Annotated in this window: 38 protein-coding genes and 1 tRNA gene (1 of these 39 cut by a window edge); 26 read left to right on the forward strand and 13 right to left on the reverse strand. The window is 67.5% G+C overall.

Annotation, left to right across the window (positions count from 1 at the left end; all coding sequences use genetic code 11):
- A protein-coding gene (polA, locus tag B6S44_RS22155) for a DNA polymerase I (protein ID WP_129159052.1) crosses the window boundary here: on the reverse strand, positions 1–2,895 show its 5' portion. 141 nt of this gene lie to the left of the window's left edge; the window shows 2,895 of its 3,036 coding nt (coding positions 1–2,895); it begins with the start codon at positions 2,893–2,895; its stop codon lies beyond the left edge, outside the window.
- Positions 2,896–2,977: 82 nt separating this feature from the next.
- On the opposite strand from polA, the gene B6S44_RS22160 reads away from it, so the two are divergent.
- The 5 genes from B6S44_RS22160 (at position 2,978) to trxA (ending at position 11,579) form a co-directional block, all read left to right on the forward strand.
- Positions 2,978–3,643 (forward strand): nitroreductase family protein, encoded by a 666-nt coding sequence (locus B6S44_RS22160; protein ID WP_206735218.1) that lies wholly within the window; start codon positions 2,978–2,980, stop codon positions 3,641–3,643.
- Positions 3,644–3,719: 76 nt separating this feature from the next.
- On the forward strand, positions 3,720–4,454 hold the full coding sequence (locus tag B6S44_RS22165; RefSeq protein WP_129159053.1) for a nucleotidyltransferase family protein: 735 nt from the start codon (positions 3,720–3,722) through the stop codon (positions 4,452–4,454).
- Between the two features lie 7 nt (positions 4,455–4,461).
- Positions 4,462–7,566, forward strand: a complete 3,105-nt coding sequence (gene addB / locus B6S44_RS22170; RefSeq protein ID WP_164985922.1) for a double-strand break repair protein AddB — start codon at positions 4,462–4,464, stop codon at positions 7,564–7,566.
- Entirely contained in the window at positions 7,563–11,042 is a 3,480-nt protein-coding gene (addA, locus tag B6S44_RS22175) for a double-strand break repair helicase AddA (protein WP_129159055.1), read from the forward strand. The genes addB and addA overlap by 4 nt, the downstream gene beginning before the upstream one ends.
- Before the next feature lie 216 nt (positions 11,043–11,258).
- Entirely contained in the window at positions 11,259–11,579 is a 321-nt protein-coding gene (gene trxA / locus B6S44_RS22180; protein WP_129159056.1) for a thioredoxin, read from the forward strand.
- A 72-nt stretch (positions 11,580–11,651) separates the two neighbouring features.
- On the opposite strand, the gene B6S44_RS22185 is transcribed toward trxA, so the two are convergent.
- Positions 11,652–12,047, reverse strand: a complete 396-nt coding sequence (locus B6S44_RS22185) for a DoxX family protein (RefSeq protein ID WP_129159057.1) — start codon at positions 12,045–12,047, stop codon at positions 11,652–11,654.
- 99 nt (positions 12,048–12,146) lie between these two features.
- Here B6S44_RS22185 and B6S44_RS22190 point away from each other — a divergent pair, with 99 nt between their 5' ends.
- Entirely contained in the window at positions 12,147–12,353 is a 207-nt protein-coding gene (locus tag B6S44_RS22190; RefSeq protein WP_129159058.1) for a hypothetical protein, read from the forward strand.
- A complete protein-coding gene (locus tag B6S44_RS22195; protein ID WP_129159059.1) occupies positions 12,350–14,497 on the forward strand; it encodes a transglycosylase domain-containing protein in 2,148 nt (715 codons plus the stop codon). The genes B6S44_RS22190 and B6S44_RS22195 overlap by 4 nt, the downstream gene beginning before the upstream one ends.
- Positions 14,498–14,501: 4 nt before the next feature.
- On the opposite strand, the gene hrpB is transcribed toward B6S44_RS22195, so the two are convergent.
- Together hrpB and B6S44_RS22205 are read right to left on the reverse strand one after the other, a co-directional pair.
- Positions 14,502–17,000, reverse strand: coding sequence for an ATP-dependent helicase HrpB (gene hrpB, locus B6S44_RS22200; RefSeq protein ID WP_129159060.1), 2,499 nt, complete (start codon positions 16,998–17,000; stop codon positions 14,502–14,504).
- A gap of 43 nt (positions 17,001–17,043) precedes the next feature.
- Positions 17,044–17,835 (reverse strand): class II glutamine amidotransferase, encoded by a 792-nt coding sequence (locus B6S44_RS22205; RefSeq protein WP_129159061.1) that lies wholly within the window; start codon positions 17,833–17,835, stop codon positions 17,044–17,046.
- Between the two features lie 402 nt (positions 17,836–18,237).
- Between B6S44_RS22205 and B6S44_RS22210 the strand changes: the two genes are divergently transcribed.
- Positions 18,238–19,650: a sodium:proton antiporter gene (locus B6S44_RS22210; RefSeq protein WP_129159062.1), complete on the forward strand. Its 1,413-nt coding sequence runs from the start codon at positions 18,238–18,240 to the stop codon at positions 19,648–19,650.
- Between the two features lie 75 nt (positions 19,651–19,725).
- Entirely contained in the window at positions 19,726–20,922 is a 1,197-nt protein-coding gene (locus tag B6S44_RS22215) for a multidrug effflux MFS transporter (protein WP_129159063.1), read from the forward strand.
- Positions 20,923–20,925: 3 nt separating this feature from the next.
- On the opposite strand, the gene B6S44_RS22220 is transcribed toward B6S44_RS22215, so the two are convergent.
- Positions 20,926–21,747 (reverse strand): DUF1194 domain-containing protein, encoded by an 822-nt coding sequence (locus B6S44_RS22220; protein ID WP_129159064.1) that lies wholly within the window; start codon positions 21,745–21,747, stop codon positions 20,926–20,928.
- A 200-nt stretch (positions 21,748–21,947) separates the two neighbouring features.
- Entirely contained in the window at positions 21,948–22,574 is a 627-nt protein-coding gene (gene cmk, locus B6S44_RS22225; protein WP_206735223.1) for a (d)CMP kinase, read from the reverse strand.
- Positions 22,575–22,810: 236 nt separating this feature from the next.
- Here cmk and B6S44_RS22230 point away from each other — a divergent pair, with 236 nt between their 5' ends.
- The 6 genes from B6S44_RS22230 (at position 22,811) to B6S44_RS22255 (ending at position 28,073) form a co-directional block, all read left to right on the forward strand.
- Positions 22,811–23,218 (forward strand): TIGR02300 family protein, encoded by a 408-nt coding sequence (locus B6S44_RS22230; RefSeq protein ID WP_129159066.1) that lies wholly within the window; start codon positions 22,811–22,813, stop codon positions 23,216–23,218.
- Between the two features lie 191 nt (positions 23,219–23,409).
- Positions 23,410–23,485 (forward strand) — tRNA-Ala (locus B6S44_RS22235).
- A 551-nt stretch (positions 23,486–24,036) separates the two neighbouring features.
- Positions 24,037–25,383 carry an LLM class flavin-dependent oxidoreductase gene (locus B6S44_RS22240; RefSeq protein WP_129159067.1) on the forward strand — a complete coding sequence of 449 codons (1,347 nt, stop codon included), beginning with the start codon at positions 24,037–24,039 and terminating at the stop codon, positions 25,381–25,383.
- 69 nt (positions 25,384–25,452) lie between these two features.
- On the forward strand, positions 25,453–26,466 hold the full coding sequence (locus B6S44_RS22245; protein WP_129159068.1) for an ABC transporter substrate-binding protein: 1,014 nt from the start codon (positions 25,453–25,455) through the stop codon (positions 26,464–26,466).
- Between the two features lie 3 nt (positions 26,467–26,469).
- The gene (locus B6S44_RS22250) at positions 26,470–27,348 is read left to right on the forward strand and encodes an ABC transporter permease (RefSeq protein WP_129159069.1); all 879 of its coding nucleotides are present in this window, start codon (positions 26,470–26,472) and stop codon (positions 27,346–27,348) included.
- On the forward strand, positions 27,324–28,073 hold the full coding sequence (locus tag B6S44_RS22255) for an ABC transporter ATP-binding protein (RefSeq protein ID WP_129159070.1): 750 nt from the start codon (positions 27,324–27,326) through the stop codon (positions 28,071–28,073). Before B6S44_RS22250 ends, B6S44_RS22255 begins: the two co-directional genes overlap by 25 nt.
- A gap of 161 nt (positions 28,074–28,234) precedes the next feature.
- Here the strand turns inward: B6S44_RS22255 and B6S44_RS22260 are convergent, their stop codons facing one another.
- From B6S44_RS22260 to B6S44_RS22275, 4 genes are all read right to left on the reverse strand, one after another.
- A complete protein-coding gene (locus B6S44_RS22260; protein ID WP_129159071.1) occupies positions 28,235–29,443 on the reverse strand; it encodes an ABC transporter substrate-binding protein in 1,209 nt (402 codons plus the stop codon).
- A gap of 32 nt (positions 29,444–29,475) precedes the next feature.
- Positions 29,476–30,504, reverse strand: coding sequence for an SMP-30/gluconolactonase/LRE family protein (locus tag B6S44_RS22265; RefSeq protein WP_129159072.1), 1,029 nt, complete (start codon positions 30,502–30,504; stop codon positions 29,476–29,478).
- Positions 30,505–30,512: 8 nt separating this feature from the next.
- Positions 30,513–31,439 (reverse strand): 3,5-dioxohexanoate:acetyl-CoA acetone transferase, encoded by a 927-nt coding sequence (kce, locus tag B6S44_RS22270; protein WP_129159073.1) that lies wholly within the window; start codon positions 31,437–31,439, stop codon positions 30,513–30,515.
- 85 nt (positions 31,440–31,524) lie between these two features.
- Positions 31,525–32,304, reverse strand: coding sequence for a cyclase family protein (locus B6S44_RS22275; RefSeq protein WP_465246136.1), 780 nt, complete (start codon positions 32,302–32,304; stop codon positions 31,525–31,527).
- A gap of 120 nt (positions 32,305–32,424) precedes the next feature.
- On the opposite strand from B6S44_RS22275, the gene B6S44_RS22280 reads away from it, so the two are divergent.
- Positions 32,425–33,069, forward strand: a complete 645-nt coding sequence (locus B6S44_RS22280) for a TetR/AcrR family transcriptional regulator (protein WP_129159074.1) — start codon at positions 32,425–32,427, stop codon at positions 33,067–33,069.
- Between the two features lie 40 nt (positions 33,070–33,109).
- Entirely contained in the window at positions 33,110–33,505 is a 396-nt protein-coding gene (locus B6S44_RS22285; RefSeq protein ID WP_129159105.1) for a RidA family protein, read from the forward strand.
- A gap of 168 nt (positions 33,506–33,673) precedes the next feature.
- Here B6S44_RS22285 and B6S44_RS22290 read toward each other — a convergent pair whose 3' ends face one another.
- Positions 33,674–34,918 carry a Zn-dependent hydrolase gene (locus tag B6S44_RS22290; RefSeq protein WP_129159075.1) on the reverse strand — a complete coding sequence of 415 codons (1,245 nt, stop codon included), beginning with the start codon at positions 34,916–34,918 and terminating at the stop codon, positions 33,674–33,676.
- A gap of 394 nt (positions 34,919–35,312) precedes the next feature.
- Between B6S44_RS22290 and B6S44_RS22295 the strand changes: the two genes are divergently transcribed.
- The 5 genes from B6S44_RS22295 (at position 35,313) to B6S44_RS22315 (ending at position 40,070) form a co-directional block, all read left to right on the forward strand.
- Positions 35,313–36,248 (forward strand): sugar ABC transporter substrate-binding protein, encoded by a 936-nt coding sequence (locus B6S44_RS22295; protein ID WP_129159076.1) that lies wholly within the window; start codon positions 35,313–35,315, stop codon positions 36,246–36,248.
- A gap of 70 nt (positions 36,249–36,318) precedes the next feature.
- Positions 36,319–37,467: an ABC transporter permease gene (locus B6S44_RS22300; protein ID WP_129159077.1), complete on the forward strand. Its 1,149-nt coding sequence runs from the start codon at positions 36,319–36,321 to the stop codon at positions 37,465–37,467.
- Positions 37,468–37,469: 2 nt separating this feature from the next.
- Positions 37,470–38,264 carry an ATP-binding cassette domain-containing protein gene (locus tag B6S44_RS22305; RefSeq protein ID WP_129159078.1) on the forward strand — a complete coding sequence of 265 codons (795 nt, stop codon included), beginning with the start codon at positions 37,470–37,472 and terminating at the stop codon, positions 38,262–38,264.
- Positions 38,265–38,422: 158 nt separating this feature from the next.
- On the forward strand, positions 38,423–39,535 hold the full coding sequence (locus tag B6S44_RS22310) for a Gfo/Idh/MocA family protein (RefSeq protein ID WP_129159079.1): 1,113 nt from the start codon (positions 38,423–38,425) through the stop codon (positions 39,533–39,535).
- Positions 39,536–39,614: 79 nt separating this feature from the next.
- The gene (locus B6S44_RS22315; RefSeq protein WP_129159080.1) at positions 39,615–40,070 is read left to right on the forward strand and encodes a MarR family winged helix-turn-helix transcriptional regulator; all 456 of its coding nucleotides are present in this window, start codon (positions 39,615–39,617) and stop codon (positions 40,068–40,070) included.
- A 165-nt stretch (positions 40,071–40,235) separates the two neighbouring features.
- Here B6S44_RS22315 and phnN read toward each other — a convergent pair whose 3' ends face one another.
- Together phnN and nadC are read right to left on the reverse strand one after the other, a co-directional pair.
- Entirely contained in the window at positions 40,236–42,278 is a 2,043-nt protein-coding gene (gene phnN, locus B6S44_RS22320) for a phosphonate metabolism protein/1,5-bisphosphokinase (PRPP-forming) PhnN (protein WP_129159081.1), read from the reverse strand.
- Between the two features lie 7 nt (positions 42,279–42,285).
- Positions 42,286–43,119 carry a carboxylating nicotinate-nucleotide diphosphorylase gene (nadC, locus tag B6S44_RS22325; RefSeq protein WP_129159082.1) on the reverse strand — a complete coding sequence of 278 codons (834 nt, stop codon included), beginning with the start codon at positions 43,117–43,119 and terminating at the stop codon, positions 42,286–42,288.
- A gap of 547 nt (positions 43,120–43,666) precedes the next feature.
- On the opposite strand from nadC, the gene B6S44_RS22330 reads away from it, so the two are divergent.
- Genes B6S44_RS22330 through B6S44_RS22345 form a run of 4 tightly spaced genes read left to right on the forward strand, consistent with a single transcriptional unit; the run spans position 43,667 to position 47,201 of the window.
- A complete protein-coding gene (locus tag B6S44_RS22330) occupies positions 43,667–45,151 on the forward strand; it encodes a 6-hydroxynicotinate reductase (RefSeq protein WP_129159083.1) in 1,485 nt (494 codons plus the stop codon).
- Between the two features lie 4 nt (positions 45,152–45,155).
- Positions 45,156–46,043, forward strand: a complete 888-nt coding sequence (locus tag B6S44_RS22335) for a UPF0280 family protein (RefSeq protein ID WP_129159084.1) — start codon at positions 45,156–45,158, stop codon at positions 46,041–46,043.
- Positions 46,036–46,620 (forward strand): amino acid synthesis family protein, encoded by a 585-nt coding sequence (locus B6S44_RS22340; protein WP_129159085.1) that lies wholly within the window; start codon positions 46,036–46,038, stop codon positions 46,618–46,620. Before B6S44_RS22335 ends, B6S44_RS22340 begins: the two co-directional genes overlap by 8 nt.
- A complete protein-coding gene (locus B6S44_RS22345) occupies positions 46,617–47,201 on the forward strand; it encodes an amino acid synthesis family protein (protein ID WP_129159086.1) in 585 nt (194 codons plus the stop codon). The genes B6S44_RS22340 and B6S44_RS22345 overlap by 4 nt, the downstream gene beginning before the upstream one ends.
- Positions 47,202–47,356: the final 155 nt, after the last annotated feature.

Consider the following 47,356-nt stretch of genomic DNA (forward strand, 5'->3'; position numbering starts at 1 on the left):
GAAGACCAGCTCGTCATGCACCTGCAGCAGCATGCGCGCGTCGAGCTTTGCTTCCGCCAGCGCGTCCTCCATCCGGATCATGGCGCGGCGGATGATGTCGGAGGCCGAGCCCTGGATCGGCGCGTTGATCGCCTGGCGCTCGACGAAGGCGCGCTCGGACGGGTTCTTCGAGGCGACAGCCGGGAAATGGCAGACGCGGCCGAAGATCGTCTCGACCGCGCCCTTGGCACGCACCGTGGTGCGGGCCTGGTCCATATAGTCGCGAATGCCGGGGAAGCGCTCGAAGTATTTGCGGATATAGGCGCTGGCCTCCTCGCGCGAGATACCGAGCTGATTGGCGAGGCCGAAAGCCGAGATGCCGTAGATGATGCCGAAATTGATCGCCTTGGCGCGCCGGCGCACCTCGCTCGGCATGCCCTGAACCGGCACCCCGAACATCTCGGATGCGGTCATCGCATGGATGTCGACGCTATCGGCGAAGGCCTGCCGGAGCTGCGGGATATCGGCGATATGGGCGAGGATGCGCAGTTCGATCTGGCTGTAGTCGGCCGAGACCAGCTTGTGGCCCTTCTCGGCGACGAAGGCGGTCCTGATCTTGCGGCCGGCCTCGGTCCGGATCGGGATGTTCTGCAGGTTGGGCTCGGAAGACGACAGACGCCCGGTCGTCGTCGCCGCCAGCGCATAGGAGGTGTGGACCCGGTGGGTCTGGGGATTCACATAGGTCGGCAGCGAATCGGTATAGGTCGATTTCAGCTTGGCGAGCTGGCGCCAGTCGAGAATGCGGGCGGGCAGCTCGTTGCCCTGCTCGGCGAGTTCCTCGAGCACGCCGGCGCCGGTCGCCCATTGTCCGGTCGCGGTCTTCTTGGCGCCGGGCAGGCCCATCTTGCCGAACAGGATGTCGCCGAGCTGCTTGGGGCTGCCGATGGTGAACTTCTCGCCGGCGAGCGTGTGGATCTCGTCCTCCAGCCGTGCCAGCGACTGGGCGAATTCGCCAGACAGTCGCGACAGGATCTGGCGGTCGATCGAAATGCCGCGGCGCTCCATCCGCACCAGAACCGGCACCAGTGGGCGCTCAAGCGTCTCGTAGATCGTGGTCTTGCGCTCGGACACGAGCCGCGGCTTCAGCGCGAGCCAGAGCCGCAAGGTGACGTCGGCATCCTCGGCGGCATAGGCGGTCGCCCGGTCGAGCGGCACCTTGTCGAAGGTGACCTGGCCCTTGCCGGTGCCGGCGACCTCGGAATAGGGGATCGGCTTGTGGCCGAGATGGGTCTCCGAGAGCCGGTCCATGCCATGGCTGCCATTGCCGGCGTCGAGGGCGTAGGAGACCAGCATCGTGTCGTCGAAGGGCGCGACCTCGACCCCGTGCCGGTTGAACACGGCGATGTCGTATTTGAGATTCTGGCCGATCTTCAGCACGCCGGGGTCGATCAGCAGCGGCTTCAATTCGGCCAGTGCCTGATCGAGCGGGATCTGGCCTTCGAGCAGGCCTGAATCGAACAGGCCGTCGCCGGCGCGATGCTGCAGCGGGATATAGCAGGCCTTGCCCGGCGCGACCGCGAGCGAGATGCCGATCAGGTCGGCCTGCATCACGTCGAGCGAGTTGGTCTCGGTATCGAGCGCGACGAAGCCGGCCTCATAAGCCCAGCCGATCCAGCGCGAGAGCTCGGCGATGGTGCGCACGCATTCGTAAGTTGCATGGTCGATCTTGACCGCGAGCGCCGCATCCTTGCGCGCGGCGGCGAGATCGGCCGGCCGCAGCCAGCCATCAGCGGCGGGTACGGGCTTGCCCTCGGCCGGCGCAGCGGCGGTGGTCGTCGCACCATCCGTGGCGACGGCCGTGCCAACGGTGGGCAGGTCGGTCTCGGCATAGAGCGCCTTGAGCGCGGCGGCGCGGGCGCCGCCGGGGGCGAGGTCGGGGTCGGCATCGATCGCCGAGACATCGGCGTCATAAGCCTCGGCGGCGCGCTTGGTGATGGTGGTGAACTCCATCGCCTTGAGGAAAGCGATGAGCTTGGCCGGGTCGGGCTGGTTCAGCGTGAGCTCGCCAAGCGGCGTCTCGACTGCGACGTCCTCGACCAGCGTCACCAGCCTGTGGGAAATGCGGACCTTCTCGATCACCTCGGGATTGGTCAGCGTCTCCCGGCGCTTGGGCTGCTTGATCTCGCCGGCGCGCTTCAGAAGCGTTTCCAGATCGCCATATTCGCCGATCAACTGCGCTGCCGTCTTGATGCCGATGCCGGGCGCACCCGGGACATTGTCGGTCGCGTCGCCGGCCAGCGCCTGGACGTCGGTGACCTTGTCCGGCGTGACGCCGAAATACTCGACCACCTCGGGCTCGCCGATGCGCCGTTCCGGACGGAAGCCGACGCCCTTCTTAGCGTCGCCGGAGGCCGGGTCGTACATCGCGACGCCTGGTCGCACGAGCTGCATCAGGTCCTTGTCGGCCGAGACGATCAGCACGTCGGCGCCGGCCTCGCGCGCCTGGCGTGCATAGGTCGCGATCAGGTCGTCGGCTTCGTAGATGTCCTGCTCGACCGGGATCAGCCCGAAGGCGCGCACCGCGTCGCGCATCAGCGGGAATTGCGGGATCAAATCCGGCGGCGGGTCGGAACGATTGCCCTTGTAGGCCGGGTAGATTTCCTTGCGGAAGGAGTTCTCGCTCTTGTCGAAGACAATGGCGAGATGGGTCGGCTTCACCCCGAGCACGCCCTCGCGCACGAACTGGAACAGCTTGGTTGCGAACAGCCGGACCGCGCCCGACGGCAGCCCATCCGAGCGGGCATTGTATTTCCTGTCCTGGTTGATCGACTGGAAATAGGCGCGGAAAATGAAATTCGAGCCATCGACCAGGAAGAGGTGGTCGCCGGGCTTGAGCGAGGGGCTGTCGTTCGTCATGGCCGGGACCATAGGGCTGCGTGCCGGGATGGTCTATTGTGCAAGCAGGCAAGCTCGCAAGAAGCTGTCAGGAGGAAATGTGATGAATGCCTATGTCACAATGCCGCTCGCCTTCGAGGGCCTGCCCGAGGCGGAGATGAAGGCGCGCGCGGCGCAGTTCCTTGAAACTATGCGCAAACGCCGCACCGTGCGCGACTATTCCGACAAGCCGGTGCCGCGCGAGGTCATCGAGGCGGCGGTCGCGACCGCCGGCACGGCGCCGTCGGGCGCCAACCAGCAGCCCTGGACCTTCGTCTGCATCTCCGATCCGGAACTCAAGCGGAAGATCCGCGAGGGCGCCGAGGAAGAGGAGCGCGTCTTCTATGCCGGCCGGGCCGGCGATGAATGGCTGGGTGCGCTCGCTCATCTCGGCACCGACGAGCACAAGCCCTTCCTCGACACCGCGCCCTGGCTGATCGCGATCTTCGCCCAGCGCTGGGGCTATGATGCCGAAGGCCGCAAGGTGAAGCACTATTACGTCCCGGAATCGGTCGGCATCGCCGCCGGCTTCCTGATCGCCTCGCTGCATCAGGCCGGCTTGGCGACGCTGACACATACGCCGGCGCCGATGAACTTCCTCAACCAGCTTTGTGGTCGCCCCGACAATGAAAAGGCGCTGATCCTGCTCGTCGTCGGCTATCCCGCCGAAGGCTGCGTCGTCCCGGCGATCGGCAAGAAGCCGCTGGAGGAGATCGCGAGCTTCCTCTGAGGCGCTGCCGCACTTGAGCATTCCGGCCGGCCATGGCTGATAGGCCGATATGGCCGGCAGGAGATTCGCTCACGTCATGCAGACCGGTTCCTCGCCGATCCGCCGGGCCATGGTGCTCGCCGCCGGGCTCGGCAAGCGCATGCGCCCGATCACCGATACGCTGCCGAAGCCGCTGGTCGCGATCGGCGGCAAGACCATGCTCGACCATGCACTCGACCGTCTGGCCGAAGCCGGCATCGCGGATGCCGTGGTCAATGTCCATTACCTCGCCGAGCAGGTCGAAGCCCGGGTTGCTGGCCGGACTCAGCCGCGGATCGTCATCTCCGACGAGCGGGCGCGTCTGCTCGAAACCGGCGGCGGCGTGAAGAAGGCGCTGCCGCTGCTCGGCGCCGAGCCATTCTTCCATATTAACTCGGATTCGCTCTGGAGCGAGCGAGGAGCGTCCAATGTCGCCGCCATGGCCGCCGCCTGGGATGCGGGGCGGATGGACATGCTGCTCCTGCTCGCCGAGCGCGAGAGCAGCGTCGGCTTCGACGGCGCAGGCGACTTCTTCCGGGACGCGGCCGGCAGGCTGACGCGGCGCGGAAAGGCAGCTGCCGCCCCTCACGTCTATGCCGGCGTCGCGATCATCAAGCCGGAGCTCTTCGCCGACACGCCGGAGGGCCCGTTCTCGCTGAACCTGCTGTTCGACCGCTGCATCGCCAAGGGCACTCTCTTCGGCCATCCCCTCGACGGGCGCTGGCTCCATGTCGGGACACCCGAGGCGATCCCGCTGGCGGAGCAGGCCTACGCCGCCCATCAGGCGAGTTGAGGCCGCGATGGCCGGGCTCAACCTGTTCAACATCCCGGCCGGCGCACCCTTCCTGTCCGTGCTCGCCGAGGCGCTGCTCGCAGGCCGCTTCGGCAAGGCCTATGACCCGGCCGATCCGACCGCCCTCTCGCGCACCACGCTCTATCTGCCGACGCGCCGTGCCGCGCGCGCTTTCTCGGCCGTACTCTCGGAAAAGCTCGGTGGCCGGCCGCTGCTGTTGCCGCGGATCGTCCCGCTGGGAGATGTCGACGAGGCCGAGACGGCACTGATCGCAAGTGCAAGCGATGCGTTGGCGCTGGAGCGGACCGCGCCGATCGATCCCTTGCGCCGCCGCTTCATCCTGACGACGCTGATCTCGGCCTGGGGCCGCACCGCGAACCGCCAGCATCTCAAGCTCGATCCGGCCGAGCCGTCCCTGATGCCGGCGACATTGGCCGAGGCCTGGGGCCTCGCCGGCGATCTTGCTCATCTGCTCGACCAGTTGCAGACCGAAGGCGTCTCGCCGGCCCGGCTGAAGGGGCTCGATGCCGCTCGCTTCGACGAGATCTGGCAGTTCAACGCTCGTTTCCTCGATATCATCGCCGAGGCCTGGCCGGCGATCCTGGAGCAACGCGGCGAGTGCGACCCGGCCGAGTTCCGCAACCGCATGCTCGCCGCCGAGCGCGACCGGCTGCTCGCCGGCGACTTCCACGGGCCGGTGATCGCGGCAGGCTCAACCGGCACTGTGCCGGCGACGGCGCGCCTGCTCGCCGCGCTCGCCCGCGCGCCGAACGGCGCCGTCGTCCTGCCCGATCTCGACGAGGCGCTCTCCGAGCAGGCCTGGCGTGCCATCGTCCAGGAGCCGGCGCCGTCGCATCCGCAGGCGGCGCTGCATCGCCTGCTCGACGAAATCGGCGCCGATCGCGATGAGGTCGTCGCGCTCGCCCAGCCTTCGCCTGCCTTGGCTCTCCGCCGCGACCTGTTGCGCCGGGCCTTGCTGCCGGCCTCGGTCACCGATGACTGGGCCGGCGCCGCGCCGATCGCTGCTGGGGCGCTGGATGGTCTGCGCATCGTCGAGGCGGCGGATGAACGCGAGGAGGCGCTCGCGGCAGCGCTCGCCTTGCGCGAGGCGCTGGAGGAGCCGGGCGCCCGCGCCGCCTTGATCACGCCGGATCGCGGCCTCGCCGAACGCGTTGCTGTCGAGCTCCGGCGCTGGGGCATCCAGGCCGATGATTCCGCCGGAATGCCACTCGGCCGCTGGCCGGCGGGCGCTCTATTGCGCCTCGCGCTCGACGCGGTCGAGGCTGAGCTTTCCCCGGCGAGCCTGGTCGCGCTGCTGGCGCATCCGCATTGCCGACTCGGCCTGCCCGAGCCACGCCTGCGACAGGGCGCTGCGGCGCTGGAGATCGGCTGCTGGCGTGGCGAGGCGGTTGGTCCGGGTTTTGCCGGCCTGCGCCGTGCCTTCGAGGCGATGCCTGAACTGCGAAAGGCGACCTATGCGCCGCGCCCCCGCCGCAAGCTCACCGACGAGGATATCAGCGCGGCTGAAGAGGTACTCGCCGCGCTGGAAGACGCACTCGCCCCGCTCGTGGCGGCGCTCGTGGGTCCCGCATCGGGACTACGCGAGATCGCGGCGCAGGCCCGCCGTGCAGTCGAGACACTGAGCGGCGACGAGGCTGGCGTGGTCCTCGCCTGGCGCGGTCCGGATGGCGAAGCGCTCGCGGCCTTATTCGACGATCTCGAAGCGGCGCTGCCGGAGGCGCCAAGCGAGGGCCGCGCTCGCGACTTGATCGCGATCCTCGAAGGGCTGATCGGCGAGCGCGTCGTGCAGCGCCGCGATCCCGGCCATCCCCGGGTCAAGATCTGGGGCCTGCTCGAAGCCCGCTTGCTGGAAGCGGAGCATGTCGTGCTTGGCGGGTTGATCGAGAGTGTCTGGCCGCCCGCCACCGAGACCGACTCCTTCATCAACCGGCCGATGCGAGCGGAGCTGGGCCTGTCCCCGCCCGAGCGCCGCATCGGCCAGACCGCACACGATTTCGTCGCGGCGGCGCTCGCCGGCAAGGTGACGCTGACGCGGGCCCGCAAGGCCGGCGAGGCTGAGACGATCCCCTCGCGCTTCTGGCAGCGGCTCAAAGCGGTCGCGCCGGCGGATGCCTGGGCGGCGGCCGAGGCCCGCGGGCGCGAGCTCACCGCCTGGGCCGGGCTGCTCGGCGCGCCGGCCGATCTTCTGCCCGTGCCGCGGCCAAAACCCTATCCAGCGCCGCATCTGCAGCCGAAGCGGTTCAGCGTCACGGAGGTCGAGACGCTCTATCGCGACCCTTATGCGCTCTATGCCCGCAAGATCCTCAGGCTCGATGCCCTGCCGGAGCTGGTCGAGGATCCCGGCGCGACCGATCGCGGCTCGCTGTTGCACGATATCGTCGGAACCTTCGCGCAAACCCATCCCGAGCACATTCCGGCCGGCGCACTCGGCAGCCTGATCGAGATCGGCGAGCGCTTCTTCCGTGCCTATGAGGACACCCCCGAGGTGCGCGCCTTCTGGTGGCCGCGCTTCCTGTTGATCGCGCAGAACTTCCTCGGCTGGGAGGAGCGGCGCCGGCCGGGCCTCGCCCGTATCGCGGTCGAGCGCGATACGCAAGGCGAGTTTCCGCTGGCGGACGGCTCATCGATCCTGCTGACCGGCCGGGCCGACCGTGTCGAGATCACGCGCGAGGGCGCCTTGCGCATTATCGATTTCAAGACCGGTGCGCCGCCGAGCGATGAACAGGTCCGTCTCGGCTTCGCTCCGCAATTGACGCTGGAAGCCGAGCTTGCCCAGCGCCACGGCTTCACCCCGGACATCCTGCCCGGCCCGGTCGAAGCGCTGATGTACCTCAGGCTCAACCACGATCCCAAGAGCTGGGACAAGGACAAGAAGCTGTCGTTCAAGGACGAGACACAGGCGGACGTCACCGCCCGCCATCTCGTCCAATTGCTCGATCATCTTTCGGTGCTGCGCGCCGGGCGCGAGCCCTGGCTGTCGCGGCGTGCACCGGCCTACATCAAATATGCCAGCCCCTATGACCAGCTCGCCCGGGTCAAGGAGTGGTCGGCGGCGCCCGATCTCGGCGGCGATGCCGGAGATGAGGCATGACGCCGGCCGGCTGGACGATTCCCGAGCAGACGCGCCGCAATCAGGCGCTGGCGGCCGAGCCCGATCTCAGTGCCTGGGTCTCGGCCAATGCCGGCTCGGGCAAGACCCATGTGCTGGTCAACCGCGTGCTGCGCCTGCTGCTCGACGGTGTCGCGCCCGGCCGCATGCTCTGCATCACCTATACCAAGGCTGCTGCCGCCAACATGTCGAACCGGGTCTTCCGGGCGCTCTCGGTCTGGGCGGTGGCATCCGATTCGGTGCTCTGGGCGGCCTTGTCGGCGCTGACGGGACAGCTGCCGGCCGCGAGCGACATCAGCCGGGCGCGGCGCCTGTTCGCGCAGGCGCTGGAGACGCCGGGCGGCCTCAAGATCGAGACGATCCACGCCTTCTGCACCCGCGTGCTGCAGAGTGCGCCCTTCGAGGCCAACGTCCCGCCGCGCTTCGAGGTCGCCGACGATCTCGCCCAGGCCGAACTGATGCGCGATGCCAGACGGGACCTGCTTGCCGCTGCCGAAGCCGATCCTGACGGCCCGCAGGCCAGGGCGCTGCGCTTCATGGCCGAGCATGCGGCGCAGGACACATTCGACCAGATCATGCGCGAGGCCCTGCACCAGCGCGCCGTGTTCAGCGATGCGGAGGGGCGGGCGCGGAAGTCGGAGGAGATCGTCGAGGGGCTCAGCGCCTTCCTCGGCATCGCGCCGGAGCTGACGGTGGAGACGGTACGCCAGCGCTTTCAGCGCGAACTGGTAGCCCTACCCGGTCTCGAGCGGTTGCTCGCGGCCTTCGAGGCCGGCAGCGCGACGCGCATCAAGGCGGCCGCTGCGATCCGGCTCGCTCTTTCGGATGCGCCGGGCATCGATCCGGTCACAGCCTGCCGAGCCGGCCTGCTGACGGCCGAGGGCAATGTTACCCAGCATGTTCGCGGCAAGGGCAATAGCGCCCTGCCGGCCGATCTCGATGCGGCGCTCGATGCGCTCGCCACCTGCCTGACCGAAGCGACCGACCAGCTCAACGCCATCGCCGTGCGCGAGCGCAGCGCGGCGCTCGCCGTGCTGGTGACGCATATCCTCGCCGCCTATCGCCGGCTGAAGGCGCAGCGCTCGCTGCTCGACTATGACGATCTGATCGCCAAGACCCGCTCGCTGCTCGACCGGGTCGATCCGGCCTGGGCGCTCTACAAGCTCGATGCCGGCATCGATCACATCCTGCTCGACGAGGCGCAGGATACCAGCGAGGCGCAATGGGCGATCCTGCGCCGCCTCGCCGAGGAATTCTCGGCCGGAGAGGGCGCACGCGAGCTGGTCCGGCCGCGCACCGTCTTCGTCGTCGGCGACGAGAAACAGTCGATCTATGGCTTCCAGGGCGCGGCGCCCGCGCATTTCAGCGAGGAAAGGCGGCTGCTCGGCCGGCGCCTCTCAGAGGCCGGCCAGCGTTTCGAACCGATCAGCCTGACTACCTCCTTCCGCTCGGCTCTCGACATCATGCGTGCCGTCGACGCGGTGTTCGCGCCTCGGGAGCATTGGCGCGGCCTCGTCTTCGACGGCGGCGCCGGACCGGAGCGGCATGACACGGTCAAGCGGTTGGCGATCGGGGCGGTCGATCTCTGGCCGATCTGCGCCGACGATGCCGGCGACAAGCCCGATGCCTGGACGGCGCCGGTCGATGCGCCCGAGCGGCGCTCGGGTCTGGTCAAACTCGCCGCCCGCATCGCCGATGTGCTGAAGCGCTGGAGCGATGCCGGCCGCGACGATATTGGCCGGCATTTCAAGCCGGGCGACGTGATGATCCTGCTGCGCCAGCGCGGCGCGCTGTTCGAGGCGATCGTCAAGGCGCTGAAGGATCGCGGCGTGCCCGTCGCCGGTCGTGACCGCCTCACGCTCGCCGACCATCCGGCGGTCGAGGATCTCGTCGCGCTTGGCCGTACCATCCTGCTGCCGCAGGACGATCTCTCGCTGGCGATCACGCTGAAGACACCACTCTTCGGCTTGGACGACGATAACCTCATGCGCCTCGCGCCAGAGCGAAAGGGCTCCTTGCGCGAGGCTTTCCGCCGGGCAGCGCAGACCGAGCCGCGTTACGCCACGATCGAGGCGCGCTTGGCCGAGCTCGCCGAGGAGGCCGGGCGCTGCGGCCCGTTCCGCTTCTTCGCCGGTTTGCTCGGCCCCGGCGGCGGTCGCAATCTTGCGCTCGCTCGCCTCGGCCCGGAAGCCGCCGACGCGCTCGACGCATTCTTGAGCGCCGCGCTCGATCATGAGCGCCGCTATGGGCCCTCGCTTGCCGGCTTCCTGCACCATATCGGCGCGGTGGCGACGCAGGTGAAGCGCGACCTCTCGGCCAGCGCCGGCGAGGTTCGCGTGATGACCGTGCACGGCTCGAAGGGGCTGGAGGCGCCGATCATCATCCTCGCCGATCTCGGCGTCGCGCCCGGCGAGCGGCGCCTGCCGAAGCTGATGGCGGTTGCGCCGCCGCGTGGCGCGCAGGTGCCAGTCTGGCCGACGAAGCGGGCCGATGATCCTGCCGCGATGCGGCGCGCGAAGGACGCGGTCGTCGCGCAGATGATCGAGGAGCATCACCGCCTGCTCTATGTCGCGCTGACCCGCGCCGAGGAGCGCTTGATCCTCTGCGGCGTGCAGGCCAAGGGCGAGGCGCCGGAAGGCTCCTGGTACGCCATGGCCGAACTCGGGCTCGCCGGCTCCGAGCCCTGGCTGCGCGACGTCCCCGCGCCTGATGGCGACGGCGAAATCCGCCGCTTCATGGTTTCGCAGCCGGGAGAGGTGGCGGCCGAGGAGGCCGTTACGGCACCGGCCACGACCACGCCGCCCGACTGGCTCGCGCGTTCTGCGCCTGATGAGGCCGAGCCGGCGCCGCCGCTGCGTCCGTCGAGCGCGCTTTCCGCAGCCGATGCGCAGGAGCGCCCGCATGACGGGCCGTTCCTCGCCGGAGCGGCGGCGGCCGGCCGGCTTGCGCACCTGCTGCTGCAGGTTCTGCCGGAGGTGCCGCCTGAACGGCGCACGAGCACCGCCCATGCGCTGGCGCAGGCGCGTGGCGGCTCGCTTCCTGAAGAGCGCCGCGCCGGAATCGTCGAGGACGCGCTCGTGCTCATCGCCACGCCTGAGTTCGGCGGGCTGTTCGGGCCGGGCAGCCTCGCCGAGGTGCCGCTCGCGGGCGAGATCACCATGGCTGATGGCAGCAGGCGCCCGGTTCAGGGCCGGATCGACCGGCTCGCGGTCGGCGATGACGAGGTGCTGATCGCCGATTTCAAGACGGCGGCCCGCCCGCCTGAGAGTGCCGCGGCACTGCCGGCCTCGACGCTGGCCCAGCTCGCGGTCTATCGCCGGCTGATAGGTGAGATCTATCCCGGCCGCCGTGTCCGCGCGGTCGCGATCTATACGGCGAGCCTGAAGCCACTGGAGCCCGGTGGCGAGCTGCTCGACGCCACCCTGGCGGCGATGACGAGACCGTCATTGCGAGCGTAAGCGAAGCAATCCAGAGGAGCATAGAGTGAGCCGTTCTGGATTGCTTCGTCGCTGCGCTCCTCGCAATGACGGGAAGCGGCGATCCATTCTCAGTGGAAGCACGGCAGCCCCGCTTCACCGGAAGGTGAGCCAGCCTTGACCCTGTGCCCGCCCGTTCATAGCTTCGGCAGTGAATGGCGGCGTTGTTGCCGCGCGCGAATCGAAAGGCGATGAGCCATGGCGACGATCAAAGTGACCGATGCGAGCTTCGAGGCCGACGTGCTGAAGTCGAGCGAGCCGGTGGTTGTGGATTTCTGGGCCGAGTGGTGCGGCCCCTGCCGGATGATCGGCCCGGCGCTCGAGGAAATCGCCGGCGAGATGAACGGCAAGGTCAAGATCGTCAAGATGAATGTCGACGAGAACCAGCAGATCCCGGCCCAGTTCGGCATCCGCTCGATCCCGACGCTGATGCTGTTCAAGGACGGCAAGCTCGCCTCGCAGAAGGTCGGCGCTGCCCCCAAGAGCGATCTGTCGCGCTGGATCTCGGCCGCGGTCTGATCCAGTCAGCAGTAGAATGAGAAAGGCCCGCCCTCGTCGAGGGCGGGCCTTCTTCGTTTCAGCTGTTCTGGATCACTTCGAGCGGTTGTCGAGAGCCCAGGCTCCGGCGCCGGCGAAGATCAGGTAGAAGAAGATGAAGCAATAGAGGATCGCGGCGTCGCCATTGTTCAGCAGCGGGTAGACGTTCCGGGGCGCATGGAACATCCAGTAGGCATAGGCCATCTCGCCCGCGAGGATGAAGGCGACGGGACGGGTCCACAGGCCGATCAGGATGAGCAGGCCGCCAAAGGCTTCGAGGATCGCGCCGAACCAGAACAGCGTGAACACCGCCGGCAGCCCGCTGGCCGGCGGAGCCGGGAAACCGAACAGCTTTTGCGTGCCATGGGCGATGAAGATCAGCGCCGTCGCGATGCGTAGCAGCGCGAGCGCCTGTGGTGCGTAGCGACTGGGGGAGTTGAGAGCCTGCATGGGCGGGTTGCCTTCCGTCCGATTTGAATGGATCTAAGTAGTTGTGTTTGCTGGCGAAGAAATGACCCTGCGCCCGCCGCGCTTGTCCCTGTGCAAGGAATGCCGATCAAGTCACATTTTCGTTTGCAGCGCAGCAAAATCGCCGAGCGGCAAATCCGCAACAGCGGAGCCCTCGTTCACCATCGCGAAAAATTCGCCGAAATCGGGCTTAACCACCCCTTAAAAGCGCCATGTTTGAATCCTGTCTGGAAAATCGTCGGGCTGCGTACTGCGGCGTGGCGATGGGGCCTGAACGGGGCGGGATGAACGACCGGTCGAAACGAGGCGGAGAGCGGCGCGAGCCGTCGTTCGAGCGTGCGCGCGACGATTACGAGCGCGACGACGGCGATTTGCGCCTGTCGGCCGACGACCGCCCCTATCGCGGAGGAAGGAACCCGGTGGCACCGCGCCAGCAACCGAGCCGTCAGAAGACCGAGCAGCGCGGCGGTCGCAAGCAGCGCCGCAAGCGCGGCTCCTTCTTCGGGCGCATTGTCTACTGGGGCTTCGTGCTCGGCCTCTGGGCCGTGCTCGGCCTCGGCGGCGTGGTCGCCTATCACGCTGCGCAATTGCCGCCGATCGACCAGCTTACCGTGCCGAAGCGGCCGCCCAACATCGCGATCCTGGCCGCGGACGGCACGCTGCTCGCCAATCGCGGCGAGACCGGCGGGCGCACGATCACGATCGGCGAGGTGCCGCCCTATCTGCCCAAGGCCTTCGTCGCGATCGAGGACAAGCGCTTCTATGAGCATTTCGGCATCGACCCGATCGGGCTCAGCCGCGCCGTCGTCAACAACCTGACCAAGCGTGGCGGTGTGCAGGGCGGCTCGACCCTGACCCAGCAGCTCGCCAAGAATCTGTTCCTGACCCAGGAGCGCACCGCCGCGCGCAAGATCCAGGAGGCGATCCTCTCGCTCTGGCTGGAGCGGACTTACACCAAGGACCAGATCCTCGAGCTCTATCTCAACCGCGTCTATTTCGGCTCGGGCGCCTATGGCGTCGAGGCGGCGGCGCAGCGTTATTTCAACAAATCGGCGCGCTCGGTCTCGATCGCCGAGGCCGCCATGCTCGCCGGCCTCGTCCAGGCGCCGTCGCGGCTTGCGCCCAACCGCAATCCCGAAGCGGCCGAGAAGCGCGCCCAGCTCGTCGTCGCCGCCATGGCCGATCAGGGCCTGATCTCGCAGGCTTCGGCCAAGACGGCGCTCGTCGCGCCGGCCGAGGTGCCCGAGCGAGTCGGGGCCGGTTCGGTCAACTACGCCGCCGACTATGTCATGGACGTGCTCGACGACTTCATCGGCGCGATCGAGGGCGACGTCACCGTCCTGACCACGGTCGACACCAAGCTGCAGAGCTCGGCTGAGACGATCCTGGTCGATGCGCTCTCGGCGCAAGGGAGCAAGCTCAACGCCTCGCAGGGCGCGGTGGTCTCGCTGGCGCCGGACGGGGCGATCCGCGCCCTGATCGGCGGGCGCGACTACACCAAGAGCCAGTTCAACCGCGCCACCGCTGCGCATCGCCAGCCGGGCTCGTCCTTCAAGCCCTTCGTCTATCTCACCGCGATCGAGAAGGGCCTGACGCCGGATACGATCCGCGACGATTCCCCGGTCTCGATCAAGGGCTGGGAGCCGGAGAATTTCTCGCGCACCTTCCGCGGCCCGGTCACGCTGCAGACGGCCTTCGCCCATTCGCTGAATACGGTCGTGGCGCGCCTGATCCAGGAGGTGACGCCGCGCGAGGTGGTGCGCACGGCCCAGCGCCTCGGCATCAACTCGTCATTGCAGCCCAATCCGTCGCTGTCGCTCGGCACCTCGGAGGTGACGCCGCTCGAGATGACCGCCGCCTATGCCACCTTTTCCAATGGCGGGCAGTCGGTGCTGCCCTATGTGATCCGCGAGGTCAGGTCGACGAGCGGCAAGGTCGTCTACGCCCGCAAGGCGAACAATTTCGGCCCGGTGATCCAGCCGCAGACGCTTTCGATGATGAATTCCATGTTCCACGCGGTGATGACGGGCGGCACCGGCAGCAAGGTCAACCTTCCCGGCTGGGAAGTCGGCGGCAAGTCGGGGACGACGCAGGATTATCGCGACGCCTGGTTCGTCGGCTTCACCGGGCGCCTCGTCACGGCCGTCTGGGTCGGCAACGATGACAACTCGACGATGAAGCGCGTGACAGGCGCCGGCTTGCCGGCCGAGATCTGGGGCAAGTACATGAAGGCGGCCCATGCCGGCCAGCAGCCGGTGCAGCTGCCGGGCGGGCTCTGGCAGTCTGCGCCGAAATCGATCTTCGACACCGGCGAGCCGGTTGCCGGCGTCGCGCCGTCGCCGCGAACCCAGCAGGCCGCCACTGGCGACCGTGCCTGGACGCCGCCGGCGCCGCAGGAGAAGAACTTCTTCGAGCGCCTGTTCGGCGGTTGATCCGTCAGGTCCCGCGCGGCTTGGCGCGGGTCGTCGGCGCTGCTGCGGACGGGTCGTCCGGCCAGGGATGGCGCGGATAGCGCCCTTTCATCTCAGCCTTCACCGCCGCCCAGGAGCCGCGCCAGAAGCCCGGCAGGTCGCGAGTGACCTGGATTGGCCTGTGCGCGGGCGACAGCAACTCCAGCACGAGCGGCACGCGCCCACCGGCGAGCGAAGGGTGCTGCGCCAGCCCGTAGAGCTCCTGCACCCGGACCGAGATCGTCGGACCCGCCTCGGCGCCATAGTCGACTGCGAGCTGCGAGCCGGTCGGAGCCGCAAAATGCGTCGGCGCCTCCGCATCGAGCCGCCGCTTCAGCTCCCAGGGCAGCAGGGTCGAAAGCGCCGCGTCGAGGTCGCCTGGCGTGATCGCCGCCAGCGAGCTTCGGCCGACGATGTTCGGCGCGAGCCAGTCCATGGCGCTGCCGGCGAGCCCGCTGTCGGACAGGTCGGGCCAGCCGGCATCCGGCTCTTCGGCCGCGCGCAGGAAGGCGACGCGCTCGCGCAATTGCTGCTGCCCCTTGCTCCAGGGCAGCGTCTCGACTCCGAGCGCGGCGATCCCCCTCGCCAGCACCTCGGCATTCTCCGGCGAGGCCTCGACCGGCAAAGGGCGCTCGGCCAGCACCAGAGCGCCGTATTTGCGGGCGGCGCGGGCTCGCAGCGCCCGCGCCGTTCGATCAAACACTGTCTCGTTGCGCTCCGACAGCGCGATCCGGATCAGGCCCGAGGCGGCGAGCGCGGCGATCTCGGCTTCGTTGATCGCGGCGGAGCTGAGGATACGGGCCTGCTGTGCCGAACCGGTCATCTCCCCGACGACGAGATAGGGCTCGCGCGCCAGCCTCTGGCCGGGTTCGAGCGCAGCGCCGCGGCCATTGGCGAGCAGATACTGCCCCGAGCCGGGCTGGCGCGCCCTGGCGACGCGATCGGGAAAAGCGAGCGCCAGCAAAAAGCCTACGGAGAGCGGTTGCTCTTCTCCTGCCGATACCTTGCTCGACGCCTGCCGTGCCCAGCCCTCGGCGAGGCGGCGCATGTCGCCGGCGCGGCCGCCGCGCTCGCGCCCGAAGCGCTCCAGTCGCTCGGCGAGGTCGATCGCATCGCCACCAAGCCCGCGCTCGACCAGCAGAGCCGCCAGCAGGGCGGCGGGCTCGGCCTGGCGATGATGCGCCGCGCCGACGACCATATGCGCCAGCCGTGGCGGCAGTGGCAGCACCTGCAGCGCCTTGCCGTCTTCGGTGATGCGTCCGTCCGGATCCAACGCGTCCAGGTCGGCCAGAAGCGTCCGTGCTTCCTTCAGTGCCGGTGCGGGCGGCGGATCGAGGAAAGAGAGCGTGGTCGGATCGGAGACGCCCCAGGCGGCGCAGTCGAGCAACAACGGGGCGAGATCGGCGGAGAGGATTTCAGGCCGGGCGAAGGCTTCGAGCGCGCCGTTGCCCGCCTCCTCCCAGAGACGGTAGCAGGTGCCGGGCTCGGTGCGGCCGGCGCGGCCACGGCGCTGGTCGGACGCCGCCTTGCTGGCGCGCTGGGTGATGAGGCGGGTGACGCCGATATCGGGCTCGTAGACCGGCACGCGGGCAAGGCCGGAATCGATGACGACGCGCACGCCCTCGATCGTCAGCGAGGTCTCGGCGATCGAGGTTGCGAGCACGACCTTGCGCCTGGTTTTGGGCGCCGGCAGCACGGCGCGGTCCTGCTCGGCTTGGTCGAGTGCGCCATAGAGCGGCGCGATCTCGATCGAGGGATCACGGATCTTCTCGCGCAGGCGTTCCTCGACACGCTTGATCTCGCCCTGGCCTGGCAGGAAGACGAGCAGCGAGCCGGCCTGCTCGTTCAGCGCCTGCAGGACAGCCTCGGTGACCTGGTCCTCGATTCGCTTCAGCGGGTCGCGGCCAAGATAGCGCGTCTCGACCGGGTAGGCCCGGCCTTCGCTCTCGATCACCGCGGCATCGCCGAGGAGTCTGGCGACACGCGCGCCGTCCAGCGTCGCCGACATCACGAGGATGCGCAGATCCTCGCGCAGGCCGGCCTGCGCATCGAGCGCCAGCGCCAGGCCGAAATCGGCGTCGAGCGAGCGCTCGTGGAATTCGTCGAACAGCACGGCAGCGATGCCGTCGAGCGCGGGATCGTCGAGGATCATCCGGGCGAAGACGCCTTCGGTGACGACCTCGATCCGCGTCTTCGGCCCGATCTTCGAGCCGAGCCGGACGCGCAGGCCCACGGTCTCGCCGACGCGCTCGCCGAGCGTTTGCGCCATGCGGTTGGCCGCACCGCGCGCTGCAAGTCGCCGCGGCTCCAGAACGATCAGCTTGCCGCCTTTGGCCCAGGGCTCATCGAGCAGAGCAAGCGGCACGCGCGTGGTCTTGCCGGCGCCGGGTGGGGCGACGAGCACGGCATTCGGCCGCTCGCGCAGGGAGCCCGCGAGGGCGTCGAGAACCGCGTCGATCGGAAGGGCTGTGTCGAAGGCGCGCATAGGCCTGCGATGTGACGCAGGCTGTGCGCGTGCGCAAGCTGGGTCAGGCGGCCGCCTGCCGCGATCCCACTGCGAACGGGGTCATGCTGACCGCGCCGGCCTTGGCCGAAACCAGTGTGTTGCAGGGCAGCGCCTGCCAGCAGTCGCGGGCAGCATCGACCGGTTCGGAAGCGATGATCACCGCATCGCCGCGATCGCAGAGGTAGAGCGTCGGCGGTTTCGTGTCGGAGGACCAGCGCACCGCATGGATCGTCTCGCCATCGGCGAGCGCGGCGGCGCAGCGCAGGGGCTCGCGCACGCCGGCCTCCTGCATCAGCGCCAGCGCGTCGCCGAGTGCGCCGGCGAGAGCTTCACCGGGCGCCGCGCCCTCGGCGATGCGCGCCAGCGCCAGCAGGAACAGCGCTTCGGAATCGGTGGTGCCGACGCGGGCGCCGTAGAGGCCGTCCGGAATCAGGCTCTCGAGCCGGCGCCTGATCAGGGCATAGCCGCCGATCTGGCCGTTATGCATGAAGAGGTGCCGGCCATGGACGAAGGGGTGGCAGTTCGCCCGCGTCGTCGCGGTACCGGTCGCGGCGCGCACATGCGCGAAGAACAGATGCGAGCGCACCAGGCGCGCGATCGAGAGCAAATTCTCGTCCGACCAGGCCGGCCTGATCTCGCGATACTGGCCAGGCTCTACCCGCTCGCCATACCAGCCGACGCCGAAACCGTCGCCATTGGTGCCGGTCTTGGCCTCCTCGGCATGCAGCGACTGGTGGATCAGCGAATGGCAGGGCGAGGCGATGAAGTCCTCGAGGAAGACGGGGGCGCCGGCATAGGCGAGGAAACGGCACATGATGGTCCCGAATCAGGTGCGGGCGGGACGCCGCAGGAGAAGATTATTCCACGAGAATGAATGCAGGCATAGCGATTCATCTCTCGTCTGCTTGTTCGGATTCGACGATCGCATTTGTCGAACACCGTGCTGGCAGGCACGTCCTCCTCCCTTCCCCCTTGTGGGGAAGGGTATGGGGATGGCGGGCGAACGACTGGGTGCAAGGCCGCATTGTAGGAGCGGGCCGATCCATTTTCCGCCGGATTCGCCGCGACTTCGCGCCCCCCACCCCTAACCCCTCCCCACAAGGGGGGAGGGGAATAAGGTAGCGTGATTGCGAGCCGCATAGCCTTGATATAACCGTCGCGACGATAGGTGGCGACGACGTCCCGCGGCAAGCGGGCAGGGAAGGGGCCGATTTTCATGCTGACGAGGCTCGCCGGCGCTACGCTCCTGTTCGCCCTGACTCCGCAAGTCGCCTTCGCCGCCGGCGACATCGGCGGCGCGACCATGGGCGTCGCCTGGGCGCTGCCCTTCGCCGGCATGCTGCTCTCGATCGCGCTCGGTCCGGTACTGTTCCCGCATTTCTGGGAGCTGAACTATGGCAAGTTCGCAGCCTTCTGGGCCGTTCTGGTGGTGGTGCCGCTCGTGCTGTTCCGTGGCATTGATCCGGCGCTGGGCGCGCTCCTGCACACCGGCCTGCTCGACTACATCCCCTTTATCATCCTGCTGTTTGCGCTGTTCACCATCGCCGGCGGCATCCTGATCACCGGCAACCTCCACGGCACGCCGGTGACGAACACCGTGCTGCTCGCGATCGGCACGCTGATGGCGAGCTTCGTCGGCACCACCGGCGCCTCGATCATCATGATCCGCCCGGTGCTGCGGGCCAATGACAACCGGCGCCATAACGTCCACGTCGTCGTCTTCTTCATCTTCCTGGTCTCGAATATCGGCGGCTCGCTGACGCCGCTCGGAGACCCGCCGCTCTTCCTCGGCTTCCTGCGCGGCGTCTCCTTCTTCTGGACGACGACGCATCTGCTGCCGGAGACGCTGTTCGCGGTCGTTGTCCTGCTCGCCGTGTTCTACGCGCTCGACAGCTGGCTCTTCCGCAAGGAGGAGGATTTCCCGCCGCTGCGCGATCCGACGCCGGACCGCGCCATCAAGCTGTTCGGCAAGATCAACATCCTCCTGCTCGGTGGCGTGATCCTCGCCATCCTGATGTCTGCGAGCTGGAAGCCGGGCATTGCCTTCACCATCCATGGCATCGCCGTGGAATGGCAGAACCTTGTGCGCGATCTCGCCTTGCTGGCGCTGGCAGGCCTCTCGCTCGTCCTGACGCCGAAGCCGGTGCGCGCCGGAAACGAGTTCAGCTGGGGCCCGATCAGGGAGGTCGCCAAGCTCTTCGCCGGCATCTTCGCCTGCATCATCCCGGTGCTGGCGATGCTCCAGGCCGGGCGCAACGGCGCCTTCGCACCGCTCGTCGCCCTCGTCAGCAATGCCGATGGCAGTCCGAACAACACAGCGTACTTCTGGCTGACCGGTGCGCTCTCCTCCTTCCTCGACAACGCCCCGACCTATCTTGTCTTCTTCGAGCTCGCCGGCGGCGATCCCAAGGCGCTGATGACGACCGGAGCGCTGACGCTGACCGCGATCTCGGCCGGCGCCGTCTTCATGGGCGCCAACTCCTATATCGGCAACGCTCCCAACTTCATGGTCTACGCCATCGCCAAGGACCGGAAGGTCGCGATGCCGAGCTTCTTCGGCTACATGCTCTGGTCCGGCGCGATCCTGATCCCGCTCTTCCTGCTTGAGACGCTCATCTTCTTCCGCTGACAGTCCGTGCTGCCGCCTCGACAGGCTGGCAGGGGCGACATAAACCGGCGGCCACCGACCGAGAGCCGCCGAACCATGCCCCTGCGCCCCGACACGCTGGCGATGACCGCCGTCCTCGCCATGCTGACGGCGCTCGGCCCGCTTTCGACCGATTTCTATTTGCCCTCCCTGCCCGAGATCGCGCGGGTGATGGGAACGGATTTCGCCGGCGCGCAGGCGACGCTCTCGGCTTTCCTGTTCGGTTATGCCGCCGGCCAGGTCATCTGGGGGCCGCTCTCCGACCGGCTCGGCCGACGGCCGGTGCTGATGATCGGGCTCGGCCTGTTCATCGTTACGACGCTCGCCTGCGCTTTCGCGCCGTCCATCGAGGCGCTGATCGGCGCCCGCTTTGCCCAGGCGCTCGGCGCGTCGGGCCCGATCGTGCTCGGCCGGGCCATGGTCCGCGATCTCTATGAGGGGCCGCGCGCTGGCCGCGAGCTCGCGCGCATGGGCATGATCATGGGCCTCGTCCCGGCGATCGCCCCTGTGATCGGCGGCGTGCTGCAAAACGCCTTCGGCTGGCGCTCGACCTTCCTCGCCTCGCTCGTCTTTGCACTCGCCATGCTCGCCATCGTCGTGACGATCATGCCGGAGACATTGCGTCAGCGTTCACCCGAGCGTCTTTCCCCGTTCGCGATCGTCCGCGGCTATCGGCTGCTGCTGCAGAACCGGGCTTACCGGGTCTACGTCGCCCTGACCGCGCTCGCCTATGCCGGGCTCTTCGCCTTCATCTCGGGGTCCTCCTTCGTGCTGATGGGGGTCTACGGCCTGTCGGCGCCGGCCTACGGCCTCTCCTTCGGTTGTGCCGTGCTCGGCTTCATCCTCGGCACGATCATCGCGCAGCGCCTGGTTGGGCGGCGCGGGCTGGACGGCGTGATCGCGCTCGGCGTTGCCTGCCTCGCCGCGGGCGGGCTCGCCATGCTGGTCTGCGTTGCGACCGGTTTCGGTGGGCCGTTCGGCGTCATCGGTCCGATGGCGCTCTATGCCTGCGGCATCGGCCTGACCATGCCGCAGGCCCAGGCCGCGGCGATGATGCCCTTCCCCGAGCGGGTGGGCGCGGCCTCGTCCTTGACCGGTCTGTGCCAGATGCTGCTCGCGGCCTGCGTCGGCCTGCTCGTCGGCCATCTGCTCAAGGGCGGCGCGCTGCCCTTGCCAATCGTGATGTCGGTGATCGGCGTGGCGACGCTGATCCTTTTCCATGCCAGCGCCGGGATCCGCGCCGGCAAGGCCTGAGGCTCAGTTCCCCATCCGGTCGCGCCATTGCCGCTCGCCCTGCAGGCAGGAGAGACGCGATGCCGGGGCTTGCTGCGCCTTTTGGACCAGGGCTTCAGGTCCCGAGGCCGGCATTTCCGCGATCTCACGCACCAACTTGGTCCGGGTCGCATCGACGAACTGCTTGCGCTCGCGGATCGGGATCACGAAGGCGCCGATGCCGGTGATGACGCACTCCTCGTAGTAGACGTCGAGGTTGTCGATGTCGAAATAGCTCGCCTGCTTCAGCATCACCGGCAAGCCGTTGATGGAGATGCCCTTGTCGCGGGCGGCGTCGCGGGCCTGCGTCACCGGACGGCCGTCATTGTTGGCGCCGTCGCCGGAGATGTCGATGACACGGCGCATCGCCGCGACATTGCTCGTCTCGAGCAGCGAGACTGCGAGGTCGATCGCGCCGGAGATCGAGGTGCGCCGGCCGCGCCGGGTCGGCGCCTCGCCGAGCTCCTCGGCGAAGGCGATCGCCGATTGCGGGGTCTCGATCACGGTCCAGGGCTTGACGATGTGCTGGAAGTCGCCGCCCGCCCATTCGAAATAGGTCACGGCGATCTTGCCGATCGCGCCCTTGGCGATCGCCTCGTGCAGCTGCTTCGAGCGGAAGGCTTCGATATAGCCGTTGCGCTGCAAGGCGAGCTCGTCGAGATCCATCGAATAAGAGACGTCGACCGCCAGCACCAGCGCGACGTCGACTTCCTCGGGCGGCGCGGCCGCTTGCTGCGCATTGGGCGCGGCGGCGGGCCAGGCACCGGCCACCGCGAGACAAAAGAGACCGAACAGCCAGCGCCGCATCGAAACCTCCGTCATCTGTCGTCGAAGCGTGACGCCGAAAGGAGGTCGAGTTTCGGACGAAGGCAGGCTTCAAACGAATGTCATCGAAGTCTGCGCCCTGTTTCGATTCGCGCCAAGCACGAAAGCGCACGAAAGCGAGAGCATCAGCCTGAAAACTGGGCACTGCCTCGGATGAGCCGGTGGGCCGGAGGGCCGGAGGGCTAGCCCCGTCTGCGGCTCTCGACGATGGCAAGTGCCGCCTGGAAGGCCTCCTCGACGCCGAGCGCCGAGGTGTCGAGCAGGACAGCGTCTTCCGCAGCCTTCAGCGGGGCGTCGCCGCGGCCTGAATCCCTGGCATCGCGGCGGCGGATATCGGTCAGGATGCCGTCGAGGGTCGCGGCTTCGCCGCGCCCGGCCAATTCCTTGTGTCGGCGCGCAGCACGGACTTCGGGGGTCGCGGTGACGAAGAGCTTCACCGTCGCGTCAGGGCAGATCACCGTGCCGATGTCGCGCCCGTCGAGTACGGCTCCGGCACCGCCCGCGGCGAAGCGGCGTTGCCGGTCGATCAGAGCGCGCCGGACCGTGGGCAGCGCAGCCACGACGGAGGCGGCCTCGCCGATCTCGCGGCCACGCAGCCGCGCCTCGTCGATCGCGGTATCGTCGAAGCCTGCGGCCGTGGCAGCGGCAGCTTCCGTATCGTCGAGTAACTCGCCAGCATCGAGCATGGTGCGGGCGACCATGCGGTAAAGCAGGCCGGTGTCGAGATAGGGCAGGCCGAAATGGGCGGCGAGTCGGCGCGCCAGGGTACCCTTGCCGGAGGCTGCCGGACCGTCGACGGCGATGACCAGGCGAGCCCCGTTGGTCGCGGAAGCGGGCGGCTGGGCGTCGGGCACGGCATCGTCTTTCATCTGGCAATAAGGCGGGCAGACTTCTAAAGCACCGGAGGCGATGATGCGAAGCGGTTTTGCAGCCGGCGTCGTGGACTTGCGCCTTGACTCAATCAGGATTTGACAGGGACGCTTGGCCCGACTAACGGACGCCCCTGCTTTTTTCGAACTCAGCACGAACACGAAGGTCCGACGCAGTGGCGAAACCGGAACTTGGCACCAAGCGCGTCTGCCCGGTAACGGGGCGCAAATTCTACGATCTCGACAAGGATCCGATCGTTTCGCCCTATACCGGCCAGTCCTACCCGCGCTCGCTGTTCGAGCCGCAGGCCAAGGCAGCGGCGGCGGCGGCGCCTGCGCCCAAGCCGAGCGATGATGAGGAAGAGGTCGATGCCGCCGACGGCGCGGTCGAGCTCGTCTCGCTCGACGACGCCGATGCGGAAGCCGCCGAGAAGGAGCCGGTGGTCACCAGCGACGACGACATCGAGATCGAGGATGACGGCGCCGCCACCGATGACGACACCTTCCTGGAGGAGGATGAGGAAGGCGACGATGATGTCGCCGACCTGATCGATGGCGACATCGAGGGCGACGAGGACGTCTGAGTCGGGTCGAGATTGCGTCAAAGTCGCGCCTTGGAAAAAAGCGCGACAGGAACGTGACATCAGTGCTTGTGTCTCGGCGCAAGCTTGCCTATAGAGCGCTTCGTCGCTGCGGCGGCGGGCGCGGGCCGGCTCTAGAGAGCCTTCAGGACCGCGACGATTTCCCGGCCTTTCCCCAAGAAGGCCGGCAGAGTGGGGCCATAGCTCAGTTGGGAGAGCGCTTGAATGGCATTCAAGAGGTCGGCGGTTCGATTCCGCCTGGCTCCACCAAATCTCCCTGACAGATCCGATCTCCGGTTTCCCTGGCGAGACGCCTCAGTGAGGCGCGAACGCTTCTGAAGACGCAAAGACGCTGGGTTCCGGCCTTCGGCCCGATCGACGGATAATTTCGCCACCGCGATACCGAGCATGCCGTTGGCCCCAGCGCGACGCGTCAGGCGCTTGCCATCCGGACGTGAGTTCGACTTTCCGGACATGCGATCTTCAAAAAGCCGGGTGGCGTTCGCAACCGTGGCCTGATCCGCGCGGTGCCCAGCGTGTCGCCTAGGAGCCGTGTCGGAGTTACGAGGCTAGCGGAGGTTCATTATTTCAAATACTGAGCCAAAAATAGAGAATTATTACCAATGGCTCATGTATTATCAGAATTCTATTCTGATATAGGCATTCAATTCGCCTCGAATTAGCCGATGAAATCTCCTCTCATGAGCGTTCTTTTTAAAAAACACTTCTCTTGACCATCTGCAGTGCTGCCCGTCATCGTGAATGACAGAGGTCGCGAAGTTCGCGCCCCCTCATAATATTCGCTCGATGCGAGGTCCGCGATGTCCAATGCTGGCCGCCAGCTCACGCTCAACCTGTTCATCTATCCGGGCGGCCATCACGAGGCCGCCTGGCGCTACAAGGACTCCGAGCCGGCGCGGGTGCTCGATATCCGCTATTATCAGGAGCTGGCCCGGAAGGCCGAAGCTGCGAAGTTCGATGCGGTCTTCCTCGCCGACGGGCCGTCCCTGGCGGAGAACGTCCGCTATTCCTCGCGCGTTCGCTTCGAGCCCGTCACCTGGCTGACCGCGATCGCCGCGGCCACCGAGAAGATCGGCCTGATTGGCACGGCCTCGACCACCTATAACGAGCCCTACAACCTCGCCCGGCTGTTCGCCTCGCTCGACCATATCAGCGGCGGCCGCGCCGGCTGGAATATCGTCACCACGAGCGATGCCGGTGCCGCCCATAATTTCGGCCTGCCGGAGCACCCGCCGCATGGCGAGCGCTACGAGAAGGCGCGTGAATTCCTGGATGTCGTCACCAAGCTCTGGGATAGCTGGGAGGACGGCGCCCTCGTCGCCGATCCGCAGACCGGCATCTTTGCCGATGCCGACAAGGTCCACCGCATCGATCATGTCGGCAAGCATTACCGCGTCCGCGGGCCGCTCAACGTCTCGCGTTCGCCGCAGGGGCGGCCGGTCTACGTCCAGGCAGGCTCCTCCGAGGACGGTCGCTCCTTCGCGGCTCAGTTCGCCGAGGCGATCTTCACGGCGCATCAAACGCTCGCCAGCGCGCAGGAATTTTACTCCGACATCAAGGCTCGCGCGGCCGCTCTCGGCCGCCGGCCGGATCACTTACGCATCCTGCCCGGGATCAGCCCCTTCCTTGGCTCGACGCAGACCGAAGCCGATCGGCTCGAGGAGGAGATCAACGCGCTGATCCAGCCCGCCGCCTCGCTCGACCAGCTCAAGCGCATGATCGGCGTCGACCTCAGTGGTTACGATCTCGATGGACCCGTACCGCGCCATATTATCGATACGAATGGGCCGAAGGGGCTGGCGAGCCGCTTCCAGCTCGTCGTCGACATCGTCGATCGCGAGAATCCGACGATCCGTCAGCTGATCCAGCGCCTTGCCGGTGCGCGCGGGCATCGTGTCGTCGTCGGCACGCCTGAGCATGTCGCGGGCGAGATCCAGACCTGGTTCGAGCAGGGTGCCGCCGACGGGTTCAATGTGATGCCGCCTTATCTCACCGGCGGCTTCGACACGTTCGTCGCCGAGGTCGTGCCGATCCTGCGCCAGCGCGGCCTGTTCCGGCATGAATATTCCGGCGCGACGCTGCGCGACCATTACGGGTTGCCGCGCCCGGACAGCCTCTTCGCCGCAGAGCAGCGCAAGAGCGCCTGAGCCTGCCCGGCGAGCCTTTTCGATCCAGCCAAGACGCGACGGGCCTTGCTGGCCCGCAAAGGACATCCGATGAAATTGACCTATCTCCTGCCGCTTGTCGCCGCTCTGCTGCCCGGCCTCGCCGCAGCTCAGAAGCTGCCGGAAACCGCAGCGATCCCCGAGCGCGTTCCGCCGGGAACGACCTTGGTGATCGGCGATCCCCAGACGAGGGTCGCACTCACTTTGTCGGGAGAGCTCGCCAAGCTGCCGTTCAAAGTCGAATGGGCCAACATCTCCGGCGGTCCGCAGACGATCGAGGCCTTTCGGGCCAAGGCGCTGGACATCGGCTCGGTCGCCGACATCCCGCCGATCCATGCGCAATGGACCGGGCTCGAGGTCAGGATCGTCGCCGCCAAGTTCCGGCGCGACCCGATCGGCCATCCGATCTATGTGATCGCCACGGCGCCGGGCTCCGGCATTACGAAGCTCGAGGGCATCAAGGGCCGCAAGATCGCCTTCAGCCCCGGCCAAGCCCAGGGCGCGCTCGTGCTGCGCGTTCTGAAGAAGCTGAATCTCAGGCATGATGAGGTCCAGCTCGTCGAATTGCCGAGCGTCGGCGACGCCTATGTCAACGCGCTCGCGAGCAAGCTCGTCGATGCGGCGCCGATTGCGGAGGCGAACAAGCAGCGCTTCGTCCAGAATTACGAGCGCGACGGCGCCAGGGCCCTGCCGCATGGCCTGCGCGACGACCCGGCCTATCTCTACGTGGTGAAGGCCTCGCTGGAGGACCCCGGCAAGGCGGCGGCGATCCGCGCCTATGTCCAGGCCTGGGGACGCGCCACGAAGTGGATCGAGACCCATCCCGAGGAGTGGATCAAGGGCTATTACGTCAAGGACCAGGGGCTGAAGGCCGATTCCGGCCGCTTCCTGGTCGAATCGAACGGTGATCCCGACGTGCCGCTCGACTGGGGCGGGGCGATCGAGCGCCAGCAGGAAACCATCGACCTCCTCGCCGCCGAACTGAAGAAGCCGGTGCTCAAAGCCGCGACGCTGTTCGACCGGCGCTTCGAGCAGGTCGCCGGCGCGGCCTATCAGGGAGAGTGAGCCATGGCTGACATCTCGCTCTCCAGCGCGCATGGCGCCGCCGACCCGGCCTGGCTCAAGCTCTCCCGAGCGCAGCCTGCCGGCACGGCCGAGAAGCCCCGCCGCCGGCGCAAGCTCGGCCCCGGCCGGCCGATCCCCTATGGCGCCGCGCTCGGCCCGGCCCTGCTGCTGATCCTCTGGAGCATTGGTTCGGCCACCGGCTATATCGACGACCGCATCCTCTCGGCACCCTGGACGGTGGCGACCACCGGCTGGGAGCTGATCCAGGACGGGCGCCTGCAGGAGAACCTCTGGACCTCGTTCCAGCGCTCGTTCTGGGGCCTGTTTTGGGGCATCATTGCCGGCGCCTCGCTCGGCGTCATCGCGGGCCTCAGCCGCATCGGCGAATACCTCGTCGACGGCCCGATCCAGATCAAGCGCGCTATTCCCGCCCTGGCGCTGATCCCGCTGCTGATGCTCTGGTTCGGCATCGGCGAGAGCATGAAGGTCCTGACGATCGCGCTGATCACCTTCGCGCCGATCTATATCCAGACCCATGACGGCCTGCGCTCGACCGATGCACGCTTCATCGAGCTGGCCGAGACGCTCGATCTCAGCAACGCGCAGTTCTTGCGCCATGTCGTGCTGCCGGCGGCGCTGCCCGGCTTCCTGCTCGGCCTGCGCTTCGGCGTCACCTACTCTTGGCTCGCTCTCGTCGTGGTCGAGCAGGTCAATGCCACCTCCGGCCTCGGCTACATGATCAACCTCGCCCGCACCTATGGCCAGACCGAGGTCATCATCCTGTGCCTGGCCGTCTATGCCGCGCTCGGCCTGAGCTCGGACTGGCTGGTGCGCTTCATCACCCGAAAGGCTCTGCCATGGCGCAAGATTCTGGCCGATTGACCCAGCCGCCAGTCGTCGAGGTGCGCGGCCTCACCCGCCGCTATGGCGAGCGCACCATCATCGACGGCGTCGATCTCGACATCGGCCGCGGCGAGTTCGTCGCTCTGCTCGGCCGCTCCGGTTCCGGCAAGAGCACCTTCCTGCGCGCGCTCGCCGGACTCGATCATGGCGTGCCGGGCTCCGGCCGGCTCGGTACGCCCGATGGCGTCTCGGTGGTCTTTCAGGATGCGCGCCTGCTGCCATGGAAGAAGGTCGTCGACAACGTCTCGCTCGGGCTGAGAGGCGAGACGCCGCGCGAACGCGCTCTCCACGCCCTCGCCGAGGTCGAGCTGACGGCGCGGGCGCAGGCCTGGCCGACGCAGCTTTCTGGCGGCGAGCAGCAGCGTGCCGCCCTCGCACGCTCGCTGGTGCGCGAGCCCGAGCTCCTGCTACTCGACGAGCCCTTCGGCGCGCTCGATGCGCTGACCCGACTGCGCATGCAGGCGCTTCTGCTCGATCTCTGCGCCCGTCATCGTCCCGCCGTGCTGCTCGTGACCCATGACGTCGACGAAGCGATCCACCTCGCCCAGCGCGTGCTGGTGCTCGACGAGGGGCGCTTCATCGTCGACGTCAATGTCGACCTGCCGGCAGAAGCCGGGGCGCGGCATCGGCGCTTCGCCGAGGTGCGCAGCCAGTTGCTGAGCAGCCTCGGCGTCACCGGGGAGGAGCTGCGCCGCGTCGCTTGAGGCTCCGTCTTTCCGGGGCAGGCCGCAGGCCTGAGCCCGGAATCCAGAACCGAGACAAGAGCTAGAAAGGCGCATCGGTCGCAGCGCGATCGTGACAACCGACATCGGTTCTGGGTTCCGGGCCCTTCGCTGCGCGAAGCCCCGGAATGACGGCGTGCTTGCTACTTCTTGATCGCCGGGCAGGTGCTCTGGGCCAGCGGGCGGAAGGCCTGGTCGCCGGGGATGGTGGCGACGAGATCGTAGAGATCCCATTCGCTTTTCGATTCGGCCGGCTTCTTGACCTGGAAGACGTAGAAATCGTGCACCATGCGCCCGTCCTCGCGGAGCTTGGCGTTGCGCACGACCTCGTCCTCGATCGGGAGTTCGCGCATCCTGGCGATCACCGTCTTGGCCTCGTCCGACTTCGCCGCGGCGACCGCCTTGAGATAGTGCCGGACCGAGGAGTAGACGCCGGCCTGGATCGCCGAGGGCACCGCGCCGTGCGCCGCCTTGAAGCGTTCGGAGAAGGCGCGGGTGCGCTCGTCGATATCCCAGTAGAAGCCCTCGGTCAGGATCGTGCCTTGCGCCGAGGCGAGGCCGACGCTCTTCACGTCCATCGCGGTCAGGAAGAAGGCGACCAGCTTCTGCTTGCCCTGGCCGATGCCGAAATCGCGGGCGGTCTTGATCCCGGCGACGGTGTCGCCGCCGGCATTGGCGAGCGCGATCAGGTCGGCGCCGGAGCCCTGTGCGGTCAGGAGCTGCGAGGACAGGTCGACAGCCGGGAAGGCGTGCCGGACCGAGCCGACATAGCTGCCGCCCTTGGCGGTGACGAGCGTTTTGGCATCGGCCTCGAGCTGGTGACCGAGCGCATAGTCGGCGGTGACCAGATACCATTTGGTGCCGGGCTTGGTCAGGTGGTTGGCGATCCCTGCGACCTGGACATAGGTGTCCCACATCCACTGGACGACATGGTCGGGCTGGCAGGCGTCGCCGGTCAGGCGTGCCGTGCCGCCGGGGAAGAGGCCGACGCGGTTCTTGTCCTTCAGCAGCGGCGGGATGGCGAGCTGCAGCGAGGCGTTCGACATGTCGGCGAGCACATCGACACCCTGCCGGTCGATCCATTCCCGCGCGATCGCCGAGCCGACATCGGCCTTGTTCTGATGGTCGGCCGAGACCACCTCGATCTTCATGCCCGAGCATTCCGCCTTAAGGCAGTCCTCGACCGCCATACGGGCGGCGGTGATCGAGCCCTTGCCGGTGATGTCGGAATAGACGCCAGACATGTCGGTGAGCACGCCGATCTTGACGGCGCCGTCCGAGATTTCGGCGGCGGCGGGCAGAGCGCCGAACAATGCGGTGGCGACAGCGAGCGCCGAGACCAGACCCTTCATGTGAATTCCTCCCATTGTCTTGTTCGTCGTTGCTAGCGGTCGTGCCAGTGCGCCATCGGCAGGCCGGCGACGGGCGATCTGAAAAAGGGGATGCGGCTGCCGCGCAGGCTGCCGATATGGGCGGTGCGAAGATCGGCGCCGCCGAAGGTGATGCTGGCGAACCAGGGCGCGATCGTGCCGCCGCAGGCGAGCATCAGCTCGGGCGTCACCTCGTCGCGGGCGAAGGCGGCCATCAGCGCCTTGCCGGCCGTGCTGCCGCGATCGTCGTCGAGCAGGATGCGCAGGTCCCCTTGCGGCGTGATCGCGAAGACCCGGTCGAGCATCACATGCGTACCCCAGAGATTGCCATGGGCGTCGAAGGCGATGCCGTCGATAAAGGCGCCATGGTCGCTCGGGCCGAAAATCTCGCGGTCGGTCAGGCTGCCATCGGCCCCGACGCGCAGCCGCGTCACCCGGCAGGCGCAGGTCTCGGCGACGTAGAGCCATTCCTCGCTGGCAGCGAGCCGGATCTCGTTGGTGAAGGCGAATCCATCGGCGACGATCCGCAGCCGTCCGCCATCATAGAGCGCGACATAGCCGTCGCGGACATTGGGGCTCATCGCCCGCATCCAGTTTGTCGTTCGGGTCGAGATCGTCAGCCAGATCCGGTCCTTGCTGTCGCGCAGCACGAAATTGACCTTGCCGATCGCCTGCCCGTCGATGCTGTCGACCAGCACGCGGGTCTCGCCGGAGCGGGTCATTACCTCCAGCCGATCGGTGCCGAAATTCGAGATCAGCACGTCGCCATTGCGGGCGAAGGCGAGGCCGTTCGGCAAGGTGCCGGAGACGAAGCGTGCCTCCTCGTCGGCGGCCTCGGCAAAACCGCGGCTCGCCGTCTGCACGATCAGCTGCTGCGTGCCGTCTGGCCTGATATGGACGACGCCGCCGCGCGCATCGGCACTCCAGAGCGAGCCGTCGCGCTCGGCCAGAATGCATTCGGGCCGCTGCAGGCCCTCGCCGACATAGCTGATTGCGTCGGGGTCGATGGTGAAGCCGTCGAGCGGGTTGGGGCGACGCGACATGCCAAGCCCTAGAAGTTCACGCGATCGCCGCCCTTGAGGCCGAGCGTGGCGCGGGCCTCCTCGGGTGTCGCGATCTCGTAGCCGAGCTCCTCGACGATGCGGCGGATCTTGGCGACCTGCTCGGCATTGGAGGTCGCGAGCTTGCCCTTGCCGATGAAAAGGCTGTCCTCCAGCCCGACGCGGACATTGCCACCCAGCATCGCGGCTTGTGTGCAGAACGCCATCTGGTGGCGCCCAGCGGCGAGCACCGACCAGTGGTAATCCCGACCGAAGAACTTGTCTGCAGTGCGCTTCATGAACATCAGGTTGTCGAGATCGGCGCCGATACCGCCCAGAATCCCGAAGATCAGCTGCAGGAAGACCGGCGGCCGGAACCAGCCGCGATCGAGGCAATGGGCGAGATTGTAGAGGTCGCCGACATCGTAGCATTCGTGCTCGAACTTGGTGCCGTGGCCCTCGCCGAGCAGTTTGTAGATGCGCTCGATGTCGCCGAAGGTGTTGCGGAAGATGAAGTCCTTGGTGTTGGCGAGATAGGGCTGCTCCCAGGGGTGCTTCCAGTCGCTGTATTTCTCCGCCAGCGGATGCAGCGCGAAGTTCATCGAGCCCATATTGAGCGAGCACATCTCCGGCGCGGCCTTGAGCGGCGCGGCGAGGCGCTCCTCGACGGTCATGGTCAGGCCGCCGCCGGTGGTGATGTTCACGACAGCATCGGTCGCCTGCTTGATCCGCGGCAGGAACTCCATGAAAACGGCAGGATCGGGCGTCGGGCGGCCATCCCTGGGATCGCGGGCATGCAGGTGCAGGATCGCCGCGCCTGCCTCCGCCGCCGCGATCGCCTGGCTGGCGATCTCGTCGGGTGTGATCGGCAGATAGTCCGACATGGTCGGCGTATGGATGCCGCCGGTGATGGCGCAGGTGATGATGATCTTGCTCACGGAGCTCTCCTTCGTCCCTGCGTTAGCTCTTTGATTTGACGCATTTTCTTCACGCGAACCGGTGTCCACTTCGCTTGAAAATGCTCTAGTCCGGAAAAATCGCCACGGCGCGCGTCCAGCCGGCCGAGCCGTTGCGGACCTTCACCGGCAGGCAGCTGATCGTGAAGCCGGTCGCCGGCAGCGCTTCGAGATTGTGCAGCTTCTCGATCTGGCAGTAGCCGGCCTCGCGCCCGGCCTTGTGGCCTTCCCAGATCAGCGAGGCGTCGCCTGTCTCGGCGAAGCGGCGGGCGGTGTGGCTGAACGGAGCGTCCCAGCTCCAGCCATCGGTGCCGACCACCTTGATGCCCTGCCGCACCAGATGCAGCGTTGCCTCACGGCCGAAGCCGCAGCCGGAATCGACGTAGTCGACCTGCCCATAGCGGGCGCCGGCCCGCGTGTTGGCGATGACGATCTCCAGCGGGCTGAGGGTGTGGCCGATCCGTGCGAGCTCGGCGTCGATCTCGGCGGGGGTGACGACATGGCCATCGGGCAGATGGCGGAAATCAAGCTTCACGCCCGGCTGCAGGAACCAGTCGAGCGGGCATTCGTCGATCCTGAGCGCCGGAGCGCCGCCATCCTGCGTCGGATGGTAGTGCCAGGGCGCGTCGACATGGGTGCCGTTATGGGTCGAGATCGTCGCGAGCTCGACCGCCCAGCCCATGCCGTCAGGCAGCTGCTCGGGCTTCAAACCCGGAAATGCCGCAGCGATGTCCTTCGCCGTCGCCTCATGCGTGCGATAGTCGATCCTGACCTTCTGGAAGGGCGGATCGGCGGGGACGTCGTTCTCGAGCGGAATCGACAGGTCGACGAGGCGGCCAGGCAGCATGCCGGTGTGTCCTCCCTGGACGCGTATTCTCTGTGATTTGAATTTGGACGAACGTCCGACCTATAGCAAGCCTGCCGCTTTCTGGTAAGAGCGGATTCGCTGGGATTTCTGGAGGACCTGATGTCCGCGATGCCGACGCGCGACCGCATTCTCGACGCTGCCGAACGGCTTTTCGCCGAGCGCGGTGGCGCCGATGGCGCCTCCATGCGCGATCTTGCGGCTGCGGCGGGGGTGCGGCTCTCGCAGCTCAGCTATCATTTCGGCTCGAAGGAGGCGCTTTACCGCGCCGTCTTCGCTCGCCGGGCGCATGCCTTGGCACTGGCGCGCGCGCAGGCACTCGGCGAGGCCTTGGCCCGGTCGGCGCTCGACATCGACGAGATCGTTGCCGCCTTCATCGGTCCGTCCGTCCGCCAGCGCTTTACTGAAGGGGTGCAGGGCGCGGCTTTCGCGCTGATGACGGCGCGCGAGGCTGTCGACCCGCGCGAGGCGGCGCGCGGCGTCCTCGCCGAGCATTTCGACCCGACCGCAAGGCAGTTCCTCGCCGCGCTCGGCAAGCTCTACCCGCAGGCCTCGGACGGCGCTTTGGTCGACGCTTATCTCTTCATGGTCGGAGCGCTGGTCATGACCATGGCTGCCGGCGACCGCGCCATGCGACTCGATCAGGCGCGCGATGCCGTGCCGGTGGTCGAAAATGCCGAGCAGTTGCTGCAGCGCCTGACCGGCTTCTGCGCCGCCGGCATCGACGGCTTGCTGCGGGGCCGCTGAGCCGGCCTATTCAGTCGGACAAGGGAAAGTGGGTCAGATCATGCGCCGCGAGATCATCGAAGTTCCCGTCATCTCCGAGGCGATCCGCCGGCTCGGCGCGCCGACCTCGGCACTGGCCCGCGTCGGCGACCTGCTCTTCACCTGCGGCATGCCGCCGATCGACACCGTGACCGGCGAGGTCGTCAGTGGCGATATCGAGACACAGACGCGCGCCGCGATGGAGGCACTTGCCGTCACCTTGCGCCATGGCGGTTCCTCGCTCGATGCGGTCGTCAAGGCGACGATCTTCGTCACCGATCCCGCGCTGATGGCCGGCGTCAACGCGGTCTACCGGACCTATTTCAGCGATGGCTTCCCGGCCCGGACCAGCGCCGCGATCCGGCCCTGGCCGCTGCCCTTCGACATCGAGATCGAATGCGTCGCCGCGATCGGCTGACGTTCACACTGGGTGGAACCGTCTTTCCGGGGCAGCCCGAAGGGCTGCGCCCGGAATCCATGAACACGAAGCCATGAGGATGGGCGCGGCGATGGCGCGCAATCCTGCTCCGCCGGTGTTCATGGGTTCCGGGCCCTTCGCTGCGCGATGTCCCGGAAAGACAGCGTGCTAACGGTCCGCCCGCGCCACCACCGTGTGAAGCAGCACGTTGAGGCCAGGCTCGAGATCATCCGGCGTGCAGAGCTCCTGATTGTTGTGGGTGATGCCGCCCTTGCAGGGCGCGAAGATCATCGTCGTCGGCGCATGTCGGGCGACGAAATAGGCATCGTGCCCGGCCTGGCTGAGGATGTCGCGCGTGCGGTAGCCGAGACCGAGCGAGGTCGAGCGGACCTGCTCGATCAGTTCCTCGGCGAAGACCTTGCCGCCCCAGTTCCAGACGTCGAGAATCTCGGCCGTGCAATCGGCCCGCGCCGCCGCCTCATGCACGGCGCGGCGCACGCGCTCGGCCATCACCGCAGCAGTTTCTGGGTCGGCATGACGGACATCGCAGGTCGCCTGCGCCCAGTCGGAGAGGATGCCCGGCTTGTTCGGCCAGGCCACCAGCCGCGAGGCTGTCGCCTTGCCGCCGCTGCCGGCATGCTCCCAACCGAGATCGTCGACCGCGACCAGCAGGCGCGCCCCGGCGATCAGCGCGTTCCTGCGCCGCTCCATCGGCCACGGGCCGGTATGGGCGGTTTCGCCTTTGAACTCGACCAGCATGCCGGTGCTGGAAAAACCGCCGGTGACGACGCCGACCTGCATGCCCTCGCGGTCGAGGATCGGCCCCTGCTCGATATGGAACTCGACATACGCATCGAACGGATGCGGCGCCGGCTCCATCTCGCCACGATAGCCGATCCGATCGAGCTCCTCGCCGATCGTCCTGCCGTCATCGTCGCGCCGGCCCAGCGCCCAGTCGAGCGTATAGGCGCCGGCGAAGCAGCCCGAGCCGACCATGGGCGGCGAGAAGCGCCCGCCCTCCTCATTGGTCCAGTTGACGACCTCGATCGGCCGTTTCGTGCGGTGGCCGAGTTGGTCGAGCGTACGGCAGACCTCCAGCCCGCCGAGCACGCCGGCGATGCCGTCGAAGCGCCCGCCATTCACCTGCGTGTCGAGATGGCTGCCCATCACCACCGGCGGCAGGCTGTCGTCCTGCCCCGCCCGGCGCGCGAAGATGTTGCCGATGCCGTCGATGCGTACGCTCAGGCCCGCCTGCCGGCACCAGGCGATGAAGACATCGCGCACCTCCCGGTCGGCATCGCCGAGTGCCAGCCGCGACAGACCGCCCGGCCGGCCAGTGCCGATCTCGCCGGAGCGTTCGATCGTCGTCCAGAAGCGCCCGATATCGATGCGCGCGGTTGCTGGCAGGCCCATGAATGTCCCCTGATCCCAAGCGCTGAGGGCGCCGCTTCGAGAGCCACAATCGAGGCGGCGGCCCGCTCCTGGCAAATCGATATTGGTGATGGGTTTCTCCGGTCCGGGTGGAACGGATGGGCACACGCTCCGGTATGCCATCGGCGCAGAAGGCGCTTGACAGGTGCGCATGCGAAGTGGAATGATTATTCTATTGAATATCAAAAACGGTTTTTTTGTTTCGTTTTGAATGAAGCGCAGAGTTGGCGGCCGCGCTCGAAGTGCGTCCTCCCTTCTTCGCCATCCAGGCAGTCCGCGACGCTTCGCGGCCCGCCAAGTCGCCCGAAAACCGGCCGATCGAACCTGATCGGACCGACAACGAAAAGCGGGGAACATCCCCGCAAGGGAGGATGAGATGAAGCGGTTTCTCGCAGGAATGATTGCTGTCGCCGCCATCGCGGTCGCCGGTGCGACGCCGAGCGTCGCCCAAAGCACCAGGATCATCGTCGTCAGCCATGGCCAGGCCGCGGACCCGTTCTGGTCGGTGGTCAAGAACGGCGTCGCCAAGGCGGCGGCCGATCTGAAGGTCTCCGTGGATTATCGTGCGCCTGAGACCTTCGACATGGTGGCGATGAGCCAGTTGATCGACGCCGCGGTGAACCAGAAGCCGGCCGGTCTCATCGTCTCGATCCCCGACGCCTCGGCGCTCGGCCCCTCCATCCAGAAGGCCGTCGCCGCCGGTATCCCGGTGATCTCGATGAACTCCGGCTCCGACGTCTCGAAGAAGCTCGGCGCCCTCCTGCATGTCGGCCAGGACGAGTTCGACGCCGGCAAGGCCGCCGGCGAGAAGCTCGCCAGCATGGGCGGCAAGGTCGGCGTCTGCGTCAACCACGAGGTCGGCAATGTCGCGCTCGACCTGCGCTGCAAGGGCTTCGCCGAAGGCTTCAAGGGCAAGGTCACGACCCTGCCGGTCTCGAACGATCCGTCCGAGATCCGCTCCAAGGTCAAGGCGGCGCTCTCCGATGCCAGCGTCGACACGGTGATGGCGCTGAGCGCCTCGCTCGGCGGCGAGCCGACCCTGGCGGGCGTCAAGGAAGCCGGCAAGATCGCCACCGTCCGCGTCGCCACCTTCGATCTCTCCGCCAACTTCCTCAAGGCGATCGCGGCGGGCGAGGCGGCCTTCGGCATCGACCAGCAGCAGTTCCTGCAGGGCTATCTGCCGGTCGCCTTCCTGGCGCTCAACGCCGAATACGGCCTCGTCCCCGGCGGCAATGTCCCCTCCGGCCCGAACCTCGTCACCAAGGAGAAGGCGGCCCAGGTCGTCGACCTCTCGGCCAAGGGCATCCGCTGAGTGAGCCGCAGCGGCGCGCCCCGCGCCGCTGCGCTCCTCCCGGACGGTTCAGAAGCTCAGGAGGCGCGCCATGACGACATCGACCGCCGATCTCGCCGCGGGCCCGTCCCGTTCCGCTGACCCGGCCGCAGAAGCTCGTGACGAACGGCTGCGCCGCGTCTCGCTGATCGCCCGGCTGATGCGCCGGCCCGAGCTCGGGGCCGTTGCCGGCCTTGTCCTGGTGACCGCCTTCTTCGGCCTCACCGCCAACCCGGCGATGTTCACCCTCGCCGGGGTCATGACAGTGCTCTCGCCGGCATCGCAGCTCGGCATCCTCGCCATCGCGGCGGCGCTCTTGATGATCGGCGGCGAGTTCGACCTCTCGATCGGCTCGATGATCGCCTTCGCCGGCCTGGTCTTCGGCGCGCTGATCGTCGTCGGCGACCTGCCGCTGCTGGCGGCGATTGTCGCGACCTTCGTCTTCGCCGGGCTGATGGGTGCGGTGAACGGCCAGATCGTTATCCGCACGCGCCTGCCTTCCTTCATCGTCACCCTCGCCTTTCTCTTCATCCTGCGCGGGCTCTCGCTGGTCGGGCTGAAATGGGCGACGGGCGGCTCGACGCAGTTGCGCGGGATCGGCGACAAGGCGGGACCGGGCGTGGTGCGCGAGCTCTTCTCCGGCCAGGCACTGGAGGGGCTGTTTGCCTGGTTGGCGCAGGCCAATCTGATCGCCAAGTTCCCGAACGGCACGCCGACCGTGACCGGCGTTCCCGTCGGGGTCCTCTGGTTCCTCGCCATCGCCGCGCTCGCGACCTATGTCCTGCTGCGCACCCGCTTCGGTAACTGGATCTTCGCCGCCGGCGGCGATCCCAATGCCGCCCGCAATTCCGGGGTACCGGTAAACATGGTCAAGACGACCCTGTTCGTGCTGACCGCCTGCGCCGCGACTCTCGTCGCCATCCTGACCGTGCTCGATGCCGGCTCGACCGATGCCCGCCGCGGCTTCCAGAAGGAGTTCGAGGCGATCATCGCCGCGGTGATCGGCGGCTGCCTCCTGACCGGCGGCTATGGCTCGGCGGTCGGCGCCTTCTTCGGCGCGATCATCTTCGGCATGGTCTCGATCGGCCTGACCTACACCAGCTTCGACAGCGACTGGTTCCAGGTCTTCCTCGGCGGGATGCTGCTGCTCGCCGTGCTGTTCAACAACTTCATCCGCCGCAAGGCGACAGGGGAGCGCTGAGCATGACGACAGCTCCGGAACAGGCCCCGCTCATCGAGGTCCGCGACATCGTCAAGCATTTCGGCTCGGTGATCGCGCTCTCGGGCGTCTCGCTCAAGGTCTCGGCCGGCGAGGTGCTCTGCCTGCTCGGTGACAACGGCGCCGGCAAGTCGACGCTGATCAAGACGCTCTCGGGCTGCCATCGGCCGAGCTCGGGCGAGTTCCTGGTCGAGGGCCGGCCGGTCGCCTTTTCGAGCCCGCGCGATGCGCTCGATGCCGGCATCGCCACAGTCTACCAGGACCTGGCGATGATCCCGCTGATGTCGATCACGCGGAACTTCTTCATGGGACGCGAGCCGATCCGCGGCTTCGGCCCGCTGAAATGGATCGATTTCGACCTCGCCCATGCGGTGACGCGCGACGAGATGCACAGGATCGGCATCGACATCCGCGATCCGCACCAGGCGGTCGGCACGCTCTCTGGCGGCGAACGCCAATGCGTCGCCATCGCCCGCGCCGTCTATTTCGGCGCCAAGGTGCTGATTTTGGACGAGCCGACCTCGGCGCTCGGTGTAGCCCAGACCTCGATGGTCCTGAAATACATCAACCTCGTGCGTGCCAAGGGCCTCGGCGTGATCTTCATCACCCACAATGTCCGCCACGCCTACGCCGTCGGCGACCGCTTCACCGTGCTCAACCGCGGCAAGACGCTCGGCACCTACGCAAAGTCCGGCATTGCCATGGACGAATTGCAGAACCTGATGGCCGGCGGCAAGGAGCTGCAGGCGCTCTCGGCCGATCTCGGCGGCACGGTCTGACGGTTCAAAGCCACTTAGTCCTGACGCTGTCATCCCGGGCGACCGTAGGGAGACCCGGGATCCATTCCGGAACGCTTCAGGAATGGATCCCGGATCGGCGCGGCTTCGCCGCTTGTCCGGGATGACTCGATATTTTGTGACGAGGAAAGGATGTCTGCATGCGCGCGCTCGGCGTCGGCCTGATCGGCACAGGCTATATGGGCAAGTGCCATGCGCTCGCCTGGAACGCCGTCGCTCCGGTCTTCGGCGACGTGCCGCGTCCGAAGCTCGCCGTGCTCTGCGAGGTCGACGAGGCGCTGGCGGCGCAGCGGGCCGGCGAGTTCGGTTTCACTGAGGCGACCGCCGACTGGAAGGCGCTCATCGCCCATCCCGATGTCGACGTCGTCTCGATCACCACGCCGAACGCCTTTCATGCTGAGATGGCGATCGCGGCGCTTGAGGCCGGCAAGCATGTCTGGTGCGAGAAGCCAATGGCGACCCACCTCGGCGATGCTGAGGCCATGCTGGCGGCGGCGAAGGCGGCCGGCACCGTCGCCGCGCTCGGCTACAACTACATCCAGAACCCGGCGATCCGGCTGGCCAGGCGCCTGATCGCAGATGGTGCGATCGGCCCGGTCAACCATGTTCGCGTCGAGATGGACGAGGATTTCATGGCCGATGCCGGTGCGTTCTTCTCCTGGAAGAGCGAGGCCGCCTCCGGTCATGGCGCGCTCGACGATTTTGGCGTGCATGCGTTTTCGCTGATCAAGGTGCTGGTCGGCGAGGTCGATTCGGTGATGGCCGACATGGCCAGGCCCTATGCGGAGCGCCCGCTCGCAGTCGGCGGCAATCGCGCGGTCGAGACGCACGATATCGCCACGCTAATATTGCGCCTCTCCTCCGGCGCCTCCGGGCTCGTCGCGCTCAACCGCTCGGCCTGGGGCCGCAAGGGCCGGATCGCCCTGCAGATCTTCGGCGCGAGGGGCACGATCGCGTATGATCAGGAGCGGATGAACGAGATCGAGCTCTACACCGCCGAGGGTGCCGGCGATCTCCAGGGCTTCCGCCGCATCCTGACCGCCCCGGCGCATGAACCTTATGGCCGCTTCATCCCGGCGCCTGGCCATGGTCTGGGCTTCAACGAGCTCAAGATCATCGAATGCCGCGAATTGCTGCGCGCCATTGCCGGCGAGCGCGCCCATCTCCTCGATTTCGAGGTCGGCCTGCGCATCGAGCGCACGGTCGATGCCGTGGCCACGAGCTTCCGTGAGGGACGCTGGACGACGATTTGAACGGCGGCCACCGCTGTGGCGTTGGACGCGCCCAAGAAAACGGTTAGGGATATCGTTCGTATACGAACGAGGATCAGCAATGGCGCGACCAAGCAGTGCGGCCGAGGCGCCCGAGCCTGCCGACGAGAGCTATGATCTCGCCGAGCAGGTCGGCTTCATCATGCGTCAGGCGGCGCAGCGCCATGTCTCGATCTTCAACGAGATCATGGGCAGCGACCTGACGCCGACGCAATGGGCGGTGCTGGCGCGGCTCTATCAGGATGGCGGCTCCTCGCAGAACCTGCTCGGCCGCCAGACCGCCATGGACGCCGCCACGATCAAGGGCGTGGTCGACCGGCTGCTCAAGCGCAAGCTGGTCCAGACCAAGCCCGATCCCGAGGATGGCCGCCGGCTCATCGTCGAGCTCAGCCCGGCCGGCGTCGACTACACCCGCGAATTGCTGCCCAAAGCCGAGACGGTGACGAAGGTGACGCTGGCCCCGCTCGCCACCAACCAGCGGGCGACGCTGATCGCCTTGCTGAAGCAGCTGCGCTGAGGCTCTTTAGGTCAATCCACACAAACGCTGGTCATCCCGGGCGACCGAAGGGAGACCCGGGATCCATTCCTGAACCTTTCCAATTGGCGTTCCGGAATGCATCCCGGCTCTGCGCCGCTTCGCGGCTTGGTCGGGATGACTTGGGCTTGGGTTTTCGCGACGCAACTAACTGATCACGTAGCAGTCGCAGCTCTCCGCCATCGCCTTCGCCTCATCGAGGTCGCTCGAGGCGCTGGCGTGGATGGCGAAGAGCGGATCGCCGACGGCAACCGTGTCGCCGATATGACGGCGCAGGTCGATGCCGGCCGCCTTGTCGAAGGGCGCACCGGCGCGCCGCGCGATGCCCGCAACCGCCCAGCCGTCGATCTCGCTGACCGTGCCAGCCTTGGGCGAGCGCACCGTATGGACCAGCAGACCGGGCATGACCGGCGGTTCGCGCCGGCCTTGCGCATCGATGATCTGCTCGAAGGCGGCGCGTGCCGCGCCGGAGCGCAGCAGCTCCTGCGCCCGCGCGCGGCCGGCCGCGACCGAGCCCAGAGCCGGGTCCCAGCCGAGGATGCGGCTGGCGAAGAACAGCGCTTTCTCGACGAGGTCGGCCGGTGCCTGCGGGTCGTTGTCGAGCACCCAGCTGACATCGCGGCATTCGAGCGCCGGGCCGATGCCGCGCCCGATCGGGCGGCTGCCATCGGTCGGGAAGGCGTTGACGACGAGGCCGAGCCCGGCTCCGACCGTCTCGAACAATTGTGCGAGTTCGGCCGCCTCGGCCTCGCTCTTCAGCTTGGCGCGCGGGCCATAGGGCAAGTCGACGATGACATGAGTCGAGCCGGCCGTGAGCTTCTTCGACAGGATCGAGGCGACCGACCAGCGGTTCGAATCGATGCCGAGCGGCCGCGTGATCGCGTTCATCACGTCGTCGACGACGGAATGGTTGAGCCGCCCGTTCCAGGCGATCGAGCCGCGCGCCTTTTCCACGCAGGCGCGCAGCTCGGCTGGATTGAGCTCGACGCGGGCGAGTGCCTCCATCGCATCGGCCGTGCCCGCCGCCGAGGTGATGGCGCGCGACGAGGTCTTGGGCATCAGGAAGGCGCCATGCGCGGCGACGATCGGCACCACGATCAGCGTGATCCGGCTGCCGGGAATGCCGCCCATCGAATGCTTGTCGACGACGATCCTGTCGGGCCAGGTGATCTTTTGCGCGAAGCGCGTGCGCACCCGCGCCAGCGCAACGACCTCCTTGTCGGAGAGCTTTTGCGTCGCTGCGACCAGGAAGGCCGCGACCTCGCCATCAGGATAGCGCGCCTCGACGATGTCGCGGATCAGCGTGTGGTATTGCTCTTCCGAGAGCTCGCCGCCCTGGATCTTGCGGGTCAGCGCTGCCCGGCTCTCGGGCGAGGGCGTGCGCCGGAGCGTGACCTCGCTACCCTCTGGCAAACCGAGCTCGTCGAAGGCCTCGGCGGACAGGCCGATCTCGTCGCCGGCGAGCAGAGAAGGCAGGTCGATGACCTGTACGTCCGAACGGGTGCTGGCTGTGGTTCCCGAAATCTCGATCCGGCCCGGCCCGAGATAGTCGAAGCCGTTGACGATCTCGCCCTTGGCCGGGAGGTAGGCGCAATGCGCTCGGCCGGCGAAGAGCGGCAAACGGCGCAGGCGCATCGTGTTGGCGGCGGCCTCGACCGCCGCAATGAAACGCTCGACGCCGATCTCGACGCTCTGATCGTTGCAGATCGTTGCCGCCCTAATCCCTTCCGGACGAGGCTCGACCGTGCGCGACAGGCGCTTCTCGATAGCCTCGCCGCTCTCGCGCCCGCGCCCGGCGATACGGGCGGCGAGCACTTCGGGCGGCGCGGTCACCTCGACGACGACGAAGCGCGGCAGGCTGTTGGCGAGCGCCGCGATCGTGGCGCGTGAGCCGTTGGCGATGACGTTGCGGCCGGCCTCGATCAGGCGCTTGAGCTCGGCCGGCAGACCGTAGCGCAGGCCATGGGCGCCCCAGGTGATCAGGAAGTCGCCCTTGGCCTCGCGCGCGTCGAAGGCCTCGTCCGTCGCCGCCTCATGGTCCTCGCCTGGCGAGCCGGCCGGGCGGGTGACGACGCGCCGTGCGAAGACATAGCGGCCGGTCGGCTCCAGCAAGGTGCGGGCGCCGTCGATCAGCGAGTCCTTGCCGGCCCCGCTCGGGCCTACGATCAGGAAGAAGGTGCCGGGCCGCATCGTCCGCTCAGGCTTCGTCGAGGCCGATATCCACCGCCGGCGCCGACTGGGTGATCTTGCTGGTCGAGATGTAGTCGACACCGGTCCTGGAGATCGGGCCGATCGTGTCGATGTTGATGCCGCCCGAGGCCTCGACCTTGGCGCGGCCGGCGATCAGCTCGACCGCCCTGGTCATGTCGGCGACCGACATGTTGTCGAGCATGATCACGTCGGCGCCGGCTTTGGCCGCCTCTTCCACCTGCTCGAGCCGGTCGCATTCGACCTCGAGCTTGGTCAGCACCGGCAGCTTCTTGCGGGCGCGCTCGACGGCGGCGGTGATGCTGCCGCAGACGGCGATGTGGTTGTCCTTGATCATCACGCCGTTATCGAGGCCGAGGCGGTGGTTGAGGCCGCCGCCGCAGGTCACGGCGTGCTTTTCCATCATGCGCAGGCCCGGCGTGGTCTTGCGGGTGTCGATCAGGCGCGCCTTGCTGCCGGCCATGGCGGCGGCATAGCGCGCCGTCTCGTTGGCGATGCCGGAGAGGCGCTGGGCGATGTTGAGCGCGGTGCGCTCGGCGGTGAGCACGCTGCGGGCGGCGCCCTCGATCTCGACCAGGATCGCGCCCTTCTCGACCTTGTCGCCGTCCTTGACCAGCACGGTCACCTTGAGCTCGGGATCGTAGCGCTTGAACACCCGGGCGGCGATCTCGACGCCGGCGACGATCATCGGCTCGCGGGCGTTCATCTGGAACTTGCCGGTCTCGCCGGGCTCGATCATCACCTGGACGGTGAGATCGCAGGCGCCGATGTCCTCGATCAGCCAATGGTCGATCAGGCGATCCGTGGCGAAGCTGTCATACATGGCAGGCCCTCTCTCCCGCGGCGACGCCGCTCGAAACATGTTTGTATGCAAACAATAGCAGCGGGGAAATTTGGCTGTCAATGCGCCATCGGAACCGTGCTTGCAACCGGCAATCGCGTCATGGCGAGGTCATCTCCGCCGGGTAGAATCCGGCGTCTTTGCGGCCGCAAGCAATCTTGTATGCAAGAATGCTCGGCTCGACACCCTTCCCGACTGAGTGACGGACGCCAGCTTGGCTGTGATGGCCGGGCCTTGCGATCAACCTCACCCGTCATTCCGGACAAGCCGCGTCAGCGGCGCAGCTCCGGAATCCATCGTAGAGCGCCGGAGTCCTACGATGGGTTCCGGCGCTACGCTTCGCTGCGGCCGGAATGACGGGGGAGGTTGATCGAACGGGCCACGAGGAAAATGTGCCGACCATGAGATCCGGTCTAGATTGGGCCGCCATCCGCTCGCCTCGCCTTGTCTTGACTTGGTCTAAGAGGCGCGCCAGTATCGTTTGTACACAAACAAAATCCAAACACCCGCTTTGCGGCGAGGATCAAGCATGGCGCTGGACGAAGCGAGCCCGGTCGCGGACGACAAGATCCGCTGCGATGCCTGCCCGGTGATGTGCTTCATCAAGCCCGGCGCCGTCGGCGCCTGCGATCGCTACGGCAATGTCGAGGGCGAGCTGGTGCGGATGGAACCGCATGTCGTGCTCGAGCGCACGCTGGAGCATGGCGGCGAGGTCGTTCCCTTCGCCGGGTCACGCGAATGGGAAGGCGAGATCGTCCACCAGCAGGGCACCTTCATCACAGCGATCGGCGCCGGCACGACCTATCCCGACTACAAGCCGGCCCCGTTCATCGTCTCCTCCGAGGTCGACGGCGTCGACATGGTCACCGTCGTGACCGAGGGCATCTTCAGCTATTGCGGCGTCAAGGTGAAGATCGACACCGACCGCTTTCTCGGCCCCGAGCAGGCGACGGTGCGCGTCGAGGGCGAGGCGATCGGCCACGTCACCACCGGCGAATACGGCTCGCAGATGCTCTCGCTCGGCGGCGTCCACCATCTCACCGGCGGCTCGAAGAAGGAGGGCCGCGTCACCTGCGACGCGCTGCTCCAGCTCAGCAATGGCAAGGCGGTCGAGCTCACCATCGACGAGGGCGAGACGGTCATCGTCCAGGCCGGCAAGCCGCCGATCGTCAACGGCATCCAGGAAAGTCGCATGCGCGTCGGCTGCGGCTCGGCGACGATCGGCATCTTTGCCAAGCAATGGCATGGCAAGGTCGACGAGGTCGTGGTCGTCGACGACCACATCACCGGCGTGCTTTCCGAGCACCAGGCCGGCAAGCTGCTCGGCATGGCGGGAACCGGCATCAAGCTGAAGGGCCGCCGCTCGACGCCCGGTCGCTATTTCCAGGTGGCGCAGCCCGGCACCGGCTGGGGCGGCACCAATATCAGCGATCCGCTCACCATTCTTGGCCCGTTCGATCCCAAGGTCGCCTATCCCGGCCTGCGCCTGCTGATGGTTTCGACCACCGGCGAGCACGCCGCCTATTACGAGCTCGACGAGAACCTCGTGCCGGTCGAGACGCAGATGCCGCAGCCGCTGGTCGAGCCGGTCGAGCGCATCGCCGAGAATTGCGAGCCGGCGCTCTCGACCGTGCTGTTCATCGGCGGGGCCGGCGGCTCGCTGCGCGCCGGCGTCACCGAGAACCCGGTGCGGCTGACCCGCTCGGTCAAGGACGCGCTGACCTATGTCACCTGTGGCGGTGCGCCCGTCTATATCTGGCCGGGCGGCGGCATCACCTTCATGGTCGACGTCACCCGCCTGCCCGAGAACGCCTTCGGCTATGTGCCGACGCCAGCTTTGGTCGCGCCGCTCGAATTCACCATGAGCCGGACCGACTACGAGGCGCTCGGCGGCCATATGGACGCGATCCAGCCGCTCGCCTCGCTCAAGGGCGGCAGCCAGCTGCGCCTGCCGCAGCGTCCGGACAATCCCTGGCCGCTGGCGCCCGAGCAGCCGCGCCGCTCGCTCGGCTAGGGCGATGTGGGAGAAGCCCTCCGCACGTATCCTGCCGGATGGCAGGCGCCTGCTCCTGCAGCAGGGGCCGATCGATCTCGTTATCGAAGCCGTCGGGGAGCAGGACGCGGTGAAGGCTGCGCACGAGGCGGCCATCAGCCGCTTCGACGGCCTGCTCGCCGAGCTCTGCGAGGAGTTGAAGCTGCTGCGGACGGCGGTGAGCCGTACGAGTCCGCTGCCACACGGGCCGGTGGCCCGGCGCATGTATGCGGCGGTCAGGCCTTTCGCCATCAGCAGCTTCATCACGCCGATGGCCGCGGTCGCCGGCTCGGTGGCGCAGGAAATCCTTGGCGTGATGTGCCAGGCCGCGCCGCTCGCGCGCGCCTATGTCAACAATGGCGGCGACATCGCCCTGCACCTTGCAGCCGGCGAGCAGTTTCGCATCGGGCTGGTGAAGCGCCCCGACCGGCCAGAGTTCTTCGCCACTGCGACGATCCGGCCCGAGGACGGCGTCGCCGGCATCGCGACCTCAGGCTATCCCGGTCGCAGCTTCTCGCTGGGGATCGCCGAGGCGGTGACTGTGCTGGCGCCCACGGCTGCCATGGCCGATGCTGCCGCGACGGTGATCGCCAATGCGATCGACTTGCCCGGCCATCCCACTATCGAGCGCCTGCCGGCCAACTCCATCCAGGTCGACAGCGATCTCGGCGAGCGACTGGTCACCCGCCATGTCGGGCCGCTTGTCTCCGGCGAGATCGAAACCGCACTCGCTGCCGGCCTCGCCGAGGCGGAGCGTCTGCGCGCAGCAGGCCTGGTCGTCTCGGCCGCCATGCATCTGCAGGGCGTGAGCCGCACGCTCGCCAGCCCTATGATCGTTCAAGAAGACCCCGAGAGGAGACTTGCCCGTGCCTGAGATCGTCGTGCGAAAATACGCCGTGACCGTGGAAGAGATTTTTCACGAGGGCGGCCCGGCCGCTGCGGTGCCGCTGAAGCGCGGCGCGGCGCTGGCCGTGATCGCCAACCCCTATGCCGGCCGCTATGTCGAGGACATCCAGGGCTTCATGGACGATCTGAAGCCCTTCGGTTTGGCAATGGCGCAGCGCCTGCTCGCGGCAATGGGCGGCGACGTCAAGGCGATCCAGGGCTATGGCAAGGGCGCCATCGTCGGTGCCGCCGGCGAGCTCGAGCATGGCGCGCTCTGGCATGTGCCGGGCGGCTACGCCATGCGCGAACTGCTGGGCGATGCCAAGGCGATCGTGCCCTCGACCAAGAAAGTCGGCGGCCCCGGCACGCGGCTCGACATTCCCGTCACCCACGTCAACGCATCTTATGTCCGCAGCCATTTCGACGCCTTCGAGATCGGCATCACCGATGCGCCTCGGGCCGATGAATTGCTGTTCGCGCTGGTGATGACGACCGGCTCGCGCATTCACGCCCGCGTCGGCGGCCTCAAGGCGAGTGAGATCAAGGGCGAGGACGGCCTGCGATGAAAGCCAGGATCCGCAAGATCGTCACGGTCGTCGACGAGACCCACACCGAGCTTGGCCGGCCGGTCTCGCCGCCGATCCGCCGTGCCGCTGCGGTCGCCGTGATCGCCAATCCATTTGCCGGCAAGTATCAGGATGATCTCTCCGAGCTGATCGATATCGGCGAGGAGCTCGGCGATCTGCTCGGCCGCCATGCGCTCGCCGCGCTCGGCATCGAGGGCGAGGCGGTCCAGGGTTATGGCAAGGCCGCCGCCGTCGGCGAGGATGGCGAGCTCGAGCACGCCGCCGCGATCCTGCATCCCAAGCTCGGTGCGCCCCTGCGCAAGCTCCTCGGCAAGGCGCCCGCGCTGATCCCGTCCTCGAAGAAGCGCGGCCCGCTCGGCGTCGTGCTCGACGTGCCGCTCGGCCACAAGGCGGCCGCCTATGTCCGCAGCCATTTCGACGGCATGGAGGTCCGGATTTCGGATGCACCGCGCGCCGGGGAGATCGTCGTCGCGGTGGCGCTCACCAGCGGCGGCCGGCCATTACCACGCGTCGGCGGACTGACCCATACCGAGGCGAAGGGCGAGGACGGCCTGCGGTAGAAACTCTTGCTTCGCCCATGACAATAGGGCGCGGGGAACCCTCTCCTGTAAGGAGAGGGCAGGGTGAGGTGTAGGCCGTTGGACCAGTGCCGCGAGCGCTGACCGCGCGGCCGGGTTCAAGCCAACGATTCCGCTCCCGAACACCTTGTAACTCT

Origin of the sequence: Allobosea sp. Tri-44, from assembly GCF_004123845.1 — a bacterium.
Lineage (GTDB): Bacteria > Pseudomonadota > Alphaproteobacteria > Rhizobiales > Beijerinckiaceae > Allobosea.

Bases quoted from the DNA above. Each gene is read 5' to 3' on its own strand.
- B6S44_RS22160 (WP_206735218.1), top strand. From the start codon at position 2,978: ATGAATGCCTATGTCACAATGCCGCTCGCCTTCGAGGGCCTGCCCGAG.
- B6S44_RS22165 (WP_129159053.1), top strand. From the start codon at position 3,720: ATGCAGACCGGTTCCTCGCCGATCCGCCGGGCCATGGTGCTCGCCGCC.
- addB (WP_164985922.1), top strand. From the start codon at position 4,462: ATGGCCGGGCTCAACCTGTTCAACATCCCGGCCGGCGCACCCTTCCTG.
- addA (WP_129159055.1), top strand. From the start codon at position 7,563: ATGACGCCGGCCGGCTGGACGATTCCCGAGCAGACGCGCCGCAATCAG.
- trxA (WP_129159056.1), top strand. From the start codon at position 11,259: ATGGCGACGATCAAAGTGACCGATGCGAGCTTCGAGGCCGACGTGCTG.
- B6S44_RS22185 (WP_129159057.1), bottom strand. From the start codon at position 12,047: ATGCAGGCTCTCAACTCCCCCAGTCGCTACGCACCACAGGCGCTCGCG.
- B6S44_RS22190 (WP_129159058.1), top strand. From the start codon at position 12,147: ATGCCGATCAAGTCACATTTTCGTTTGCAGCGCAGCAAAATCGCCGAG.
- B6S44_RS22195 (WP_129159059.1), top strand. From the start codon at position 12,350: ATGAACGACCGGTCGAAACGAGGCGGAGAGCGGCGCGAGCCGTCGTTC.
- hrpB (WP_129159060.1), bottom strand. From the start codon at position 17,000: ATGCGCGCCTTCGACACAGCCCTTCCGATCGACGCGGTTCTCGACGCC.
- B6S44_RS22205 (WP_129159061.1), bottom strand. From the start codon at position 17,835: ATGTGCCGTTTCCTCGCCTATGCCGGCGCCCCCGTCTTCCTCGAGGAC.
- B6S44_RS22210 (WP_129159062.1), top strand. From the start codon at position 18,238: ATGCTGACGAGGCTCGCCGGCGCTACGCTCCTGTTCGCCCTGACTCCG.
- B6S44_RS22215 (WP_129159063.1), top strand. From the start codon at position 19,726: ATGCCCCTGCGCCCCGACACGCTGGCGATGACCGCCGTCCTCGCCATG.
- B6S44_RS22220 (WP_129159064.1), bottom strand. From the start codon at position 21,747: ATGCGGCGCTGGCTGTTCGGTCTCTTTTGTCTCGCGGTGGCCGGTGCC.
- B6S44_RS22240 (WP_129159067.1), top strand. From the start codon at position 24,037: ATGTCCAATGCTGGCCGCCAGCTCACGCTCAACCTGTTCATCTATCCG.
- B6S44_RS22245 (WP_129159068.1), top strand. From the start codon at position 25,453: ATGAAATTGACCTATCTCCTGCCGCTTGTCGCCGCTCTGCTGCCCGGC.
- B6S44_RS22250 (WP_129159069.1), top strand. From the start codon at position 26,470: ATGGCTGACATCTCGCTCTCCAGCGCGCATGGCGCCGCCGACCCGGCC.
- B6S44_RS22255 (WP_129159070.1), top strand. From the start codon at position 27,324: ATGGCGCAAGATTCTGGCCGATTGACCCAGCCGCCAGTCGTCGAGGTG.
- B6S44_RS22260 (WP_129159071.1), bottom strand. From the start codon at position 29,443: ATGAAGGGTCTGGTCTCGGCGCTCGCTGTCGCCACCGCATTGTTCGGC.
- B6S44_RS22265 (WP_129159072.1), bottom strand. From the start codon at position 30,504: ATGTCGCGTCGCCCCAACCCGCTCGACGGCTTCACCATCGACCCCGAC.
- B6S44_RS22275 (WP_465246136.1), bottom strand. From the start codon at position 32,304: ATGCTGCCTGGCCGCCTCGTCGACCTGTCGATTCCGCTCGAGAACGAC.
- B6S44_RS22280 (WP_129159074.1), top strand. From the start codon at position 32,425: ATGTCCGCGATGCCGACGCGCGACCGCATTCTCGACGCTGCCGAACGG.
- B6S44_RS22285 (WP_129159105.1), top strand. From the start codon at position 33,110: ATGCGCCGCGAGATCATCGAAGTTCCCGTCATCTCCGAGGCGATCCGC.
- B6S44_RS22290 (WP_129159075.1), bottom strand. From the start codon at position 34,918: ATGGGCCTGCCAGCAACCGCGCGCATCGATATCGGGCGCTTCTGGACG.
- B6S44_RS22295 (WP_129159076.1), top strand. From the start codon at position 35,313: ATGAAGCGGTTTCTCGCAGGAATGATTGCTGTCGCCGCCATCGCGGTC.
- B6S44_RS22300 (WP_129159077.1), top strand. From the start codon at position 36,319: ATGACGACATCGACCGCCGATCTCGCCGCGGGCCCGTCCCGTTCCGCT.
- B6S44_RS22305 (WP_129159078.1), top strand. From the start codon at position 37,470: ATGACGACAGCTCCGGAACAGGCCCCGCTCATCGAGGTCCGCGACATC.
- B6S44_RS22310 (WP_129159079.1), top strand. From the start codon at position 38,423: ATGCGCGCGCTCGGCGTCGGCCTGATCGGCACAGGCTATATGGGCAAG.
- B6S44_RS22315 (WP_129159080.1), top strand. From the start codon at position 39,615: ATGGCGCGACCAAGCAGTGCGGCCGAGGCGCCCGAGCCTGCCGACGAG.
- phnN (WP_129159081.1), bottom strand. From the start codon at position 42,278: ATGCGGCCCGGCACCTTCTTCCTGATCGTAGGCCCGAGCGGGGCCGGC.
- nadC (WP_129159082.1), bottom strand. From the start codon at position 43,119: ATGTATGACAGCTTCGCCACGGATCGCCTGATCGACCATTGGCTGATC.
- B6S44_RS22330 (WP_129159083.1), top strand. From the start codon at position 43,667: ATGGCGCTGGACGAAGCGAGCCCGGTCGCGGACGACAAGATCCGCTGC.
- B6S44_RS22335 (WP_129159084.1), top strand. From the start codon at position 45,156: ATGTGGGAGAAGCCCTCCGCACGTATCCTGCCGGATGGCAGGCGCCTG.
- B6S44_RS22345 (WP_129159086.1), top strand. From the start codon at position 46,617: ATGAAAGCCAGGATCCGCAAGATCGTCACGGTCGTCGACGAGACCCAC.